General features: G+C 51.1%; 74 protein-coding genes and 2 tRNA genes (1 of these 76 cut by a window edge). 53 read left to right on the top strand and 23 right to left on the bottom strand.

The window, feature by feature from the left end; translation table 11 throughout:
- The 3 genes from recD to B2R29_RS10165 all read left to right on the top strand — a co-directional run.
- A protein-coding gene (gene recD / locus B2R29_RS10175) for an exodeoxyribonuclease V subunit alpha (protein WP_301180962.1) crosses the window boundary here: on the top strand, positions 1-933 show its 3' portion. The gene continues 894 nt to the left of window position 1, outside the view; only the last 933 of its 1,827 coding nucleotides appear in the window; the start codon falls outside the window, past its left edge; it ends in the stop codon at positions 931-933.
- Complete coding sequence (locus B2R29_RS10170; RefSeq protein ID WP_301180961.1) at positions 930-3,548, top strand: DUF748 domain-containing protein; 2,619 nt, start codon at positions 930-932, stop codon at positions 3,546-3,548. The genes recD and B2R29_RS10170 overlap by 4 nt, the downstream gene beginning before the upstream one ends.
- Before the next feature lie 93 nt (positions 3,549-3,641).
- A tRNA-Val gene (locus B2R29_RS10165) sits at positions 3,642-3,718 on the top strand.
- Positions 3,719-4,053: 335 nt separating this feature from the next.
- Here the strand turns inward: B2R29_RS10165 and B2R29_RS10160 are convergent.
- The 22 genes from B2R29_RS10160 to B2R29_RS10060 all read right to left on the bottom strand — a co-directional run bounded on the left by B2R29_RS10160 (position 4,054) and on the right by B2R29_RS10060 (position 16,160).
- Positions 4,054-4,278, bottom strand: a complete 225-nt coding sequence (locus B2R29_RS10160) for a hypothetical protein (protein WP_301180960.1) — start codon at positions 4,276-4,278, stop codon at positions 4,054-4,056.
- A 76-nt stretch (positions 4,279-4,354) separates the two neighbouring features.
- The gene (locus B2R29_RS10155) at positions 4,355-4,546 is read right to left on the bottom strand and encodes a hypothetical protein (RefSeq protein WP_301180959.1); all 192 of its coding nucleotides are present in this window, start codon (positions 4,544-4,546) and stop codon (positions 4,355-4,357) included.
- Between the two features lie 74 nt (positions 4,547-4,620).
- Positions 4,621-5,361, bottom strand: a complete 741-nt coding sequence (locus B2R29_RS10150; protein ID WP_301180958.1) for a DNA-methyltransferase — start codon at positions 5,359-5,361, stop codon at positions 4,621-4,623.
- 41 nt (positions 5,362-5,402) lie between these two features.
- Complete coding sequence (locus B2R29_RS10145; protein WP_301180957.1) at positions 5,403-6,530, bottom strand: phage integrase Arm DNA-binding domain-containing protein; 1,128 nt, start codon at positions 6,528-6,530, stop codon at positions 5,403-5,405.
- Positions 6,531-6,533: 3 nt separating this feature from the next.
- Positions 6,534-6,740: a hypothetical protein gene (locus B2R29_RS10140; RefSeq protein ID WP_301180956.1), complete on the bottom strand. Its 207-nt coding sequence runs from the start codon at positions 6,738-6,740 to the stop codon at positions 6,534-6,536.
- Positions 6,741-6,845: 105 nt separating this feature from the next.
- Complete coding sequence (locus tag B2R29_RS10135) at positions 6,846-7,073, bottom strand: hypothetical protein (protein WP_301180955.1); 228 nt, start codon at positions 7,071-7,073, stop codon at positions 6,846-6,848.
- Between the two features lie 233 nt (positions 7,074-7,306).
- Positions 7,307-7,627 carry a hypothetical protein gene (locus B2R29_RS10130; protein ID WP_301180954.1) on the bottom strand — a complete coding sequence of 107 codons (321 nt, stop codon included), beginning with the start codon at positions 7,625-7,627 and terminating at the stop codon, positions 7,307-7,309.
- A 52-nt stretch (positions 7,628-7,679) separates the two neighbouring features.
- Positions 7,680-8,012, bottom strand: coding sequence for a hypothetical protein (locus B2R29_RS10125; RefSeq protein ID WP_301180953.1), 333 nt, complete (start codon positions 8,010-8,012; stop codon positions 7,680-7,682).
- An 18-nt stretch (positions 8,013-8,030) separates the two neighbouring features.
- Positions 8,031-9,149 (bottom strand): hypothetical protein, encoded by a 1,119-nt coding sequence (locus tag B2R29_RS10120; protein ID WP_301180952.1) that lies wholly within the window; start codon positions 9,147-9,149, stop codon positions 8,031-8,033.
- Complete coding sequence (locus tag B2R29_RS10115; protein WP_301180951.1) at positions 9,139-9,996, bottom strand: hypothetical protein; 858 nt, start codon at positions 9,994-9,996, stop codon at positions 9,139-9,141. The genes B2R29_RS10120 and B2R29_RS10115 overlap by 11 nt, the downstream gene beginning before the upstream one ends.
- The gene (locus B2R29_RS10110; protein ID WP_301180950.1) at positions 9,989-10,489 is read right to left on the bottom strand and encodes a hypothetical protein; all 501 of its coding nucleotides are present in this window, start codon (positions 10,487-10,489) and stop codon (positions 9,989-9,991) included. Before B2R29_RS10110 ends, B2R29_RS10115 begins: the two co-directional genes overlap by 8 nt.
- Positions 10,470-10,709, bottom strand: a complete 240-nt coding sequence (locus B2R29_RS10105; RefSeq protein WP_301180949.1) for a hypothetical protein — start codon at positions 10,707-10,709, stop codon at positions 10,470-10,472. The genes B2R29_RS10110 and B2R29_RS10105 overlap by 20 nt, the downstream gene beginning before the upstream one ends.
- Positions 10,706-10,936 carry a DUF7220 family protein gene (locus tag B2R29_RS17010; protein WP_422664292.1) on the bottom strand — a complete coding sequence of 77 codons (231 nt, stop codon included), beginning with the start codon at positions 10,934-10,936 and terminating at the stop codon, positions 10,706-10,708. The genes B2R29_RS10105 and B2R29_RS17010 overlap by 4 nt, the downstream gene beginning before the upstream one ends.
- Before the next feature lie 7 nt (positions 10,937-10,943).
- Entirely contained in the window at positions 10,944-11,498 is a 555-nt protein-coding gene (locus B2R29_RS10100; protein ID WP_301180948.1) for a hypothetical protein, read from the bottom strand.
- Positions 11,495-11,779: a hypothetical protein gene (locus B2R29_RS10095; RefSeq protein WP_301180947.1), complete on the bottom strand. Its 285-nt coding sequence runs from the start codon at positions 11,777-11,779 to the stop codon at positions 11,495-11,497. The genes B2R29_RS10100 and B2R29_RS10095 overlap by 4 nt, the downstream gene beginning before the upstream one ends.
- Positions 11,776-12,165: a hypothetical protein gene (locus tag B2R29_RS10090; RefSeq protein WP_301180946.1), complete on the bottom strand. Its 390-nt coding sequence runs from the start codon at positions 12,163-12,165 to the stop codon at positions 11,776-11,778. The genes B2R29_RS10095 and B2R29_RS10090 overlap by 4 nt, the downstream gene beginning before the upstream one ends.
- The gene (locus B2R29_RS10085) at positions 12,162-12,659 is read right to left on the bottom strand and encodes a hypothetical protein (RefSeq protein WP_301180945.1); all 498 of its coding nucleotides are present in this window, start codon (positions 12,657-12,659) and stop codon (positions 12,162-12,164) included. The genes B2R29_RS10090 and B2R29_RS10085 overlap by 4 nt, the downstream gene beginning before the upstream one ends.
- Positions 12,660-12,741: 82 nt before the next feature.
- On the bottom strand, positions 12,742-12,936 hold the full coding sequence (gene csrA / locus B2R29_RS10080; RefSeq protein ID WP_301180944.1) for a carbon storage regulator CsrA: 195 nt from the start codon (positions 12,934-12,936) through the stop codon (positions 12,742-12,744).
- Between the two features lie 10 nt (positions 12,937-12,946).
- Positions 12,947-14,590: a YqaJ viral recombinase family protein gene (locus B2R29_RS10075; protein WP_301180943.1), complete on the bottom strand. Its 1,644-nt coding sequence runs from the start codon at positions 14,588-14,590 to the stop codon at positions 12,947-12,949.
- Positions 14,587-15,498, bottom strand: a complete 912-nt coding sequence (gene bet / locus B2R29_RS10070) for a phage recombination protein Bet (RefSeq protein ID WP_301180942.1) — start codon at positions 15,496-15,498, stop codon at positions 14,587-14,589. Before bet ends, B2R29_RS10075 begins: the two co-directional genes overlap by 4 nt.
- Positions 15,495-15,725 (bottom strand): hypothetical protein, encoded by a 231-nt coding sequence (locus tag B2R29_RS10065; protein WP_301180941.1) that lies wholly within the window; start codon positions 15,723-15,725, stop codon positions 15,495-15,497. Before B2R29_RS10065 ends, bet begins: the two co-directional genes overlap by 4 nt.
- Positions 15,726-15,752: 27 nt before the next feature.
- A complete protein-coding gene (locus B2R29_RS10060; RefSeq protein WP_301180940.1) occupies positions 15,753-16,160 on the bottom strand; it encodes a hypothetical protein in 408 nt (135 codons plus the stop codon).
- Positions 16,161-16,445: 285 nt separating this feature from the next.
- Here B2R29_RS10060 and B2R29_RS10055 point away from each other — a divergent pair, with 285 nt between their 5' ends.
- Entirely contained in the window at positions 16,446-16,838 is a 393-nt protein-coding gene (locus B2R29_RS10055) for a hypothetical protein (RefSeq protein WP_301180939.1), read from the top strand.
- On the opposite strand, the gene B2R29_RS10050 is transcribed toward B2R29_RS10055, so the two are convergent.
- The gene (locus B2R29_RS10050; RefSeq protein ID WP_301180938.1) at positions 16,835-17,470 is read right to left on the bottom strand and encodes a helix-turn-helix domain-containing protein; all 636 of its coding nucleotides are present in this window, start codon (positions 17,468-17,470) and stop codon (positions 16,835-16,837) included. The two genes, B2R29_RS10055 and B2R29_RS10050, sit on opposite strands and share 4 nt — an antisense overlap.
- Positions 17,471-17,571: 101 nt before the next feature.
- Here B2R29_RS10050 and B2R29_RS16970 point away from each other — a divergent pair, with 101 nt between their 5' ends.
- The 49 genes from B2R29_RS16970 to B2R29_RS09810 form a co-directional block, all read left to right on the top strand.
- Positions 17,572-17,802 (top strand): Cro/CI family transcriptional regulator, encoded by a 231-nt coding sequence (locus tag B2R29_RS16970; RefSeq protein WP_414716610.1) that lies wholly within the window; start codon positions 17,572-17,574, stop codon positions 17,800-17,802.
- Positions 17,774-18,082: a hypothetical protein gene (locus tag B2R29_RS10045; RefSeq protein ID WP_301180937.1), complete on the top strand. Its 309-nt coding sequence runs from the start codon at positions 17,774-17,776 to the stop codon at positions 18,080-18,082. The genes B2R29_RS16970 and B2R29_RS10045 overlap by 29 nt, the downstream gene beginning before the upstream one ends.
- 60 nt (positions 18,083-18,142) lie before the next feature.
- Positions 18,143-18,364, top strand: a complete 222-nt coding sequence (locus B2R29_RS10040; RefSeq protein ID WP_301180936.1) for a hypothetical protein — start codon at positions 18,143-18,145, stop codon at positions 18,362-18,364.
- 465 nt (positions 18,365-18,829) lie between these two features.
- Positions 18,830-18,906, top strand: a tRNA-Arg gene (locus tag B2R29_RS10035).
- 68 nt (positions 18,907-18,974) lie between these two features.
- Complete coding sequence (locus tag B2R29_RS10030; RefSeq protein WP_301180935.1) at positions 18,975-19,976, top strand: DnaT-like ssDNA-binding domain-containing protein; 1,002 nt, start codon at positions 18,975-18,977, stop codon at positions 19,974-19,976.
- Positions 19,861-20,451, top strand: a complete 591-nt coding sequence (locus B2R29_RS10025) for a replication protein P (protein WP_301180968.1) — start codon at positions 19,861-19,863, stop codon at positions 20,449-20,451. Before B2R29_RS10030 ends, B2R29_RS10025 begins: the two co-directional genes overlap by 116 nt.
- Positions 20,452-20,453: 2 nt before the next feature.
- Positions 20,454-21,014 carry a hypothetical protein gene (locus B2R29_RS10020; protein WP_301180934.1) on the top strand — a complete coding sequence of 187 codons (561 nt, stop codon included), beginning with the start codon at positions 20,454-20,456 and terminating at the stop codon, positions 21,012-21,014.
- Positions 21,011-22,057 carry a DNA cytosine methyltransferase gene (locus B2R29_RS10015; RefSeq protein WP_301180933.1) on the top strand — a complete coding sequence of 349 codons (1,047 nt, stop codon included), beginning with the start codon at positions 21,011-21,013 and terminating at the stop codon, positions 22,055-22,057. The genes B2R29_RS10020 and B2R29_RS10015 overlap by 4 nt, the downstream gene beginning before the upstream one ends.
- The gene (locus tag B2R29_RS10010) at positions 22,054-22,290 is read left to right on the top strand and encodes a hypothetical protein (RefSeq protein ID WP_301180932.1); all 237 of its coding nucleotides are present in this window, start codon (positions 22,054-22,056) and stop codon (positions 22,288-22,290) included. The genes B2R29_RS10015 and B2R29_RS10010 overlap by 4 nt, the downstream gene beginning before the upstream one ends.
- The gene (locus B2R29_RS10005; RefSeq protein WP_301180931.1) at positions 22,287-22,532 is read left to right on the top strand and encodes a hypothetical protein; all 246 of its coding nucleotides are present in this window, start codon (positions 22,287-22,289) and stop codon (positions 22,530-22,532) included. The genes B2R29_RS10010 and B2R29_RS10005 overlap by 4 nt, the downstream gene beginning before the upstream one ends.
- Complete coding sequence (locus B2R29_RS10000; protein WP_301180930.1) at positions 22,532-23,083, top strand: recombination protein NinB; 552 nt, start codon at positions 22,532-22,534, stop codon at positions 23,081-23,083. Before B2R29_RS10005 ends, B2R29_RS10000 begins: the two co-directional genes overlap by 1 nt.
- Entirely contained in the window at positions 23,080-23,778 is a 699-nt protein-coding gene (locus B2R29_RS09995; protein WP_301180929.1) for a recombination protein NinG, read from the top strand. Before B2R29_RS10000 ends, B2R29_RS09995 begins: the two co-directional genes overlap by 4 nt.
- Positions 23,771-24,502, top strand: coding sequence for a hypothetical protein (locus tag B2R29_RS09990; RefSeq protein ID WP_301180928.1), 732 nt, complete (start codon positions 23,771-23,773; stop codon positions 24,500-24,502). The genes B2R29_RS09995 and B2R29_RS09990 overlap by 8 nt, the downstream gene beginning before the upstream one ends.
- Positions 24,499-24,750, top strand: a complete 252-nt coding sequence (locus B2R29_RS09985) for a hypothetical protein (protein WP_301180927.1) — start codon at positions 24,499-24,501, stop codon at positions 24,748-24,750. Before B2R29_RS09990 ends, B2R29_RS09985 begins: the two co-directional genes overlap by 4 nt.
- Positions 24,751-25,011, top strand: a complete 261-nt coding sequence (locus B2R29_RS09980; protein ID WP_301180926.1) for a hypothetical protein — start codon at positions 24,751-24,753, stop codon at positions 25,009-25,011. It abuts the gene before it with no gap.
- Positions 25,008-25,265: a hypothetical protein gene (locus tag B2R29_RS09975; protein WP_301180925.1), complete on the top strand. Its 258-nt coding sequence runs from the start codon at positions 25,008-25,010 to the stop codon at positions 25,263-25,265. The genes B2R29_RS09980 and B2R29_RS09975 overlap by 4 nt, the downstream gene beginning before the upstream one ends.
- Positions 25,266-25,554: 289 nt before the next feature.
- The gene (locus B2R29_RS09970) at positions 25,555-25,833 is read left to right on the top strand and encodes a hypothetical protein (protein WP_301180924.1); all 279 of its coding nucleotides are present in this window, start codon (positions 25,555-25,557) and stop codon (positions 25,831-25,833) included.
- Between the two features lie 111 nt (positions 25,834-25,944).
- Entirely contained in the window at positions 25,945-26,484 is a 540-nt protein-coding gene (ssb, locus tag B2R29_RS09965; RefSeq protein ID WP_301180923.1) for a single-stranded DNA-binding protein, read from the top strand.
- 153 nt (positions 26,485-26,637) lie between these two features.
- Positions 26,638-26,883, top strand: a complete 246-nt coding sequence (locus B2R29_RS09960) for a hypothetical protein (RefSeq protein WP_301180922.1) — start codon at positions 26,638-26,640, stop codon at positions 26,881-26,883.
- Entirely contained in the window at positions 26,876-27,172 is a 297-nt protein-coding gene (locus B2R29_RS09955; protein ID WP_301180921.1) for a hypothetical protein, read from the top strand. Before B2R29_RS09960 ends, B2R29_RS09955 begins: the two co-directional genes overlap by 8 nt.
- 35 nt (positions 27,173-27,207) lie before the next feature.
- Positions 27,208-28,548 carry a hypothetical protein gene (locus B2R29_RS09950; protein ID WP_301180920.1) on the top strand — a complete coding sequence of 447 codons (1,341 nt, stop codon included), beginning with the start codon at positions 27,208-27,210 and terminating at the stop codon, positions 28,546-28,548.
- The gene (locus B2R29_RS09945; RefSeq protein ID WP_301180919.1) at positions 28,545-28,919 is read left to right on the top strand and encodes a hypothetical protein; all 375 of its coding nucleotides are present in this window, start codon (positions 28,545-28,547) and stop codon (positions 28,917-28,919) included. Before B2R29_RS09950 ends, B2R29_RS09945 begins: the two co-directional genes overlap by 4 nt.
- Positions 28,916-29,254: a hypothetical protein gene (locus B2R29_RS09940; RefSeq protein WP_301180918.1), complete on the top strand. Its 339-nt coding sequence runs from the start codon at positions 28,916-28,918 to the stop codon at positions 29,252-29,254. Before B2R29_RS09945 ends, B2R29_RS09940 begins: the two co-directional genes overlap by 4 nt.
- The gene (locus B2R29_RS09935; protein WP_301180917.1) at positions 29,251-29,724 is read left to right on the top strand and encodes a hypothetical protein; all 474 of its coding nucleotides are present in this window, start codon (positions 29,251-29,253) and stop codon (positions 29,722-29,724) included. Before B2R29_RS09940 ends, B2R29_RS09935 begins: the two co-directional genes overlap by 4 nt.
- A gap of 37 nt (positions 29,725-29,761) precedes the next feature.
- A complete protein-coding gene (locus tag B2R29_RS09930) occupies positions 29,762-30,103 on the top strand; it encodes a hypothetical protein (RefSeq protein ID WP_301180916.1) in 342 nt (113 codons plus the stop codon).
- Positions 30,103-30,366, top strand: coding sequence for a hypothetical protein (locus tag B2R29_RS09925; RefSeq protein WP_301180915.1), 264 nt, complete (start codon positions 30,103-30,105; stop codon positions 30,364-30,366). Before B2R29_RS09930 ends, B2R29_RS09925 begins: the two co-directional genes overlap by 1 nt.
- 190 nt (positions 30,367-30,556) lie before the next feature.
- Positions 30,557-31,141, top strand: a complete 585-nt coding sequence (locus tag B2R29_RS09920) for a terminase small subunit (RefSeq protein ID WP_301180914.1) — start codon at positions 30,557-30,559, stop codon at positions 31,139-31,141.
- Entirely contained in the window at positions 31,098-32,573 is a 1,476-nt protein-coding gene (locus B2R29_RS09915; RefSeq protein WP_301180913.1) for a terminase large subunit domain-containing protein, read from the top strand. The genes B2R29_RS09920 and B2R29_RS09915 overlap by 44 nt, the downstream gene beginning before the upstream one ends.
- A gap of 3 nt (positions 32,574-32,576) precedes the next feature.
- A complete protein-coding gene (locus tag B2R29_RS09910; protein WP_301180912.1) occupies positions 32,577-34,592 on the top strand; it encodes a hypothetical protein in 2,016 nt (671 codons plus the stop codon).
- Positions 34,593-34,717: 125 nt separating this feature from the next.
- Positions 34,718-35,722 carry a hypothetical protein gene (locus B2R29_RS09905; RefSeq protein WP_301180911.1) on the top strand — a complete coding sequence of 335 codons (1,005 nt, stop codon included), beginning with the start codon at positions 34,718-34,720 and terminating at the stop codon, positions 35,720-35,722.
- A gap of 30 nt (positions 35,723-35,752) precedes the next feature.
- On the top strand, positions 35,753-36,988 hold the full coding sequence (locus B2R29_RS09900; protein WP_301180910.1) for a DUF4043 family protein: 1,236 nt from the start codon (positions 35,753-35,755) through the stop codon (positions 36,986-36,988).
- A gap of 58 nt (positions 36,989-37,046) precedes the next feature.
- Complete coding sequence (locus B2R29_RS09895; protein WP_301180909.1) at positions 37,047-37,457, top strand: hypothetical protein; 411 nt, start codon at positions 37,047-37,049, stop codon at positions 37,455-37,457.
- Between the two features lie 66 nt (positions 37,458-37,523).
- A complete protein-coding gene (locus B2R29_RS09890; RefSeq protein ID WP_301180908.1) occupies positions 37,524-38,042 on the top strand; it encodes a hypothetical protein in 519 nt (172 codons plus the stop codon).
- 8 nt (positions 38,043-38,050) lie between these two features.
- Complete coding sequence (locus B2R29_RS09885; RefSeq protein ID WP_301180906.1) at positions 38,051-38,647, top strand: hypothetical protein; 597 nt, start codon at positions 38,051-38,053, stop codon at positions 38,645-38,647.
- A 2-nt stretch (positions 38,648-38,649) separates the two neighbouring features.
- A complete protein-coding gene (locus B2R29_RS09880; RefSeq protein ID WP_301180905.1) occupies positions 38,650-39,315 on the top strand; it encodes a DUF6682 family protein in 666 nt (221 codons plus the stop codon).
- Complete coding sequence (locus tag B2R29_RS09875; RefSeq protein ID WP_301180904.1) at positions 39,312-39,884, top strand: hypothetical protein; 573 nt, start codon at positions 39,312-39,314, stop codon at positions 39,882-39,884. Before B2R29_RS09880 ends, B2R29_RS09875 begins: the two co-directional genes overlap by 4 nt.
- Positions 39,881-40,321 (top strand): hypothetical protein, encoded by a 441-nt coding sequence (locus B2R29_RS09870; protein ID WP_301180903.1) that lies wholly within the window; start codon positions 39,881-39,883, stop codon positions 40,319-40,321. The genes B2R29_RS09875 and B2R29_RS09870 overlap by 4 nt, the downstream gene beginning before the upstream one ends.
- Positions 40,318-41,151 carry a hypothetical protein gene (locus B2R29_RS09865; protein WP_301180902.1) on the top strand — a complete coding sequence of 278 codons (834 nt, stop codon included), beginning with the start codon at positions 40,318-40,320 and terminating at the stop codon, positions 41,149-41,151. Before B2R29_RS09870 ends, B2R29_RS09865 begins: the two co-directional genes overlap by 4 nt.
- The gene (locus B2R29_RS09860) at positions 41,148-41,714 is read left to right on the top strand and encodes a hypothetical protein (RefSeq protein ID WP_301180901.1); all 567 of its coding nucleotides are present in this window, start codon (positions 41,148-41,150) and stop codon (positions 41,712-41,714) included. Before B2R29_RS09865 ends, B2R29_RS09860 begins: the two co-directional genes overlap by 4 nt.
- Position 41,715: 1 nt before the next feature.
- A complete protein-coding gene (locus tag B2R29_RS09855; protein ID WP_301180900.1) occupies positions 41,716-42,660 on the top strand; it encodes a hypothetical protein in 945 nt (314 codons plus the stop codon).
- Positions 42,644-43,279 carry a hypothetical protein gene (locus B2R29_RS09850; protein ID WP_301180899.1) on the top strand — a complete coding sequence of 212 codons (636 nt, stop codon included), beginning with the start codon at positions 42,644-42,646 and terminating at the stop codon, positions 43,277-43,279. Before B2R29_RS09855 ends, B2R29_RS09850 begins: the two co-directional genes overlap by 17 nt.
- Positions 43,276-44,871, top strand: a complete 1,596-nt coding sequence (locus B2R29_RS09845; protein ID WP_301180898.1) for a hypothetical protein — start codon at positions 43,276-43,278, stop codon at positions 44,869-44,871. The genes B2R29_RS09850 and B2R29_RS09845 overlap by 4 nt, the downstream gene beginning before the upstream one ends.
- Positions 44,868-45,755, top strand: a complete 888-nt coding sequence (locus B2R29_RS09840) for a hypothetical protein (RefSeq protein WP_301180897.1) — start codon at positions 44,868-44,870, stop codon at positions 45,753-45,755. The genes B2R29_RS09845 and B2R29_RS09840 overlap by 4 nt, the downstream gene beginning before the upstream one ends.
- Positions 45,756-45,857: 102 nt before the next feature.
- The gene (locus B2R29_RS09835) at positions 45,858-46,310 is read left to right on the top strand and encodes a hypothetical protein (protein WP_301180896.1); all 453 of its coding nucleotides are present in this window, start codon (positions 45,858-45,860) and stop codon (positions 46,308-46,310) included.
- A 2-nt stretch (positions 46,311-46,312) separates the two neighbouring features.
- Complete coding sequence (locus B2R29_RS09830) at positions 46,313-46,894, top strand: hypothetical protein (RefSeq protein ID WP_301180895.1); 582 nt, start codon at positions 46,313-46,315, stop codon at positions 46,892-46,894.
- A gap of 2 nt (positions 46,895-46,896) precedes the next feature.
- Positions 46,897-47,376 carry a hypothetical protein gene (locus B2R29_RS09825; protein WP_301180894.1) on the top strand — a complete coding sequence of 160 codons (480 nt, stop codon included), beginning with the start codon at positions 46,897-46,899 and terminating at the stop codon, positions 47,374-47,376.
- Positions 47,376-47,615: a hypothetical protein gene (locus B2R29_RS09820; RefSeq protein WP_301180893.1), complete on the top strand. Its 240-nt coding sequence runs from the start codon at positions 47,376-47,378 to the stop codon at positions 47,613-47,615. The genes B2R29_RS09825 and B2R29_RS09820 overlap by 1 nt, the downstream gene beginning before the upstream one ends.
- Positions 47,616-47,624: 9 nt before the next feature.
- Positions 47,625-49,124 carry a hypothetical protein gene (locus B2R29_RS09815; protein ID WP_301180892.1) on the top strand — a complete coding sequence of 500 codons (1,500 nt, stop codon included), beginning with the start codon at positions 47,625-47,627 and terminating at the stop codon, positions 49,122-49,124.
- A gap of 9 nt (positions 49,125-49,133) precedes the next feature.
- Positions 49,134-53,537 (top strand): hypothetical protein (locus B2R29_RS09810; RefSeq protein ID WP_301180891.1); only part of this gene is annotated, 4,404 nt, incomplete at its 3' end.

The raw sequence follows: 53,537 nt of genomic DNA, 5'->3' as shown, positions 1-53,537 counted from the left end.
GATCAGTTGGCCTCTGTTGAGGCGGGGAGTGTACTGGCGGATTTGTGTGATGCCGGAACAGAACACGGTATTACCGAAGCTTTTGCAGCGCGACTGGGTGCTCTGACCGGTTATGATATGAGCGCTGTCATCGAGCCAGAATGTTCGATCATGCAGAATGCCATGGTACAACTGCGTAAGTCGCACAGGTTTGGTGAACACAGTGGGATTGGAGCCCTCGCCCGGGCGGTGAATGACGGAGACATGCAACAGGCAGATGCGGTACTGGATGATACGGCCTTCCCTGATGCACAGCGCCTGCCTCTGGATGCGGATGACTGGCAGTCGCACGTCATCGACGGGTATCAGCAATACTGCAGTCTGGTAAAGGAAGGTGGATCGCCCGAATGGATTCTCGAAGCCTTTGATCAGTTTCAGGTATTGGTCGCATTGCGCAGTGGCCCTGTCGGCGTTGAAGAAACTAATCGCAGAATTGAACGTCTGCTTAACAGGGCTGGCCTTTTAGCGGACACGAGCCAGCTATGGTATCCAGGCCGGGCAATCATGATTACCCGCAATGATTACGATGTGGGCCTGTACAATGGTGACATCGGTATTATGCTACGGCACGAAGGGCTGGAACGGGTTGTGTTCCGCGACGCAGAGGGCGGTTTGCGCTTCCTGTCGCCCGGACGTTTGCCCAACCATGAGACAGCGTTTGCTATGACGGTACACAAGAGTCAGGGATCTGAGTTTTCGGCCGTCATGCTGTTGCTACCCGAAAAGTGGCAGCAAGTCATCACCCGGGAACTGGTGTATACCGCCATTACCCGAGCAAAAAAACAATTCTGGTGTCGCGTGGGTAACGCCTGCTGGCAGCAGGCATTAAATAGCAGAACAGAAAGAGCAAGCGGCCTCAGAGACGCGCTCTGGAGCAATCACGACGCACTATGAATGACAGCAAAAAGTCGCCGGCTAAAGCGCAGAAAAAATATCCTCGCCATGTTCGTCATCGAGCTAAAACGCCTCTGTGGGTGAAGCTGCCACTGATACTGGTGACTGTGCTCGTCACGGTTTATGTTCTGGTTTTTGTTGCGACACCATTTTTCGCACTGCGCTACATCGAACAATGGTATGCAGAGCAGGGGGAAGGTCAGTCACTTTTAATAGGTGGTTGGACATTATCTCCTTTTACTGGCGAAGTTGAACTGCGCGACGTCAAAGCTTCTTATCCTGTGAAGGATTCTGAGGCAGAAGTTGGCGCTGATTTTATCGGCATTAACGTTAATCTTTCTGCTCTTCTGGAACAGACAATTCATATCCAGTCAGTGGGTGTGAGCGGCTTAAAGTTTCGCGGCAAACAATCCGAAGACGGGCTGTCTCTGGCGGGCATCATGTTGCCGGGCTCAGACCAGGCTGAAACAGAAGCCCAGCCCACTGCAGAGAGTGAAAAGGAGAGCGAAAAAGATAATAAAGAGGACGATCAAGCCGGCACGTCAGGGCCGCTACCTGAAGGCTGGTCACTGCGCGTTGATGACATCTCACTGACCGATGACCTGATTCAATGGCAGCAATCGGGGCTGGCGGTCACGGTTGAACTGAGTGAGTTATCGACGGGCCTGTTCAACTCGGCAAGCGATGAGGCAACACCTCTGACACTCAATGTTACTCTGCGCGAGTTGAGCGTCGCCATTGGCGAGGATTCTCTGGTACTGCGTTCGCCAGTCACTCTGCGTTTGCAGGCAGAGGCGCAGCGAGTGTTAACTCAACCCAGGATTTCAGGTGATATTTCTTTATCATCTCTGGCGCTGGATGCTCCGGGTATTGATGCTGTTGAGTTCAGTGCACTCGATATTAAAGGGGCTACTTTTAACATCGGCGACAATGGTATGACTGCTGGGTTGAGGTCTCTTTTACTCAAAAACGTGCAGGCTCAATTACCTGATGATGAGAGAGCGCAGCTCGACGAATTAATGTTGGGCCAGCTGAACTGGCGAGCCAGTGAAGATGACGTATCTGTAAAAGAACTTTCACTCGAAGGTTTCAGTGGCAACCTCGCTGGCTTCCCTGAATTGTCGCTTGCGTCATTTTCTACGTCTGAAGTGCGCGTTAAAGAACTGTCCACGCAGCCTTCCGCCGATATTGGTCGTGCAGGGCTAGAAACCTTGCGAGCACGTCACCCTGAAGCAGGAGTTCTTCAGTTGGGTGACCTGTCTGTGATTGGCGTACAGGCAAGTGCAGATACACAGAATGTATCCTCACTTGAGCTGAATTCATTGAGCGTGACGCCTCCGGGTGAAGAAGTGCCTCTGGCTTCTTTAGCGCATTATCAGATTACTGATATTAACGCGACGCCTTCCAGCTTTTCGTCGGGTATTCATCAATTTTACGGGTTGGTGTCCAACGTAACGCGACTTGCAGATGGCAGCATTAAAGGTGTGCCAGCGTCAGAAGCTGAGGCAGAGAGTACTCCTGATTCTGCCCCTGATACTGGCGCTGGCACCGCCCCAGATGCAGGTGAATCCGGTGAAGCTGCTGATGAACCGGTACCTTTCAGGGTTCAGATTGCTGGTATTCAGCTCCTTACCGAAGGCGATGACATCCCGGCGACCACCTTTAACTGGACCGATCAAGCAGTCACTCCGACCGTTAACACCAGTGGCAAGGTGCTCGAACTGACTACCGGCCAGATCGATACTGATCAATTAGAAAGCGGTGTTGACCTGACGCTGCTGCTGGCACTTGATACTTACAACCGTATCCGCGCGAGCGGAAAGATGGGCGTAAAAGGAGACTATCCAGAAGGTCAGCTGGAGGTCGATGTCGAACAGCTCAACCTGGTCGATTTCAACCCGTATCTGGTTCAGGCCATGGGATATCGTCTTAAGAAAGGGATGTTGGGTGTCGACTCGACCATCAGTATCAACAACGGCCAGTTGGGTGGCAACGTCCTGATCAAACTCCAGAACAGCAGATTCGAGCCCGCCGATGAAGCAACCATTGATCGGTTGAGCAAGCAGATCTCAATGCCGGTTGAAACCGCGCTTTCTGTATTGAAGGACGATAACAACAATATCCGTCTTGACGTTCCGCTGTCTGGCGATATCACTCAGCCGGATGTTGGCATTAATGATGTTATCAACCAGATCAGTCGTAAGGCCTTGCGCACCGCGACTCTGTATTACCTTAAGCAGTCTCTGGTGCCGTATGGGCAGCTGATTAGCATCGCATCGTTTGCCGGAGATAAGCTGTTCGCGATTCGTCTGAATGACCTTGTGTATGAGCCTCAACAGCTTGAACTGACTGAAGAGCACATCAAGTATCTCGATACCATCGCTGGCATGATGTCGAAGAAACCCGAGCTGGAATTGCAGGCCTGCCCGATTGCAGGCAAGCAGGAAGTAGAAGCATGGGGCGATGCCTGGTACAGCGAAGTCGTGAAGCGCGGTGCTGCTGTGAAGGCTTACCTGGCAGAGAAAAAAGATAAGAACGATAAGTCGTTATCCGGGCGCGTGACGGTGTGTGCACCACAAAAAGGTGATATTCCTGAAGTAATACTTGGGGTGTGAGGAGGGTTTCTACGCTATCTTGCTGATTCGTATGCAATTTCTTCAGAAACACTTGCGTAACGCAAAGCGCCTGAGTAATATACGCACCACTTCAGGACTATAGCTCAGTTGGTTAGAGCGCTACCTTGACATGGTAGAGGTCCCCAGTTCGAATCTGGGTAGTCCTACCAAAATTACCTTACAAATCAGGCGCTTACGAGCGTCTTTTTTGTGTCTGTCGTTTGGATTGGCAATACTTTGGCAAATCATTGGCAATATACAGTAGTTGCCAAAGCATCAATAACACACGGTTTCACGGGACCTGCGGCCCGTGATTCCGGCGTTATTTGGTCGCTAACGATTATGACCATTTATTTTTCCGCAATGCGGGCAGACGACAGTCCATGCCGCCATTTTCTCACCACAGTGTATGCATTTCTCTTTCTTTGCCTTCTTCATAATTCCTCCCGCGCCAAATAACAAGGCGCTTTAAATTGACCTTCGGCACGTAAGCGCCGGGTTATTGCTACTCTTCGAACAGTAAGCAGTAGCCAAAGCCGTCAACGCCATCAATCGTAATCAGTTCAGTTACATCTGAATTGTCCGGTTCGAATACGATTTTCACAGAGCCACCCCTTACTTTTCCTACGACATATTCAAAACCATCACATTCGGCCTCTTCCATTGATTTAAAACCATCTTTTACAACATCAACGAATTCAGGATTTGGTACTTGCTTAATTTCACTCATAATCTTTGCCCTCCCGAGCAATAACAATGCGTTATAAATGACTCACTGACGTTCACAGTTAAACGCCGGGTTATTGCTACTCGAGGCCAACTCTGGCGAAGTTGCGTAGCTCGACCCAGTCGCACTCGTCAAACTTGAATATATCAACGCCATCAGCTGGATAGCCGGTTTGGTTGATATAACGCTCCTTCGCCTCTTCTTCTGTTGTTGCTGCTCCAGAATATATTTTAGTGCCGCCTTCGCCTTCGATTCTAATAAGTTCTGCCATTTCGTTGCCCTCCCGAGCAATAACAAACATTTAAATGGTGGACGTCGCCAAGGCTCCGCCCATTAAAACTAGGGTTATGCCGTCAATCTCGCTTTGGCGGTTTCATAAATCACCGGGTCGCTCTCCATACCAATGCAGTAACGCCCGATCTCTGCGGCAGCTACAAGCGTTGAAGCTGCCCCTGTTGTGTTATCAAGCACTGTCTGCCCCTCGCTGGTGTACGTTCTTATCAGGTGCTGAAGCAGGTCTACCGGCTTCTGGTTAGGGTGCAGCCTGTCTTGGTTAGATACCGGCGCATACTTCAAAACACTGCGCGGGTGCCTATCTGTGTTGCCACCCCCCGTCTTCTGCTGATCTGCACCGCCGTAGCATTCGCCACTGTGACGGGTGTAATACGCATTAACAGGCTTGTGCCCTTCGGTTTTCTGTGGGTGGTATTCCGGCAGCTTCCGGTAGAACACGCAGATATTTTCATGGGCCTGCAGGGGCATCCGGTTAGCATTAAGGTGTCCGGTGGCACGGGTCTTTTCCCAGATCCAGCCATAGCGATACATGGGTAAATTACTGCAGGCCAGCACCTTGTCGAACGGTGGCTTTGCAAAGAGCACTATCGCCGCGTTTGGCTTAGCTACGCGCTTGTACTCTTTCCATAGCCGGTCCATATCAATCACCGTGTCCCACTTCTGGCGAGTAGTCCCGAAGGGTAAGTCGGCCAGCACCATGTCTATGCTTCCGTCCGGTATTTCCGGCATCAAATCCAAGCAATCACCAAAGTGCAGTGTCGGCATAACAACATGCTGTTTTGGACTTTCCATTCGCTCGTTCCTCGCTTTTTCCAAGCCACAAAGCAATAGGGTTACTTAAACACCGACGCCAGGCTGAGTTCAGCTTTAACGTCGATCCACTTTTCTTCATGCTCGCTCTGATAGTATTCGGTCATCTTCTCATCAGAGTGAGCCATCAGGTGCTGAACGTAATCACGCTCATATCCCGCTTGCTCATACAGCCATGACCCCAGCGCGCGGACTTCGTGGATACCGCCGCGTTCCTCTTTGGGTATGCTGCTAAACTCCGGCAGGCTGTCGCGGATAAGCCGGAACTGCTTGGTGAACTCATTAGGCGCAATCTGCGTCCAGTGATCGGTGTCTTTGTTCTCTTTCACTCGCTGCGGTCGACGGTGCACGATATAGGGACTGGCCAGGCCGTCGCGGGAGCGAGAGACGATACTCTCAATCTCTGGCGTTACTTTGATTCTGAGGCGTGCGTGTTCGTGGCTCTCGACTTTCTGACGGACAACGTACAGGTAACCGTCTTTGATAGCGTCGTAACGCATTCTGATCAGCTCAGAACGACCCTGCAGCGTAATCAGGGCCAGCTCCATTGCGATTTTCATCCACTCTGGGGCTGCGGCGTGAATGGCAAGGTACTGCTCGACCGTCATGCGCTTGCGGGCTTTCTTCTTTTTCTTCCGGTTAGGGTAGGTGCCTTCAGCTGGATTGTCGTTGCCGTTGCGTAGACCCTTGTTCTCAGCGTAGCGGAATAGCTCGATCAGAGTACCGCGGTGCTTAACGTATGGATCTGACTCAAAGTTATCGTCCAGCCACTGCGCACAGTCTTTCGTGGTCATTTCTGTGATAACGCGGTCGCCCAGGTCGGCCACTATCCGGTTCAGGCGGTAGCCCATAATCTTGAGGGTGGATACCTTCAGGCCCATTTCTGGCAATCGGTCGTCGCGGAACCGCTCAACCAGTGCGGCCATGCTGATACCAACAGTGCCCATGATTTTATCGACAACGCAGGCATCATCTTGCAGGAGCTTGGCGTTCAGAATCCGGGCGGCCGCATTGGCCTCCGTCTTGTTCTTGCCAAGCGGGTGCATCACCCCGGTAATAGGGTGCTTGTAGCGATAGTAAGTGTGCCCGCCGGACTTGTTCGGGTACACATTCGCTTCCAGACCTGTATGCTTGCGCGCTCTTGGTGCCATGAATTAAGACGCCATCAGGATGCTGTCGACCAGTTCATTGCCGGTAGTTTTATCGAACTGCTCTGCATCGACAAACCATTTCCGGCCTACTTTTCGGGCTCCAGCCAAGTGCCCATTCTGGCACCAGTGTTGCGCGGTTCGCATAGGTACGTCGTCGCCGAACTTGTCTTCCACGAATTTTTTCAGCGGCGTTAACTTATTCTTTGCCATATCAATCTCCCAGCGCCTGACGCGCCTGCTTATTGCTTCCTGCAGTTCGTTTAATTCAATAACACACGGATCAGTGCGACTCGTGCCTCGCGCCTGATTCCGGCGTTATGTTGCTTTAGTTATCTCAACGCGCACAATCCACGCGCTACCTACCGTCTGTTCTTCAACCCATTTCCAAATATCTGCAATCGTTTCACCGTCTTTGCAAATATGCGTAACGGTGTCTGTCGCTGGGCCATCAATCGGTATTCCCCGAGTAAGTACACAACATAACAACTCGGTTAAATTCGCACCTTCGGTGCCGGACTCTTCATTACGCTTCGCTTCATTCATCACCGTTTACCTCTTGGTTATGTATACCTGTGCTTTTCTTGCTCAAAATACTCTTTTATTCCAACAGGTTTTGCCGATAGCGGAAGCGAATCTCTATATTCAACATAATCAAAATAGAGCCGCCTCAACTGATCTTGGTTTAGCTTGTCCAAGGTTGCCTCCCATGTACACATAACAATTTGCTCAAGTTCGTGCTTCGCACGGGACGCGGGTTATAAATGTTTCTGCCTGCTTCATTGTTGTTCCCTAGCGGCCTCTTGAGCTTTCTTCCAAACCGTGAAGAACTCGTTAAAAACAGACTCCGGTTCGTCTTCATAGCACCAGCCCACCAACTCCTCGCCATTGAGGGATATTTCTATCAGTCCGTAGTCAGGTGTAGCCTTCCAGCTCAATGTATTGCCGTAATTATCTTTTTCTGAGCCTTGGTTGTTCTCTTCAGTGATGCGGTCATGGCAGCTGTCGCAAACCATTGTGTTAAAGTCGTTTGGGTGCGCTAGCATTTCTCCATATTCAACTGTCTCGCCACAGTCAGGGCAGGGGGTTGGCATATCCATGGTGTCTCCTTGCCACATAACAGCGGCCATTCGGTTGAAAAGAAGGTGTTCGTCAGCTTTTCAGCAGCCTCAATTCATCATCAGTGAGCCCGGCATCTTTTGCCTTTTTGAGTGCAGCCCTTCGAGCGTCGATACGAGCTTGAGCAGCCACGTCTTCGCTACTTATTGGCTCTATTTTTCCAGGCACCAGCCAGCAATTATTTACTTTAACCGCGACTGCTTCTCGCACCGGACAGTCACTACCTTGCACATAGCCTTTCTTGCCAAGTCTCATAGCAGTGGCCTCAGATTCGCATACCGCCTTAGGGATCTGTCGCCCTCTGCCTTCTGTGCAGTCGGTATTGGTCCAAGCGACCCAAACCGTTTTTGTTTCCTGTATTTCCATCGTTACCTCTATGCCGGTTTAAGCGGCGTTGCCAGTGGACTCTTCTGCTTCATCAACAAACTCATACCAGATTTTCTTTTCCGGTCCGCAGTGCTTGGTCGTCATATAGGCATCCTGAAAACTGTACTGGCCAGCTTCTGATTGACAGCCATATCCAGCGCCTTTGGGGCGCCAGTAATAACCCCACTGGGCAGAATAAATACGGCACATTGGGTTACCCATTGACTCCAATAGGGAAGGGTTATCTTTAATCGCCTTCAGGCTCAACAAGCCTTTTTCCAGTAAGTGTGGCTGCCATGGGATCATTCTTTCAGCTACTGATCGGGGAATGATGGCGTCTGACAAAGCGGCTTGCGCTCCCGCTTCGGTAAGCAGGTAGTAGCGGCTAGTGCTTACGCTCTCAAGAATCCGCCCTCGTTTCATCAGCCCAAGACTTACAAGGCGCTCGCAGTCTTCGTTACCGTCCGTCGTGCAGTAGTAATCACGCCAGCCAGGCTCTCGGTCATTGTTGCCGTTGGCGTGACCAATGATATGGCGCTGTTCGCTTGTCAGTAGCTCCAGAATAGGAGCGGGTGGTACAAGTACCTTGTCCCGCTCTTTAAAGCGATGAAATTTGAAAGAGAAAATTTCAGCAAAGCTGGATAGGTAGCAAGCCTCATGCAGCTCAGAAAATAGTGAGGCTTTGGCCTGAGACAGCGTCTCGCCGTAGACAATATCGCCTGTTGGATCTGAGGGGTAGTCGCAATCCGGGTCTACCCAGGACCAAGCCTTTTGCATGATTTGGAATGGTCGCACCAGCTTGCGCTTTGATTTACCTAGCTCATCCAGCCAGAGAGCAACGCCGTCTAGAATAGGGCGGGTGTTGCTTTTATCTGCCCAACCGGCGAAGCCAATAAACCCGTCACGGTTGAATGAAAACGCCTCGCGGCTTTCCCATTGTTCGGTACTGCATGTGCAGTAACGCGGGTCGGTACCAACCTTGTTCATGCGATAGGTGCCGTTATAGTTTCCACTGGCACGCATGCAGGCATCAATATGCTTATGCAAGCTCTTGAGCTGACGAGTGGTCACGGTGATGGTGTTGATTCCGGCAGCGGCGATCAGCTCGCGTGCGTGGTCGGTGCTTTCAATCTGCATTGGTAACTTCCTGCATACCTTGATTCTTTAACCAGTCGCGAAGCTCGATCATTTCCGGAGTGCGGAATAAGCTGGTCACATAGACAAAGGGCTTTCTCAGGTTATGGCCATTCATCCGAATGTGGTCTTTGGCACCTTCTTCGGTAAATGCCGCTGTTACGAACTTGTCTACAAGCTTGATCGCATTTCGCTGGTAGTTTTTATCAACATCACGACAAGCCTGATAAAGGGCTTCCAGTCGATGCCACTTGTCACTATCAGGATCAATCAAGGTGTATTCGTCACGGACGTCAGCCCAATCAATGCGGTCGTGACCATAGCCTTCCTCGGTTACCACATAGTCTTTTTCGAAGACACAGAACAGCGGATCGGCGGTAATGCGATTATCCTGGGTGCGCAGTCGCTCCCCCATATCTCGGATAAAATCTGGAATAGCCTCGGCTTGCCACTGGGCCTTGAGTGCATCAATAGACTGATCGCGCGGCTCTGATAAAGGCAAAAGCCATTCTTCGAACCGTCCACCCTCTGTCAGTTCGGACCATGGCGCCACGTCGCCATTTAAGTGAAGTCCGGCAACGCCTGTGCTGTGCTCCATTAAAGTGGCGAAGGACTCAGTCAAGCGCTCACACTTAGCCGCGATCAGCTCGATTTCATTTGTCAGTTGCTCATTGGCCGCTCGCTGCGCTTCAATCTCGGCCGTGCCGACCATGGCAAGCTGTGATTCAAGCTCTGTTAATTTGCTTCTCAGGGTCGAAATGATCGCTTCCTGACTCTGAGTAATTCTGAACAGCGCTTTAGCCTGAGTAAGCAGGCCAGCGTAGTGGTTGTCTGGAGTAAATTCAGTCATTACTGCGCCCCTCAGCCTTGGTTAACTCAGTTGCCAGCATCTCCATTGCGCTGCAAACGTCATAGGGATAGTCGTCGTAATCACCCAGCTCCGGAAGTAGTGACAAAACTGCAGTAATGAAGAAGTCTTTATCTTCAGGCTCGTCTCTTTTCTCGCGTAACCGCCAAGAATGAAAGCGCTCAGAGTAGTTCTGATCGTCGTGGGTGATGTGCTTCCACTGACCGTACTGACATGAAACAGTTGTACAGCCGGGCGAGGTCAGCACGTGGATATCACCCGGACATCCCGTAATGATGTCCGACGGCTCGTCTTTTTTTATGATGCGAGTAACAACGCCGCGCTGAGAAGGGTTGTCTACTCTCTGGATTACGGAACCGAGAGAAATAACATTGCCGTGGGCATCCCTTGGCGCCCTTAGGGCTTCAATTTCAGCCTTAAGGCGCTTGTTCTCTTCGCAGACCTCGCTGAACATCTTATCCTTGGCGTTCATCATCCACCCCCAGATCTAAACGGGAAACGCTTTCAAGCTGCGTGGCAAGTCGGTGCGCCAGGCAATAAATACCAAGGCTCACCGCGAACCACATCCCAAGAACCACAATCAAAATCAGCATCGAAAGTGCAGCGAAAGCCAGGCCGTTAGTGCCCATGAAAAAAGCCACAGCCAGTATCAGTAGGGAGCCCATGGCTCCTATGAAGTTTGGAGTGAGAGTCATTTGGTTCTCCATGCGGTGAGAATTCTTGCGTTAAACAGACGGCGCACTATGTATGAGCGGACAACGCTTAAAACCGTGAAGAGAAAGATCACAGAGAAATGCTGACTATGATCGTACTCAATATCCGAAAGTGCGGCGATTGGTGGCCAGGCCAAGTACGAGACTACGAACCCAATAAGGACGCTCAGAATAGATTCAATAGCCGACTCAAACTTACTTTGCTTCATATGCGCCTCAGTAAGCCTTCCCGTTTTTCTTGGCGCGGTTAGAGCGCTTGTGGTCTGAACGATTGGCGTTAAATTCCAGCTTCTCCTCAATAGCACCAGTCAGGTCGTAGCCTTCGATATCGGCAATTTTCAGCAGTGTACTTACAGCCATGGAGTACATTACTGCGATTGAGCAATGGTTATCCCGGTTCAGAATGATCTCTTTCGCAAGGTCGCAAACAGTTATTGTTGCAACAAGGTGTCGAGCTCCGGCGTTGTCCATCTTGGCAAGGTGGAGGCTGGCAGGAATAGCGGCCTCGTAATGCCACTTGTAACGACCTGCTAAGTCAACCAGGCGGATTACAGTATCTGCAATCTCAACTTCTGCCATAACGCGGTGAGGCAGCTTGTCGTCCATCAGGCTCTTTCGGTCGCCTTCTGTTGCCTCAGCAATCTCAGTGTTGACCAGTTGCAGGGTCTGGAAAATGCAGCGGTCAGGGTTATCCCACCAACCAACACGCTTGTTTTGTTCGTAGACCCGTACCGCCAATTCATTAATGTACTGTTCGGTTGAAACTTTCATTTGCTCACCACCTTGCACCCTGTGTGCTTTCCGTCTGCGCTCATGCGCGGTGTTAATACGCCTGTGTGCGATTCCAGATACTGACAGCCGGTGCCGTAGTCGGTACGCAGAACCATATTGCTGCGCTTATGTCCGTCTGTGTCATCCTTGTCGGAGGTGAACCAGCCGATAGCAGCAATCGACAAATATCCGACAAACAGCATCCACGCGATGTGGTTCACCACTTTTTTACCGGCGTTGGCAACGGCCATTTCGATGATTCGCTGAGGGCTCTGGCTCATGCCGCACCTCGCTTGATACGTTTCTCTGAAAACGAGTTTTTCAGTGCGAGTGAGTAAACTTCGAGCTCGCTGATCGCTATCTTTTTGAATTCCAGATAGCGCGTGTAGCTGGAGGCAACTTCACGAACGTAGTTTTCGTACCGATATTCGCCTTCACACTCCATACAATTAAGATGGCATTTTCCTTCGCACACCTCGCATTCTTTATCGTTGCCGCATTCGCAGCACTTGACATAACCAGCGCCGTCGCAATTTCGGCAGATTTCTGTATATCGGTCATCGCAGTCGTTGCACACTGTGTATTTACCGGTTATGTTTTTCTTCCAGTCTTCCCAGCTAAACGGCGTTGGTAGTGCTGGTGGTGGAAGGTGTGCCAGTTGTTTCATGCCGCACCCGCCTGATCTTTGATAAGCTCAACGTTTTCCCAGCGAGCCCATTGAAGGTCGTCAGACCAATCAACGCTGTACGCGACAAGACCCTCTTCAAAATCGGCGGAAGCAACATCATATACCTGGTCGCCTTTCTTGATTTTCATGCCGCCGGTGAATTCCTGCGTAAAGAAGCTGTCGATACGCTCTTTGAGTGCCATCGCTTCTTTTACCTCTGGATGATGGTCGACATGCTCAATATCCGGGTCGATGACTTTATTGTCCGGATCGCACAAAACCAGCGTGGCCATGGCGGCGCGCATCAGGCTGCACTGGTCGCTAATCCCGATCAGGATATCCAACGCCTTACGGCAATCTGCGCTGTCCATGATGTCGAATTCATGGTCGCCATCGTCGCCAGATGGGAACCAGCCTTTGCTGAGATCATCAAGAATGCGAGCAATGTCAATTGCGCCGTTTAAGTCCTGCTCGTTTGGTTTTGCTAATTTCATGTCAGCCGTCCTTATCTTTTAAATTCTCCCGGACTTTCCTGCTTCCTGCAGGACTCGGCGCCGGGAGCCGGAGGCGGGTGCCTTAATTATTTCCGTCGGCGTCTTTGCCTGACTTCTCGCGCTGGATGCGCTGATAAATCTCTTCACGGTGGACGGCCACGTCTTTCGGAGCGTTAACACCCAGGCGCACCTGATTGCCTTTCACGCCCAGTACGGTGACTGTTACGTCGTCGCCGACCATGATTGTCTGGCCGATATTTCTGGTTAAAATCAACATCGCTATTTCCTTATGCCGCTTGCGCGTCCAGGTTGGTGTATTTCTCAACGAGAGCCATCAGCTCTTGAGCGTCTGCTGGAGTTAAACCTTTATCGCGGCAGTAGCGGCAGAGGTCGCCAGCGAGAGTCTGAGTGGTCGTTTCTGCTTTCACTTGAGTGCCAGACTTCACCGGAATATCTGCCAGCGGATTTACCGGAGTTTCGTGATACTCATCTTCGTGGGCCTGCGTCACCTGATCGGCAGCGGCAGCGGCAGCTGCTTTGCGCTTGGCTTCCGCTTCATCATGCTGACGCTTACGCTCTGCCTGCTCTTCGATCTGCTTCTCGTATTCGTGAATGCGGAGCGAGACGGCCGCAATAAAGTCACCAGCTTCTTTCTGCAGAAGAGAGGGCAGGTCACCAAAGATGGTTTTCGGAATGTCGTTGATCACGGAATCAAAGTGTTCGATGTTCACGCGAATACGATCAGCCATCTGGTTGGCTGCGATTTTTGCGCGGGCCACTTCGTCATTGGCAGATGACTGAAGGGAAGTGATGGTCTTCTTACCTCTGATGGCGCCCTGAATATCGTGAGATACACTAATACCTACCGGAGTATTGCAAAGCATTGCTTCCAGCTCCTGCTCCAGCAACGCGATATGCATATCAATGTCTTTTTCTGCGTTATCAACGATGTCGCGCTTGATCTGTTCTTTCTTCGCTTTCAGCAACTTCTCAGAAGCCAGTCGGTTCTGACGCACCAGTTCGGCCAGGCTGTCTTTTTTCTTCATTGCTGCATCGACTGCTTCAACCTGAGCCAGTACAGAATCACCGGCAGTCTTGAGCGCCGCTTCGGCCTTTTTAAGGGCCTTAATCTGTAGATCCAGAGTCGCGAAGTCGTTGTCAGTCGATGGCTCTTTGATTAGAGACTTCTGCAGGAATACGGTCAGACCTTTTTCAAAGACTTCCAGGTTATCGACAATCGCAACCTCGCCCTTGGCTACCATGCTGATAGCAGGTAGGTCGGTTACTTCTTCGGCGACCACTTCGGGTTTTGGCTCAGCAACGACATAGGACTCACGGTCTGCGTTGAACTGCAGCCAGCCCTGAATCAAACGGTCTTTATCAATGTCATTGAGAGTTACCCAGCAGTGAGCTGTACCCTCTGGCGTGCCATCGCCCACTGTATAGAGAGCTTCTTCGATAGCACCATCGCTGGTTACCAGCTGGTGAACCACTTGCCAGTAGTCGCAATCCGGTACACGATTTTCATTTTTAACGACTTCGAATTTTTCTTTGTTGAACTGCTTACCTTCCCATGAGAAGCGGCCACAATCCGTCAGTCCATCAAAACTGGAAAGCATTGTCTCCGCGTCATTGACGCCAGTGACAGGAAAAAGCATGGCGTCGTCTTCATCCATGCTGTGGCGCTCTGCGATAAGCTGTTCAGCATACGGTCGAGTGCTTTCTTCAACATCATGACCGCGCTGAAGGACATTCTCTTCAAACCACTCAGAGAATTCCTGTTCCGTGCCTGTCGCCTTCATGTAAAGCAGCTCATCACGTTTAACGTGAAGGCTTTCTGCCATCATCATGCTGGCCTCTGAGGCGCTGTCGTATTCCTTGCGGTAGGCTTTCCATTTAGATGAGCCTTGGACTAAATTAATACGCTTCATGCGGGTGCTCCTGTGCTTTTGAGGGTGCTGAGTTGCTCGCCGGTCAACTGATACCGGCTTGATAAAGTGGCAATAACGTCGTCAGCCGTTCGAGAACCAGAGTCGATCTGATCAACCCAGCTAGAAATTTTTGCGTCGAATTTTTCTTGCGGATAAACAGGGAGCTGCTTGCTCTCCGACACCTTCCTGCTAGCGTCCTCTTTAGGTGGGGTGATATCGCGCAGATCATCAAAGCCTTTGCCTTGCATTTCTTCGGCTGTCGGCTCTTGACCAATGTCAGGCCATGCTCTGCGCAAGGCTTGCGCTTCTGCACATTTTGCAAGCTGGCCGTAAGGTCTTTTTTCCCACATTGCATTAGGAAGTTCGCTGTACCGACTTTGCGTTGCATAGTTTTCCAGCCAGAACTCCTTGGCAGAAAATTTAACAATGCGATCACCGATTAATTTGGCGACGGTGTACTTGCACCATGCTGGGTAGGTGATTGTTTTTTCGGTCACCTTGCCGCTGTATTCATGGCGAAAGGTTTTTGTAACCTCTGGCCCAAACTCAGGCTCTTCTGCTCCGGCGTAATCACCAGCTCGACTAGCTTGAATTCGATATAAACCAATGCCCGGCATCGCCACGTCGCGATTTGCATAAATATCTTTGCCGCTTCCATCCTTCCGGCCTGTCTTTACGCTCATTGGTACCAGGTGGACGGGCTTGAGCATTACATCAAGGCCACGAGCCTGACAGTAATCGACAGCCATCAGGATGCTTTCGCTGCTTGCGCCGGGATATACCGAATTACAAAGAGCCAGCCATGTCGCCTCGTCTATCCCGCGCATAGCCATAGCGGGATGCTCTCGAAACCATCCCTCTATGGCCGAATTCATGGCATTGCTTTTTAGTTGGGCTACCTGATTCATGCTGCTACTCCTTCAGTTCCGTTGTGCTCTGCGTAGTCGTCGATGAACGGACGCAATTTACGCTTACGATTTACTAAATGGGCGCTCAATGATTCGCCCTGCGCCAGAACGAACTCTTCTGCGCCGTCTGGCTTCGGCTGCAGTAACTGGTTGTGAACTGCGCAACGAATTACTGTCTTTCCGTTCGCCAGCGTTTGCTTGTCCAGTAGCGGTGCCAAATATTTCATAGAATGAATCCTCAAATTTTTCATCGATCACAGGTGATAGTCCGCATCGTCGTGGAATTGGTCGGCCAGGTAATCGGCCATTTCTTCGTCTTGTTCGCGCTTGTCGCTTTCGACGATTTCCGCTTCCAGGGTATTGACGTACTCAGTGGCAGCACGACGGACCAGCTTCTTGATGCCAGCGATCAAGAACTCGTACTGATCTTTTGTGGCGGTCTGGAGTGCGAACAAAGACTTCTCCAGTTCGTCGGCATCGTCAGCGTTGTCATGCAGGTACTGCATAACGTCGGCTTGCGAGTGCACGCTTATGTGCGTGCGGTACTCTTCGCCGTTCAGCAGGGTTTCAACCACTTCCTGTTTCATCGCCTCAATGCGGTCTTCTTCGCTGATGTGCGGTATGACGTTGCGTATATGTGGCGGGATGATCATGCGTTGCATGGGACTCTCCTGTTAAGTTTCGTTGACCTAAATAGTAAAGCAACATTGACCTTATTGTGTCAAGTACAGTTGACTAAAAATTTGATAATTTATGATTGGCAACAAAAAGGTATTGACTGATGGGCTTAACTATCTACGGAATATTGGCTTTCGCGACATCGCATGTGGCTGTGAACTACCTGCAAAGACTGTCCGGAACCAAGCGGCAATCGTTTTACTATGAAGGGATGGCAGTGATGCTTATTGTCCTGTATGGATTTGGTTTTTTGTCTGGGGCATTGAGCAATGAGTAGCTTGCGTATTGCTGCTTGCTTTTGTTTGGTAGCGATTGGCAGCCATGTTCACTCCGGAGAGACTTCTTACTGGTGTTGGGCAGAGGCAAAAGCAAAAACGGCTACTGCCAAAGGGATTAGAGAAATAGTTCGCCCAGACGCTGTAGATTTTCAAATGCTGCTGAAGTGGTCCGGAAAGGAATATCGCCTTCTCAATTTAAACGATGACGTATTATTGGGCAGCTGCAATCAATATGGTTCTTATTGCGAGGAGGAGGAGAACTTTAGTGGTATATTTATTCGAGATCCGGAGTTAAACAACTTTAACTATACATATCTTGGGGCTTACCCTGGCGAGGGAGTAGAGATGTTTTTGGTTACCGGTTCCTGTGCAGCAATTGATTAACCGAAAGGTATTGTCGCTACTACTTTGCCAACCGCATCGGAAGGGGCAACCTCCACCGGCTCCCAGCCAGGATTTTCACTATAAAAGGAGAGTACGAATCCTCTCGGAGTTCTGGATAGAATTCCAACAACCACAGTACCGGAAACTGAAAACGCCCACTCTCCACCTAGGATGTCGCTAACGCTAGGGTCAATTACCACCAATTCTCCTGGCATAATCCTGGGCATCATACCTATTGAGTCTTCCTGAAAGGCAATACAGTTATCCGATGCTCCTAGCATCTTGGCTATCACAGATAGCTCTGTCGATGCTGAAACAGTCTCAACGTCATCGCCTTGAAGGTAAGCCAGTACGTTTTTTTTGCTGAATATTGGTATTGCACTTGGCGTGCCTGCATTGTAATTAGCCGGTGCTTCCGACACAAATTTTTCAGAGCGACCATCAATAAGCCAGTCTGCAGAGCACCGCAATACTCTAGCAATGTTCTGAAGGTTGATGCCTTTCGGCTCATTTTCATTCTTCTCCCATAGCGAGACAGCGGCCCTAGACACTCCGACAGCTTTCCCCAGAGCTGGCTGGGTCAGGCCGAGCTCCTTGCGCCTTTTCTTGATTCTATCCCCCATTAGCATCATGCGCTTTCTACCGTAGTCATTGTTTTCGGAAGTTGATTTTACGACGATGGATGTATATTTAAGTTGACTCCATCGAAAACCTATTGTTACTCTTTGTGTCAATGAAACTATACGTTTTTACTATGAATAAAACTGAAGCAATACAGTATTTTGGAAACGCAAGCAGGCTGGCCAGTGCCTTGGATATCACCAGGCAAGCTGTTAGCAACTGGCCTGAAGAAATCCCTAGGGGTCGCCAGTATGAACTCCAGGCCCTGACTGGCGGCGTCCTGAAAGTAACTCCGAAAAAGGCACAGACAAAAGATGACGTACAGAGACCGAAAGCAAGTTAAAGCAGGCGATGGCATTAAGTGCCGTCTTTCTGAGCATGATGAAGAGCGACTTCGCGAATACATCGAAGCCACTGGTGGGCAACCGTCTGTCACGATTCGTGAGCTTGTTATCGAAGGGCTGGACCGACGAAGCGTTGCGTACTCCGAGGCAGCACAGAACGCAGCTATGCAAGAGCGACTGGCTCAGCTGGAAGTCGCTGATGCGATTCGTGCCATGCGCCGTGAAATTGAATCTCGCCATTTGAATGATGACCGTCCGGATAATGCAGTGAATCACTGATTCTGTCCTGATTTTAAAATAATAGAAGGTCTGAATCAGGGCCGGAAACGGGAGGTTGTCATGGCCGGGGAAGTGAAAACGGAATATTCGACTGACATGGAAGTGCTGACTGCGGCACTCGGGATGTCTGAGTCAGAAATACTGAGCATTGTTCGCAGAAAAGTTCAGCAAGGCAAGCAGGGCGCTGACTTGCTCGCGGCATTGCAAGCTGAAGTTAAGAAATTGAAGGATCAAGAGGCGACGAAAAAGTCGAGCCACTTGAGCCTTGTGCATTCCACGTAGGGTGGACTCCATTGCCGGGCTTCGGCCCGGACTTTTTTAGGTGTGCATTCGTATGCTGACTGACTGGCGCGGCAACGCCAGACTTTGCCGGGACTCCATAAGTAGCTTGGAGACAGTCAGCATATCAATACACATCTGACTAATACCTGTTGGTGAGACGACCCCAGCTGTCGGTGGGGCTAATAACCGGCTCTTGAAGTTAAAGAGCGTAGCAGCAGCGTAGGCGACGGCGCTTATGGTCTTTGCGTCTCCTCCGCCTGGAAACGCACGGTAAGACGGAATCAGGCATGGGGCCTGGCAACTCTGACTTATTCGAGCGCGGAACGGTGTAGTCGTGACTACGTACCGGAAGCAAACCGGTCGAAAAAATCAGGCTCTGATAGCTGGCTCCAGTGGCCGGTAATTTACGGGAAGGCGACCCGGTAAAAAACGTATCGGCCAGATGCTGGATCTCTGGCCAGCTATGCCCCGGTAGCTCAACTGGATAGAGCATTGGACTTCTATTCCAAGGGTTGCAGGTTCGAGTCCTGCCCGGGGTGCCATTTTCTATCTACTAATTTTCGTAAAATTAGTAGATGAGTTTTTCAAGGCCCTTAATAGGTATTTCTTTGTGGCTCGCATTAGAACAGTAAAGCCGGAGTTATTTCGGCATGAAGATTTATTCGAAGCTGAAATTGAGTCTGGCCTGCCTCTCCGCCTGGCTTTCATCGGCTTGTTTACGTGTTGCGACCGAGAGGGGCGATTCGAGTGGCGTCCACGTCAGTTGAAATTGGATGTAATGCCTTACGACACCACCGACTTTTCACACGTGCTTGACGCGCTTGAGCGTATCGGTCTTGTCGAAAAATACCTTGCGGATGGTCGCGAGATTGGATGCATACCGACATTCTTAAAACACCAATGTCCCAATGCTCGTGAAGCAAAATCGAAACTTCCTCCCAAAGAAAATAATGCACATGCAAGCACATGCATTAATGATGCAGGGCAAAACACTGAAGAAGTCAGCGTTTCAGAGTCGCAGGAAGTTTCCACAAGTACTGATTCAGAAACTCAAACACATGCACGCACATGCACGCACATGCACGCACATGGGGAAAGGGAACTGGAAAGGGAAAGGGAAGGGAATACACAACAACTACAACAACACGCGAATCGATTTTCTGAAAACGTCCAGCCCTACCAGCAGCAGCCCGAAATGTCGGAAGACTGGAATCCCGACGAAACGACTGTTCGCAGAATTGCGATGACGAGCGTTCCTGAGGATTTTATTCGCAACTGCATTCCTGAATTCCGAGCGTACTGGCTCACTGCCGGTCGACTTCCCCACGGTGGAAACTTTCAAACCGCATTCTTGAAATCTGTCCAGAAAGCCTGGGCAAAACACCAGAACGATAACAACCAGCGAGGCAATGGCCATGCAGGATCTCAATTATCAAGTCGCGAAGCTGAGCTCAGAAAAGCGAACGAATCCACGGACTGGGCGGACGGAATCGGCTCTGGATTCCCCGGCGCCCACACAAGCGGACATTCAGCTGATCAACTGGCTCTGGACTCAGGTCATAGCGATATTTCCGAAGTGGCGCGAGTTATACCCAGCTCCGGAAGACATTAAGGCGGGCAAGCGAGTATGGCTGGAGACGTTGGTACAGCAAGGAGTAACGAGCGACGTGCTGATTAAATTCGGACTTATGGCCTGTCGTGCTTCTGGTTACGTTCGACCTGTTTCGCCTGGTCAGTTCTGTGTCTGGGCGTGGGAGTGGGCCATGCGCGATGCGCGGATTCCTCCGCTTGAGGATGCTGCCCGAATTGTTAACCGCAAACTTGCTTCACCGTCACTGAAACTCGAAGGGGCTATGTATCACCTGTGGTCAATTCTCGACGGCCATGCGCTGCGGTCTGCGAACTACAAGGCGGTTCGTGATGCGGTTGAGACTGCACACGCTGAAGTGATTCGACACTGGCTGTCTGGTGCGCCTTGGAACGAGCCTGTGAACGTTGAGCCCGAACAGACATTGCCGCATTTGCCGACCGAGCCGACCAGGGCAAGTCGGAATATGCAATCGATCCTTGCTCAGCTGGAGGCGTAACCGTGAGAAAAGATTTTCAATCAGGCGATATCGTCCGCCTCAAGTGTACCGGCGAACTGGGTTATGTGGTTACTGTGCTGGCACCTGAGCAGGATAAAAAACCCGCACTACTGGCGGTGAAATTTCAGGGCCAGAAGGGTATTGAAACTGAGTATGCAGATCGCGTTACGAAACTCCGCGACCATGAAGACCTTGCGTATCCAATGCCGCTCACGAGCTGGAAGGCACTGAACAAAGCGGAGCGTGAAGCGGTAATTATTGAAGTGCTGATCGACTTCGGTGACTTCTGCGACGGTATGCGTGAGTACATCTACCAGCCAGAAAATCAGGCCCTATTTAGTGCGTTCATTGCCGAAGCGATCGAGCGCAGAAAGACCCACAAGCGATACGCAAGTAAAGCCATATTCGAGCACCTACGCTGGGACGAGCACCGGATTCACGACGCTGGCCAGCTATTCAAAATCAACAACAACTACACGCCTGATTTGGCTCGCCTGGCTATGCGGATTTTTCCTGAGCTGGAAGAGTTTTTTAACACGCGACACAGGAAGAAAGCGGCATGACCGCGTACTACAACGAAATTGATCCGTTCGCCGCTGCTTGGTTGCGCGAGCTGATCCGGATGAACGTAATCGCCCCGGGCGAAGTTGATGAACGGAGCATTGTTGATGTTAGAGCAGATGACCTTAGACCTTTCACACAGTGTCACTTCTTCGCAGGCATTGGCGTCTGGAGTTACGCATTACGACAAGCCGGGTGGCCTGACGACCGACCAGTCTGGACAGGCAGTTGTCCCTGTCAGGGATTCAGTGCAGCCGGTAGACAAAAAGGCTTTGAAGACGAACGCCACCTGTGGCCAGCCTGGTATGAGCTCATTAAAGAAAATCGACCACCAGTCATCTACGGAGAACAGGTCTCCAGCAATCTCATTGTCGGAGCTTCGAGCAAAGAGCGAGACGCTACAGGCTGGAATACTGAGCAGATTAAAAGCGACAGCAGAACAACGTGGTTCGACCTTGTACAAGCTGACCTGGAAGACGCAGGTTACGCCAGCGCAGCGTTTGATATACCGGCTGCGGGCGTCGGTTCTCCGAACATCCGCCAGCGCCTGTTCTTTACAGGATTTGATGCAGGGCTGGGTGACAGCCTCAGCTCGGGATTGGAAGGACTCGCCGGGCATGAAGACGGTACGTCCGGATGGGCGGAGCAGGCTGGATCAGTTGCCGAGGCAGGCGGCGCTGGCCGGATGGGCAACGGCAACGGCAACGGCAACGGATGCGGTGAAGAGTGGAAAGGTAACTCCGCGTCCGGGGTGTGTGACTCTGCCGGAAATGGTGCAGCTATTGGAATTAAATCTGCCGGTCCGGTTAACGGCTTCTGGTCAGGTTCTGACTGGCTCCTCTGCCGGGATGGACGGTTCCGGCCAGTTGAATCCGGCACATTCGCGCTGGTTGATGGGACTTCCGGAGGCGTGGGACATAGCGGCGATATCTGCTTTCCGACGTCTGAAGCAAGAAAAGGGCGCTTAAAGGGCTACGGCAATGCAATTAATGCAGAAGTAGCGATCGAGTATATCAAGGCGAGTATGGGAGCTGTGGGATTATGAGCAGAAATTACGAACGCAAAACTGACACGTCAATTTATCCGAGTCGTCATGGCCTAAAGGCGATTGTTCATGGTTCGGCGACGGTTGTTCCTCATGCCGTTGAGCGCGGATGGATGCTGCCCGGTGGGCGCTTAACTGAGTTCGCCTGGATAGCGATGGATGCCGCCGTGGAAATGGACGCGCTCATTCGTGCCGGTCAAGGCCACAAGGCGAAAGCGACGGAATTGGTATGAGTCAGACACAGGCACCGATCATGCCGAAATTCTACAGCTATTCGCGCTGGGGCTCTGAGAAGAGCTGGATCATGGTGCGTATGGCGGTCATTCCTGCGCACAAGCAACAGGAAGTGGCTGACGAATACGACCGGTTGTATATGGCTAAGAACTACTCCGGCCGTCGTCAGGCGAATGGATATCTGAATGGCGTTGCTCGTGAATATCGTGAGTATCTGAGAGCACAAGGGAGAATTGCGTAATGGCAAAAGAGATAACGATTCATCCTGATAGTACTGCACAGCAGAGGTTCACTGCTCTGAAGCAATTCATGCTGGAAGCTCTGACTGGCGGTCCTATTTCCGTATTGATTCGCCGGCCGTCACGAAGTCGGGAGCAGGAAAAGCTCTATCACAAATTGATCGCGGTTATTTCTGATCAAGTTGTTTTTGAAACTTGGCGTCCTGATTCCGATCCTGGGCGCGTCGTTTATCTGTTCGATCGAAGGCGTCGCCGGAAATACAAACCTGAAATCTGGAAGGCTCTACTTGTTGATCAGTTTGAGCAGGAGCGTGCCGCTATGGGGCAGCCTCTGCGCAAGCCAGGTCATGTTGTTCCGGCGCTGGATGGGTCCGGACGTTTGGTTTCTGTCCGTCCGAGTACAACCGGATTTTCAGTGTCTGAAGGCTCTGACTTTATCGAGTTTATTTATGCTTATGGTGTTGAGCTTGGCGTTCAGTGGCCAGCAACCGCTGAGGAAATAGCAGCGGCTGAGCGCGAGTGGATAGCGAGCAATCGCGGGGAGGCAGCGTGACTCGTCGCTGTAAATGCGGATGCGGAGAAGCTCTGCCGCCAGCAAGTAAGTCAGAGAGCATTCCGCACAAGAAGAAATTCCATTCGTTCGAGTGCATGAACCGCTATGCAGAAGAGCACCTGCAGGCGGAACGTGAGCGCCTGCGTCAGGGATTGGACTGCTACGTCAAGCGAGTGCAGAAGCAGGAGCGCAGGAAAAAAGAGCGTGAGGCGCGCAAGAAGAAGGTTGAGCACCGCGACAATGACGTAAGCCACCAGTTAAAACTCACCCAGGACGTGTTTAACCGCTGGATCAAGCTGGAGCGATACAAAGAGCTGCTGGACGCTGGTGATATTCCCCAGTGCATTAGTTGTAGCAAAGTGGCGCAACATCATGCCCTGGGCGAGTTCTGCTGTGGTCACCTGAAAACTGTCGGAGCGCATGAAGAATTACGATTCAACACTCTGAATGTTGAATTCCAGTGCAATCGGTACTGCAACGAGGGATTGTCCGGCAACCTGTCCGGGAATAAAAACACTCAGGGCTATTTAGAGGGCCTTAAAAGTCGCCGGGGCGAAGCTGAGTTTGCTCGCCGCATGAAATACCTGGAACGGAATCACCCAAATTTCACACGGGACGCGAAACAACTCAAAGTCGTGCGTCGCTGGTGTGCTGCACGGACTCGACAACTCGAAAAGGAGCTGTGCATTGACTAATCTGACGCGAAATCTGCCAAAGCCTCTGACCACTCGCAACCTGTGGCATTGGATTTATTTCTACGGCTCTGATTCATCGCTGGCAGGAGCAGTGGAGACTGCCAAGCTGGGTATTAAGCAGAATCAATCATCCGCGGTATCCGGCGATTGGAAAAAGACCAAGGTCACGAATCCCGACTTCGGTGGATTCAGTAGTAACCTGAATCAGATATGGTGCGATCAGCAAAAGATGCAGATACGTTCTGACCTAAACCGAAAACTGAAACACCACGAACGCGCCTTCGGCAACATCATGTATATGCCCGACTTTCAGGCGACTGAGCTGGAGTTCAAGCAAGCGCAGAATCATCTGTATCGAGTGTGCCAGAAGAAAATGAAAGACCAGTTTCCGAACATGCCAGTAGAACGGCAGGCCGCGCTTCTGGATCTGATTTACTGCGCGCTCTGCCATTACCGGGAAGCCGTCAGTCCAGCGATTGAAGGCGGAACAGTCAGAAGCCTCTCGCTGAATACCAGTCAGGTTCAGGAGCTGGGGCGATTAATGGCAACCGGTCGCGGAAATCGAATCGAGACGCGGAACTGGTCACGCCAGTGGGCTCCGCTGTGGAATCTCATTATGGATGAAATCAAAACGATAGATAACCTGTGCCTGGCTCCGATTGAGGCGTGGCTGGAGCGGTACTGGGAAAACGTCAGAAACGAACGTAATCGGGAGGCTGTATGAATAACGCAATGAAAACTCTGGCTGAAATGCTGGATGTTGAGCACTCGACCATGCCGCGCGAAGCTCTGGCGGAGAAAGTCTGCGAAGAGGCTATAGACGAACTGGTAAGAATCAATCGAATGCTGGCGCAGTGTGCGCGTGACATTGATTCATCAAGGTCTGCATTTAATCAGCTTGAGGAAAACACACTGGCATTGAAAGCGTCTGTGAACGGTATTTTCGATAAATTCGTATTGAGGGTGGATTAGATGGTAAGTCCAGAACAGAGAAACCCAAACCTCTTTCCTGTCGATGAGGAATCGACCCGTGAGGTCAATCGGATTCTGGATGTAATTCTAGAGGCTGAAGATAAAAAGCCAAATGCGGTTCTGTATGTTGGCCGGAAGCAATACTACGCCCTGAAGACTGTGAACTATGCCGGTCGGATGAGTCCATTGATAGACGATAAGTTTCATGGTTGGCCAGTGGTTCGAGTGGATAAAGAAGATTGGTTGAGGTTCGCGGAATGAGTGACGACAAGCTATTTATTCTCGCTGGCGAGCTGAAACAGGCACAAGAGCTGGCCAAGGAGCTGGATCTCAGACGCAGTGAATGGACGTTTCTCAATACCCCGCTAAAGCTGAGAGGGGTAGAGCGTGGACGGAAGTTCATCACAACAGGCGACTGGTGGCACCTGAAGCATTACACCTGGATTAAGCAACAAATAAAGGCAAAGGGAATGGTTCAGGTTTTCGCGGAAGACTTGGAGAAGCAGGATGATTAGTCTAACAAATGAAGAACGTGAGCTGGCTGAACACGTATTGGCTGATCGAAAGCCGTTTGATTTGGGTGAGACGACTACGGTCTTCTTTTGCAATGCTGATCGTGACAGCCGGGTGTTTGATTGCGGTCCGGCCAAGGTTGACACCTGTCCATCTGACTACGGAATAGAGTTTATTTCTGTTCGTAGCGGATGTTCATTGGTGTGGCAGCCGTACAGGCGGGTGTAGCTCAGCGAGCACCGGCTTGTCCGGTGACTGGGTTTGCTATTAACTAGTCGAAAGGAGTAATCAATGTATAGCTGTAATTCTGGCTGCGGTGGCACGGTAAGAGTGTGTGGCTGCAAGTGGTGTCCTGACTGCTATCCCCGCTTCAGTATGGGCTATGCCTGCAAAGAAAAAGCGTTTGTTGTAGTGGCTGGTAAATATGACGAATTTGAAGGCGAGCAGATTGAAAACTTCAAATATAGCTCTGAACCAATGCTGCTTGAAGATGCAGAGAAGGATTTGGAGCGAGTTAAAGGCTACCCGTTTGCCAGGATTGAATATCAGTCGCCAGTCAATGGCGAATAACAAAGAGGACGCGGGCTCCGTCCCGCGCTCTGAGGTGTTATGTACGGTATAATTCGTACATGGCAATAACCGTCCTGGCAGAGCTGGGACAAATACGAAAGGTGAGTAGAAATGGCACGTTCAGTAAATAAAGTAACTTTGATCGGCACTCTCGGTCGCGACCCGGAAGTGCGCTACATGCCGAATGGCAATGCAGTAGCGAATATCAGTCTGGCTACGGACGAGAGCTATAACGATAAGCAGACCGGGCAGAAGGTAGAGCAGACTGAGTGGCACAGACTAACTGTATACGGACGTCTGGCTGAGATCTGCCAGCAGTACCTGAAGAAAGGCTCGCGTGCATACTTCGAAGGCAAGCTGCGTACTCGAGAGTGGGAGAAGGACGGCATTAAGCGCTACACCACTGAGATCATCTGTAATGAAATGATGATGCTGGATAGTCGTCAGTCGAGTGATCAGGGTGGTTATCAACAGCAAGGCGCACAAATGGCGCAGCCTCAGCAAGCGTCAGCACCTCAACAGCAGGGAGGGTATCAAAACCCTCAGTATCAGCAACCACAGCAAGGTTCGGCGCCTCAGCAAGCTCCAGCGCAGCAGATGCCAGCGCCGTCGAATCAGTTCGATGACTTTGATGACGACATTCCGTTCTAACACCAACCGCCCCTGAATCAACATCCAGCGTTGATAATTGTTGACACTCCTGCGCAGCTAGGGTACAAAATCAGTAAATTGGTCGTCAGTGACCTTAAAGCAGCCCGGCAGTTAAATCTGACCCGGGCTTTTTTGCGTCTGGGATTTTTAATCATGCTTGAAAACGTCGACATGAACATACTGATCGCGGTGGTCGGACTGTTCGCAACTTTTGCTGTGCAGCTGATCGGGCTTGGTAAAATCTACGGCATGATCTCGTCTAAGTTGTCAGTGCACGATGAGCAGCATATCCGACATCAGACGCGGCTTGATGAGCATGCGTCAATCATCAGTCAACATGATCGAGACATTGCCGTGCTGACTGATCGACAGGTTCGGGGGGACGGTACAAATGGCTGACATTACAAAATCAATCACGCGGATGGACGTTTCTGGCGTGGAGAATATTCCGGTCATTGATTCCGTGTCGTTGCACACTGTTCACATTAAAGGCTCGACTGGCGACGTTACCGTCACCGTCGTCCCGAAAGGTTTCGACATTGCAGACGCTCGCAATCCTGGCGCAGACGGCGAAAACGTCATTGCTGAAAACGGCATGATTCAGATCGATGCTGGCTCTCTCGCATTTATTGTTCTGACGCCAACGAATACCGGCGCAGAATACTCAGTGAGTGTGAGCAGTCAGTGATTAAGGCTCAAGGCGGCATTCGCAAAAGCGGCGTCATGTCACCCTGGCGTAATCCGCTTGACCCGGGAGATCGGTTCTATCGTCGAGTACTGACGCGCGCGATTATGAACTTCAACGGTACGCAGTATGCTACGTTGAGTGAGAGGATCTCCTTATCTGGCCCGTATAAGATTGAGTTTATTGGTACTTGGCCACAGTCTTCGGCAGGTGGTTACTGGTTGGCAAATAACGACGAGGATAGTGGAAATAACCGGTTAGTAGTCAATTCGGGTAGAGACATTTTTGGTGCTGGGTTTACAGGGCAGCAGGTCTCATTCAACTACCAAGACCCTAAGCTGCATCGGTTCACTCTCGTCAGGGATACGAGTAACACAGTGACATTCTCTGTTGATGGTGTAGTAGAGGCTACAACTACAAGTGCGCTGGATTTTGAATTTAACAGTGTGGGGGATCAATTCGGCGGCCCTACAGGGGTAGGTATCTACTCAGGAGTTTTACTGAGTTTTCTTGTAGAGGATTCTGGCGAGCTAGTTACTGACCTCAGATTCGACGAACCCGATACTAGCTATCAGCGGAATTATTCTCAGCCGGTGGGTGTTGAAATAGCCTCTGGTCAGCCGTCAGTTATTAGCTCCAGTTGGACTAGCCTTGGTGGCGGAGCTTATGAGGTATCTGCCGTTGACTATCATAGTTTACTCTGGTCTGGAGGAGAGGCAGGCAAGACCTATCTAGTCTCATGTTACCAGTATGATATTGCAGGTGGAGGGCTGACACCGTCGGGTGCTGGACTACCAGATGACTGGGCGTTTGGCACACAAGATAGGATTCGTCGGTGGCTGGTCACGTTGGGTTCGGATGGTTATATAGGTTTTAAAACTAGTAATAACGGAGCCTATAAAATAAAAGACATCTCAATCAAAGAATGGTCAGGCGCAATTCTCGAAAGCACTTTACCCGGTGATTGGGAAGAAATTTCTAAGAAGTCTGGAGATGATTTCTGGTTGGGTTCAAATTTAATAAACGGTTGGGATGTCAATGTCGCAGGTGTTGGCTGGAGTTTTATCGACAACATCCTTTCATATAGCGGAACATCCGGGCCTAGTTACGCTGACTCCACACCACCTGGCGATATTATTTCAGGAAATAAATACCTACTAACTCTGCATGTGGACAATTTCGTAAGAGGCACGTTAGTCGTGTATTTTAGGGGCGCTATTGTATACAACAGTGTAATTAGCGACGGCCAACTTGAAATAACAGGAACTTCAGGAACTAGCACTGCTGTAGGTCTACGACTTAATGCAGGTGATGCAGAATTTGAAATTTTATCTGCAAAACTTCATCGCAAACTCCAATACGCAGAGGGCGCGCTATGAGTCTGAGTAATGCTGCCGATCTGCCCGACCATCAAATGGTTTCTGTGGTTATACCGGGCATTCACTCCGACTATGCGAACCACTCGCCGCTATCTGTGCTCGATGTCACTCAGGGCGGGCAGGCGTTTGAGATTCACATCTATCGCGGAAAGCTGTTTCACGATGATGATGGTGAGTCGTTTACTCCGCTGGGCTACCTTACGCTGCAAGAGTATTTCACGCTGCGATCAATGCTTGCGTACACCGATGAAAACGGTGTTGAGCATGAGCGTACTTTACCGATGGAGTGGAGCGAAATTGACGCGATGATTGAGGCCATGCGCGCAGAGTCTGCGCAGGAACAACCGGGAAACGATCAGGAGGTAGTATGACTGAGCGAAATTCGTACATTTACAACGTGCTGCTCTCCGTTGATCAGCTGGGCAATACTATATTCGGCGGCAATCCTGACTCGACTATTTCGGCTCGCACTGGTTATTTCGCTGCGCGCGGATCTGAGCGTTTCTGGGTTATTCAGGAGCGCGTAATAAACTATGCGTTCAAGCCGGTCGATGGTTCCAACCACTGCCGTGAGGCTTGGCAGGCAGACAAAAACGAAACCATGTACGAGGCTGGACCTGTTGCCAAGATTGCGATGGCGTTGACTGTGCTGCCTCTGTGTTTGGTGATCGGCACGGCTCTGCGAATTTACAAGGCGTTCGCATGAAGCAAATTATTGACTGGTCTGACATTGAATACTTCAGCCCGGGCGAGTTTCCCGCGGGTGTTTTGGAAAAGATAGAGCCTGGCTTTATCTATGCGCTGGAGTTCTTCCGTGTTCAGTTGGGCTGCATTGTTAATCCGTCGCCGCTGGTCGGTGGCTGGATTCGCGAGGGTGGCAGCGAGACGAGCCGTCACTATATCGGCAATGGCCGCAAATCAGACGCTGGTGACGTGTTCTGCGACTGCGATCCATTCCATGCGCTGATCGTTGCAATTCGTTGCGGATTTACAGGTATCGGATTGTATTTCGATACGAAGTACGACGGCAAACCTCACTGGATGCTGCATCTGGATAAGCGGCCAACGTCAAACGGGAATCCTGTTATCTGGGTTCGCGACAAGAGCGGCAAATACACAACTATCTCACCGCGTCCGAATATGGATGTGGTCAATTTCCTGAAAGGGGCGATGTAAGTCGCTCTGATTTCTAACTGACCGAAAGGTATTAACGATGAAATTTATTACTGCAGTGTTTTTAACGCTGGGGCTGCTCTTTGCTCCGGCTCTGGTATTTGCGGCCGAGGCTGCTGTTATTGATACGGATGCGGCGGCCATGGTGGTCGGCCTCTGGTCTGTTCTTAATCCGGTAGAAAAGGCGCTGGCGGTATTGTTCCTGTTGAGTCCTGTTGCGTCGTTGATCGTGTCGCTAACGCCTACTCCGAGTGATAACCGCATTATCGGTAAGCTGTATAAGGTGATCGATTACTTGGCGCTTAACTTCCTGTTTGCGAAGCAGAAGCCGAACGACCCGTTCAAAATTGACAGTCGCGGCATCAGTAAGGCGCTGAAGTAGTGCGCGGCTTTTCCACGTTACTGAAGTTGATCAGTGCCGCGCTCGGTTTTTTCCGGGCGTCTGAAGCGCAGAAAAAAGAGCAGGAGTACCGTGACGATGTTGAAGAAATCAATGCTGATCCTGTTGGTCAGTGGAATATGCGCTTTCTCCGTGGCCGGGTGCGCGACGATGAAGGAGGCGACGGATCTGATCTGTCAGGACGAGCGGACAACGGAACTGGCAGCGTGCATTCCGCCGATTCCGGCGCTTCCGGGCGCGACTGAGGATCAGCAGGGCAATGCTCAGGTATTGCTCGTAGAAAGAGATATGCGTGACCTCCTGATATATTTCAGGAGCGTAGAGCATTGTCGCGAAGTAGCTCAGGGTGTCGGGCCCTGACAGCTGGCGAGCGACGTTTATTCAAAGAAACTGAAGCCCCGTTCGTCGGGGCTTTGTTTTATAGGTGTGGTGAGTATGGCAGCCAATAAAGACAGTCATTTGCTGACAACTCAGCAGGCGGAGTTTGTGCGCCAGTACCTCATTGACATGAATGGTACTCAAGCAGCAATTCGGGCGGGGTACAGCGAGAAGACGGCTCGTTCTCAGGCTGAGCGTCTAAAGAAAATACCAAAGATAGCGACGGCTATTGCTCAGGCAGTCGATGAGCGGGCAGAGCGTATTAAGGTGGATGCCGACTACGTTCTTCAACGCCTACTTGAAATCGACCAGATGGACGTTATCGACATCCTGAAAGAGGACGGCAGCTTTAAGCACATCAGTGATTGGCCGAAAGTTTGGCGTCAGTATATTCAGGGAATGGATCTTTCTGAGTTATGGGAAGGACGCGGCGATGAGCGGGAAATGGTTGGCTTCCTCAAAAAGATCAAGTGGCCAGACAAGGTTAAGAACCTGGAGCTGATCGGCAAGCATGTGGATGTTCAGGCGTTTAAAGATAAGGTTGAACATGAAGGAACGATCGAGCATCAGGCTGCAAAAATGACAGAAGACCAGATTGATGAGCGAATTCGACGCCTCGCATCTGAAGCACCTGAGTCTTGATCGCAAGCGTGAGCTACTCGCGCTGCTCGAAGAGAAAGAACGTCGACGCAGGTACAACCGTGTCGGCGAGCTGTTTCAAGATGAGGGGCCGTTAAGGAGGTCGCTCTATCCGAAACATACGGAATTCTTTACTGCGGGTGCTTATCACTCTGAGCGCCTGTTTATGGCCGGTAACCGCGTTGGTAAGACGGAAGCCGGTGGGTATGAGCTGTACTGCCATTTAACCGGACTTTACCCGGAATGGTGGGATGGCAAGCGGTTTAATCGTCAGATCAATGCCCTGGCTGCAGGTGACACGAACCAGACCACTCGAGACATCATTCAGAAGAAGCTGTTCGGTGGTAAGTACGACACGCCGGCATGGGGAACTGGGATTATTCCTAAGCACTTGCTGGGCAAGCCGACCATTAAACCGGGCGTGTCTGACGCTTACGACACGGTGCCGGTTAAGCACGTTGATGGTGAGTGGTCGGTATTAAAGCTGCGCTCCTACGATCAGGGGCGAAAAATCTTCCAGGGTACGGAAGAGGACATCATCTGGATGGATGAAGAATGTCCGTATGACGTTTACGAAGAGGCGTTGATACGGACGATGACCACGAACGGTATTTTCATCCTGACGTTTACGCCGCTATCTGGATTAACAGAGCTGGTGCTGGCGTTTCTGGATTCCTGCAAGGATCAGGTGCTTACCGATACCGAAAACCCTCGGTATCTGGTTAAGGCTGGCTGGGCTCACGCTCCGCACTTGTCAGAGGATCAGAAAGACAAGCTGATTAAGTCGCTGAAGCTGAAACCCTACCAGCTTAAAGCGCGCATGAATGGCGAGCCGTCGCTGGGTTCCGGTGCGATTTATCCGTATGACCCGGACGACATTAAGTGCAAGCCATTTATGATCCCGAAGCACTGGCCGAAAGCCTACGGCATGGACGTTGGCTGGAATAAAACGGCGGTTGTCTGGGGTGCTTGGGACAGAGATAACGACATCGTTTATCTGTACACCGAGCACTACATGGGGCAGGTAACTCCGGCGGAGCATTCTGCTGCGGTTAAAGCTCGTGGTGACTGGGTGGTGGGCACTATTGACCCGGCATCGAAAGGACGCGGGCAGAAGGACGGCGAGAATCTTTTCGATATCTACGTCGCCCAAGGGCTGAAATTGATTAAGGCAGATAATGCTGTCGAAGCTGGTCTGCTGGCGGTGAATGAACGCCTGGCCACTGGTCGATTAAAGATATTCAGCAACCTGACTGGCGTCTGGCACGAAATAGGTCTCTATCGTCGCGACGATAACGGCAAGGTCGTTAAGGAGAACGATCACCTGATGGACGCAATGCGTTACTTAATCATCATGCTGGTTCGCGTGATGAGCACAAAGCCTATCGACGGGCGAACGGTTCAATCAACAAACTCTGATCACTGGATGGCGTAATAAATGGCTGACGATCTGAAGCACAGTATGCGACTGCATAAGATTCTGCAGGAACGCGACTATCAGCCAGAGTGGCGAGGTCTCGCTTCGCGTTGCCACCAATACTACGACGGCAACCAGCTCGATCAGGAAGTGATTAACTCGCTGAAGGCTAAGAAACTTCCGATTCTGATCACCAACCTGATGCAGCCTGCCATTAACGGCGTGCTGGGCATGGAAGCGCGCAGCCGAACTGACTGGTTTGTGCGTGCGGACGATGATGAATTCAGGGAAGTAGCTGAAGGTCTGAATGTTCGTCTGAATGAGGGTTTAAGAACCGGCAAGGCAAATCAGGCATGTGCGGAAGCGTACAAGGCCCAGGTTATCTCCGGCATTGGCTGGGTGGAAGTTAAAAAGAACAGTAACTCGCTGGGATCAAAATACAAAATCAGCACGGTGCACAGAAATGAAATTTCATTCGACTGGCGCACCGCTCCGGATCTGAATAACTGTAGCTGGCTCCTGCGTGAGCGCTGGGTTGATAAGGACGAGGCTGAGGCTTTTTTCCCAAACCAACAAGAAATCATCAAGCACAGTATTGGCCAGTGGTCGTCATTCGATATGGATGATTTTTACGACAAAGGCGACACGTTGTCTCAAGCGTACCGTGAATATCAGTACAGCACTCGTGACGAGAAGGAATGGATTTTACCGCACCGTGACATGGTGAAGGTGTACGAGCTGTATTACCGCGTATGGACGCCCGGCATCGTATTGCGCTCGGAAGATGGCCGGGCAGTGGTGTATCAGGAAGACAACCCGATTCACAACGCGATGGTGGTTTCGGGTCGGGTGAAAATCACAAAGTGCTCTGTGCCGTCGCTGCGGTTGAGTTGGTATATCGGTCCGCACTTCGTCAAGGATATGGCCAGCCCGCATCCTCACAATATGTATCCGTATGTACCGTTCTTTGGTGCGCGTGAGGATGAAACCGGAATTCCTTACGGCCTTGGTCGCTCAATGCTCAGCCCGCAAGACGAAATTAACTTCCGTCGCATTCGCCTGACTGGTGATCTTAATTACAAGCGGATCACCATGGACGATGACGCAACGGCGATGAGTGATAACGATCTGCGCCAGCAGGTTCACCAGGCTGACGGTATTGTTAAGTTGAACGGTGCCGGTAAGCGTGAGGGCGGAGCGCTATTCAAAGTCGAATCAGATCAGGGTATTGGTGCTCAGCAATTCCAGATCATGCAAGACGCCAAAATGCTGATTCAGGATGTCGCGGGTATTTACAACGCGTTCCTGGGTAAAGAGGGCGGCGCTCAGTCTGGCGTGGCGATTAACTCTCTGGTTGAGCAGGGCGCAACGACACTGGCTGACATTAACGACAACTACAACAACGCTCGCCAGATGGTTGGTGAACTGGTCATGGCTCACGAAGTCGAGGAAATGACAGAGAGCCGAAACATCCAGATTATGGTGCCGGGTAAGCTGGGCGAGAAGCCGAAGCAGGTCGTACTGAATAATGACCAAGACGGCGAAATGACCAACGCTATCGCTCAGGCTAAAACACAGGTAGTACTGGGTGAGATTCAACAGTCGCCGGGTTACCGCGCTCAAGTCTCGCAAATGCTCATGGACTTTATTTCCAAGCTGCCGGGCGACGCTCAGATGGCTGGCCTGGGTATTTTTGTTGATCAGCTGGACGTGCCGGAAGAGAAGCGTATTGAACTGATGAAGCTGGTGCAGAAATTTACAGGTGAAATTGATCCTGAAGATATGACGCCAGAGCAGCAAGCGCAGATGCAGGAGCAGCAGCAGAAGCAGAAGGAAATGGATGAGCTTCAGATGCGTGAAGTCATGCTGAAACTGGAAGAGCTGGCCGCGAAAGTCGACAAGGCCAAGGCAGACGCTCAGTACACACGAGAGCGCGCAGAATCAGAAGACGTTGATCAGCAAAAAACGAAGATGGAAATAGAGCAGGCGGCGGCAGTTCCTCCGCCTTTGCCTGACGAGTGGCAGCAAGCCATTTAAAAAACAGAATTCAATAAAGAGACCCGCCACTGAGCGGGTTTTTTTATGCCCGATTTTCGGAAGCGGCGACCGGTAGAACCGCAAAACCCTTCGCAGTCATGCGGCAAATGACAAATAGGTGAGAAATGAGTGACGAAGTAATGAGCGTTGATGACGCATTGGCAAGTGGTGATCCGGAGCAGATTGAAAAGGCTCTGGCTGCACATGCCGAGGATGGCAATTCAGACGAAGAGAACGGAGCGGGCGCTGAGTCGAGCACGGAAACCGAGGTTGCAGAAGCAGCCGAAGAATCTGACGACAAAGGCGAAAGCGATGGTGAATCGTTCCACCAGGATGAAAATGGCGACAAGTACATTCTCAGCAAAAACGGGGAGCACCATTACCCGTATGAGCTGTTGTCTGGCACACGCCAGCGAGAGCGCGAAGCTGTTCGCGAGAACGAAGAGTTGCGCAAGCAGCTCGATGAAGCAAACGCAAAGCTCTCTGAAAGCGAAAGTCAGATCAGTAACGCCAAAGCGAACCTTGAGCGTCAGGGTGTGGATATGGACTCAGCCTTTGCTGATCCAGATGCCATTACCGAAAAGGAATTGACTGAGATTGAAGAGGACTACGGAAGAAATTCTGTAGAGCTGAAGTTGGCTCGCGGTCTTTTTAAATCACAGCAGGCACAGACACAGCAGACTGAGACTGTAAATCAGGCTCAAGCTGAAGTGGATGACGCAGAAGCTGCAGCCGCTCGCTCAGCGTTTCAGAACAACTCAGACCTCACTAATTGGCAAGCCAAAGACCCAGACCGTTGGGAAATGGCTTTAACCATCGACCAAAAACTGCAGGCAGATCCCAAGTGGCAAAACGCCGCGCCCGCAGACCGTTTTGCAGAAGTCGCAAAACGCACAAAAGCAGCCTTTGGCGACGCTGTTGCGGAGCAGAAATCCGTGAAGCAGCGCGCCAAGGAAATCGTTGATAGCGCCGAAGCTCCTACCCCTAACTCACTTACTGATATTGGTCAGGCTCCCGGTTCAGAAAAGTCTCTTAAAGAGCGTCTGGAATCGATGTCTGACGCTGAGCGCGAGGCCGAAATGGCCAAGATGTCTGATGCTCAGATTCAGGAAGTGATGAGTTGGTATTGAGGTTCGGTCACATAATTAAGGTGATTGATTATGCCAGTTGTAAAAAGTAACAAGGTTGAAAACGGCGCGTTGTTCGCCGACATGACCCGTCAGCCGAACTTCACCAATCTCATGGTGGATACGGCGGATATGTCTATCAAGAAGAAGGGTGACTCCGTTCGCGGTCAATCAGGCAAGGGCGCACCTATCGTGCGTGTAACCAACCTCGCAAAAGAAGCCGGTGACGAAGTTGAAATGGATGTTTTTCACATCCTCAATAAAACTCCGACCATGGGCGATAAGCCTCTGGACGGACGCGGTGAAACGCTGACCTCTTCCAGCATGGACCTGAAAATCCTGCAGGGTCGTCACATGGTTAATCCCGGTGGCAAGATGGCTCAGCAGCGCACCAAGCACGAGCTGAAGGCAATTGCTCGGAATGAGCTGGCGGGGAAAGGTGGTTACTACAGTCGTCTTTGTGATGAGACCACTCTGTACCACCTGGCTGGTGCTCGCGGTACTCGTGAAGCGACGCACTTGATCGTGCCGGGTCAGGCGCATCCTGAGTTTGGCGAGATTTTGGTAAACGGCCTGCAGGCACCTACCTATGATCGTCACTTCTACGGTGGTGATGCTACCTCTCTGAACGATATCGACTCGTCCGACGTATTCACTCTGGATACGGTGGAAAACATGCGACTCCTGATCGATGAGCAGGACAGCATGGTGATGCAGCCGATTCGCTTCAAGGGTGACATGCTCGCCGATGAAGACCCGATGTACGTTCTGTACCTGACTCCGCGTCAGTTTAAGGACTTCAAGGCGACCACCAGTGCGAAGCAGTGGCAGGAAATGTACGCGGCGGCGAAGAACCGTACTGCGTCAATCAGCAAGAACCCAATCTTTGCCGGTGACTGCTACTTCTGGGAAGGCATTCTCATCAAGAAGATGAACAGCAACTGGGTCGAATTTGCTGCAGGTACTCCTGTGAACGTATGCCAGAACGTGAACGAAGCGACCGAAACCACGGTAGCTCCAGGCGTCAACGTACACCGCGGTGTTCTTCTGGGTGCGCAGGCACTTGGCTGGGCATTCGGTAACGTCGGCTCCCAGGGTGGTGACGACATGGGTTATGTCGGTATCACGGAAGAAGAGAAGGATCATGGCAACGCCTATGAAATCTCTTGCCGCTGGATGGATGGCAAGAAGAAGATCCGCTTCGCTGACAAGAACGGTCGTAAAAATGACCACGGTGTAATGGTTGTCGATACGGCTGTAAGTCAGTAATCGGTAGCGTTCCTTTAATCTCATACTGGGCGGCACTGGTCGCCCTTGAGGTGTTTATATGGCAACTAAAAATTCTGCCACTTTGAAAAACCGCGTTTATAACGCGGCACAGGGCAACGTCTCCCGTGAAACTGGCGTTGCAAACTTTAATGCTGATGCAGCCGATACGGTGATTCGTGTTCTGGAGCTTCCAGAGGGCGTAACCATTGACGGCCTGAAGGCGTATCACGGCGCAATGGGAGCAGGTACCGGTCTTGAATTCGGCATCGAATTTCCGGGCGGCGAAGGCACGGATGACCAGGACTTCTTCGGCACTGTTGCTGACTCGTCTACCGCAGGCAAGCTGGCTTACGACGCTGCGCCGTATGAGCTTCCAGCTCGTGCCTACCTGACGGTTACTGTTACTGACGCCACTGGCACCGGTGATGTGACTGTTGTCCCGGAGTATCGCTATACCGGTCTGCTTTAAGACCGTCGCGAACCTTAAACCTTAACTTCGCCCGGCTCTGTGCCGGGCTTTTTTATGGAGGCCATTATGGCTGAACGTACTTTTGACGAATTCGCAAAGCCGGTTGCGATTGCTTATATCGGCAATAAAGAATTCAAGAAGGACACTATCGCCAGAACTGGTGTGGTGTGGTCGGGTTTTGGCGACATCCAGTATGTCGATGGTCGAGCGGCTGGCCAGCTGCTGCGATTTAAAGATGTATTTGTTAAAGGCGAACAGCTTGATGAAGTCAAGAAGAAGCTGAAAAAGTCTGCGTTTGAAGAAGCTGAAAAGGCAGAACGTGAAGCCCTGGAAGCGGCTGAGCGTGCGGCCGCTGCAAAGGCAGATGCGCAAAAACTTCTGGATGAAGAAGGCAGCGACGATGCGAATGATGATCTTAAAAACATTATCACGAACGCAATTTTGTCGCTAAATTCCGATAACGAAGAGCACTTTACCGAAAACGGCAAGCCTAAAATTGCCGCTGTTCGTGCTGCAATCGGTGAAGATTGCCCGGAGTTCGGTGCTAAAGAGCTGAACGCTGTATTTGAAAGCCTGAACGGCTGAGGGTTGCCATGATCCACCATAGCTTCAGCGACTTCTCGTCAATCGTGGTGTCGGTGCTCCCAGAGTTGCCCGGCTGCATTGATGAAATTATCTCTTCTCATGCCTGTACTGTTTTCGCGGACTTTTGCGAAAAGACACAGGCGTTTATTGAAGAGGTGGAATTTTCTGTCTCGCCCGGTCTCGATCGCTACGACTTTGTTTCCCCGCACGAGGGGCACATTGTTGTGGGGATTAAAAATCTGACCGTGGATGGCAGTACGCTGAAGCCTGGTGATTATGTTCAGCATGCACCTTCTGTCATTGAGCTCGCTGAGTCTGTGACTGCAGAGTCGAAAGCAAAGGCGCTTATTATTCTGAAGCCGCGGCCGGGCTGTACCAGTGTTCCTGATTCGATTCTGGATCGCTGGCCGGACTGTATTGCGGCCGGAGTAAAAGCGCGCTTGATGGCAATGCCCGGCAATGACTGGACGAATCCTCAGTTGAGCGGCTATTACGCTGGTGAATATAAAACCATGTGGATGGCGGCGGCGGCTGACGTCCGCAATGAGTTTGATGTGAGCCGTAAGGGTCGCGCCGGATTCGCTCGCAGCGTCTGGGAGGTCTGATCGTGGCTATTCTCGTAAGTGCGTTAATCAATGCGGTGAAGAATACGCTGCAGGAAACGGGTGCCGGCATACGCTGGACCAACACCGAACTGGTGGATTATCTCAATCAGTCGTATGACTGGTTACTCGGGCTCATGCCGGAAGCGTTCGCGGATAACTCTGAGTTTTCTTGCGTTGCTGGTACGCGGCAGGAGCTGCCTGTCGGTGCGGTTCGCCTGGTGGATGTAAAGCGCAATCTTGAGGGCGCAATGAGGCCGGTGAACTTTAAGTCTCAAGAGCAAATGGACAGGGTGATACCTGACTGGCATTCGCGCCCAGCAAGTAACCAGCAGCAGTATTTTATTTACGACGAGCGCGACCCTCTGCGCTTTTACGTTTATCCGCCAGCCAAGGCAGGATCACTGCTTGAGCTGGTAGTTGCACTGACTCCGCGCAGTCGGCATACGCTGCGAAGTTATGACGAGAATACTGAAAAAGTATTCGTGCGGGAGCAGTACAACGAAGCGTTGCGCCATTACATTATTTTTCTGGCCTTTGATAAGGATTCAGAGGACAGCTTTAACGCTCAGTTGGCTCAGGCCAATCTCCAGCGAGCGTACAACGCCATTGGCGTAAAGATGCAGAACGACGTTCGCGTTTCTCCTAAAAACCCGGTGAATAAACAATGATTCGACTCAGACCGATTCTGAAAGGCGAAGGCCGCTCTATGCGCGTGACGTTTACGAACGCGGATACGGAGCAGGTAATTGATACGACTGGCTGGACGTTAAAGGTTCGGCTTGGTCGCTCGCCTCACGCGCTGGGCGATATTTATGAGGTGACAGGGACGCCAGATGCAGCACAGGCCGCGCTCGGGCAAATCTCCTGCACGATTGCGGATACAGTCACGTCGGCGCTTACGGTCAGTTCTGTGGCGTTGGATATCCTTGTTGATACCGGATCAGGTGAGTTTATCCCACTCATGTTGGCGGTTGCTCCTGTACTGGATGCGGAACTACACCGACAGAATTATTACCGGCAAGGCAGCGGGCCTATCGTTGGTGAAACGCCGGTGTATGTGCAAGGCGGATCTCAAGAACCTGACAATATTACGATCAACGTCAGCAATGATATGGACCCGACCTTTGACCTGGGTGTGATGGTGAAGTTTAACCAGCTGGATCCTGCAACGCTTGAGTATCTGGAAGCGCTACAGGCCGACGTTACTCAGAAACATACTGAGGTAATGGGCGCATGAAATTTCCTTTTGATCTGAATACGTATATTCAGCAGTGCAAGGACTTGGTGGATCAGGCTGCGCAGTGGGTTGAGCGCTCCCGCCACTGGGCCCGTGTGGCTCTGACCGGCGTAGGCTTACGAAAAATTGAAGCCGGCACTACTGAAGTTACCGTCGGAACTGACGATGACGCATTCACTTACTTTATGGTGAATGATGATCTGAATACGGTGACTTTCTTTTTGGTATCTGACCCGGTGCCGGGTACGACCTTTCAGATTCAGAACTTCGGCTTTGGTGTAGTTCAGGTTCAGGCACTGGATGATGGCATTATTCAGACGCCGGGAACGACCCAGTTAAGAGGCAATGGATCAGTGGTGTCGCTGACCGCGATACGGGCAAAGTCTGAAGCCGCTGAGGCGCTTTGGACGCTAACAGGGGATACAGTGCCGCTATGATTAAAGGTGCCTACCAGCTTCGCGTCATTGATGCAGGAAAGTGTATTTCTGATACCGGCGAAGTAAGAAATCTCATTCTGAATGAGGCACTGAATCATGGTGACCCGTTCTCTTCTGGATTTGTTTGCGTAGGTGATGGTGATAGCGAGCCCTACAGCACCCAGGCGGCGCTCGATAACCAGCTTGGTCAGGTATCCGGTACATTCTCAAATGACGCCACGATATTTATGGACGGGCAGGATCGATATGCCAGGCGGTCGGTCACTGCAAGCTTTACAGGAATCATTGGTGATATTCGTGAGGTTGGCTTTAGGAAGCTGGCTGAGGGTGGCTTGTTATCAAGGACGCTTATTCGAGACGGGAATGGTTATCAGACATGGGTGCCAATACAGGCGCACCAGACATTAGAGGTAACATTCTTCGTATATTTCCTTGTCCCTGATGTTCTGGATACTGGCGAAATAACAACACAGTTCGGCCAGTCGGTAAATTACACAGTAAGGCCGTCGGATGATCTTTCTTCACCGAAAGGCATTCTTGCTGGGCGCTATGACAGCCCGGTTGGTACTAGTGCAGGCAATTCTTTTGAAATGCTGAAAAGCGCTGGCGAGGACCGAAGCACCACGGTGACAATCAACTACAGCTCAGAGAGTCAGGAATGCGAACTGATCGTTAACTGGTCTGCTCAGGCAGAAAACAGAACGGTAACTGGCTTTAGGGTTTTTGAATATTCAAACTCTCATTTTGTTGTTGAACTGAGTGAGTCTTTCACGCTGCCGGCTGATCACGATATTACCCTGACATTTAATTTTGCTTGGTCTATATCGTGATATCGCACTTCTCGATACTCGGTGATTTATATGATCACGACGACTTCGATACGCAAGCAACAGATTGGTATTCCTATTCATGGCTATCAGGTCGTGACAACCGACTTAATCTTGATCTTTCTTCTGAGGCATTAAGTTTTAAAACTCGTTGGGGCGATATTGCGGGTAACTCATGGAGGGATGACGCAATATCGGGCCTCTCGCTTAATGATATGTCGGTGACACTATTTGCGACGCTTCTTAGGATAGATCAGTGGGGTAATGTTGGGTCAGACGCAGGCAGCACGCCAGAAACATTACCTGATAACTGGTTGTTCTCCATCTCGGCAGAAGTTGTAGCGGTTCGTAGTGAGCTTGTGTTTACCGAACTCGTGTTTAACTCCAATGCTGAGCAAGTAGATGATACGGAAGTGTACATAGCTCAGGCTGCCATTACTGCGGTCACCAGTGAGCAGCAATATTTTCCTAATTACTTTGATAGTTATGCAGAGCCGGATGCCGAAGGCGCTCCAGTCGTTCAGAGCGTAGTAATTACAAACGTAACAAGTACATTGCAGGTGTAGAATGAAGCTAAAGCCAACGCTGATGAGAGGCAGTTACAGAGTACAAGTTCTTGAAGATGAGGGCATTGTATTTGACTCGGGCGAGTTCGATAACCTGATTACCGATGCAGCCCTTGAAGATCCAGGCCCATTTCAGCAGCAGGTTAATGGGTTTTCTGGCGTTCACTATATTCACCTCTGCCTTGGTGCGGGTGTAGTCACTACTCCTGCTTATACAGACACTGATCTCGGGAATCAGATAGCAACCAAGGCCAGTGGTGATTTCAAGTTTTTTACAAGAGAGAGTGCGGCGGGCGTCTATCCTGCAATCTACAAATGCGAACGCGAAGTTGAATTCACGAACATCTCTGGCGATCTGTCAGAGCTTGGCATAAGGAAAGGCGGATCTACCGGGACGCTGATGAGTCGATCCCTGATTAAGGATGGTAGTGGAAATCCGATAACAATAACTGTCACGGATAATCAAACAGTTCGGGTTACCTACACGCTCTATTCGATCATTCCTGACGAGGTGCTGGGCTCCGGAACGGTATCTACCCCGCACGGCGACCTGAGCTACACCATTTATGCTGCAGATTCAAATAATACTACCGCCGAAGGTATACACGCATTTGGGTTCGCTCAACCGATGTATGGAAGCTCATCATACAACGGTGGTAGCTATTACCTGATTGGCGGGGGTTATTCGCGCTCCGGTAGTAGCTCTCTTGGCACTCCGTACTCATTTGACGGAGCTTCTAGACAGGTAACGGTGAGAGCTTCATTCGACTATATCGAGAACGATCAGACTCCGGAAAGAGTACAAGTCTCTTACTCGTCTTCCAGTAATTCTAGCTCCAGAAAAGTGCCACGAATTGAAATTGATCCAGGCTTTACCTTGCCGGCGAACTATAACTTAGAATTGGATTTGACATTCACCTGGGGCCGTTATGATTCCGGTGCTTAATGGCTCGGCGCGTGGAGAGCTGATTCGTCCTTTGCGGTTCCTGCCTGCGTTTGACGATGACCACCTGTTCAAGTCTTTTGCATACGGCCCTTTTGATATTTCTTCGTCAACCGGAAATCCTGATTTATCAAAAGGTAACTATCAGCATGAATGGGTCGCTTATGTCGAAGCGTCAGGTGCTGCTTTTCTTCAGAAGAGAATATATAACGGGTTGTGGGATGGCCAGCCAAGGCCGTTGCTAACACTGGTTGATCCATTACAAAAGATCAGCCTGGACTTTTCGCAAGACGGCACGCCAATACTCTGCTATCTACGTCAGGATGCCTCTATGGGCGTGTGGTGGCGAGACCCTGCAACAGGATTGTCTGCGCTGTTGGAGCTGGATTCGGATATTCAGGATGTCTATCTGACAGTTGAGAACAAGGACGATCCGGAGAATACTGATATTTTTTTGTGGTATTTCAAATCCGGAGCCTTATACCTTCGCTTGCATTCTGAGAGTTTCGACACTGCGCGTGGGCCGTATGTATCCGGGCTTTCAGAGCCAATGATTATTCAGGCCGGTGTCAATCACAGGTACGGCTATCAAGTCGACTATCGAGATCAGGTGGAAGAATGAAAATCCAATTCAGTCAGATGAAGGGGATGATCCCGGTTCTTGACGACAACTTGTTACCTGAAGGATTTGCGTCACGAACCTTGAATTGTCGCCCTGAAGGCGATGGCGTCGTGCCGTTTAAGCTTCCCGTAGAGGCGGGCTTTAGTGTCAGCGCTGGAGTTAAGTCGTGGTCTCTCTATCACTACGACAAAACGGAAACCCTAAGCCGCACGGACAATGCCGACTTCCTGCGTGGTCCGATTGCTAACGATGCTTACAATCGCATGTATGCTGCTGGCGATTCGGAAAAGCCTCAAGTGTATTACAGCGTTGGTGGTAGTAGCCCTTTGTTTGCTGACCTGGCTATCAAGGTTCCAAATACTCCATCGGTCTCATCCTCATGGAATAATGCTGACCCAGGTGACCCGTCAATACCGGTGTACAACTCAGTTTACTATGTCACAGGCGTGACCATTCTGGGAGAAGAGTCGGCGCCATCGGACGTAACTCAAGTTATTCAGCGCTGGGATACTGCACTGGTGCCTGTGTCGCTAGGTTCAAACAACGATAGTCGTGTTGTAAAACGCAGACTATACCGCAGTGATGCCGGTGGTGACTTTCAGTTGGTGCTTGAGGCAGTGGCCGGGATCAATACGACAAACGATGGTACAGATACGGCTCAACTCGGATACGTTTGCGAATCTGAAAATTTCAATGCACCGCCTGATAACCTTGAAGGGCTTGTTAATGCTGGTAACGGTTATATGGCAAGCTGGTTTGAGAATACGGTTTGTTTTTGTGAGCCATACTACCCGCATGCCTGGCCAATAGACTATCAGTATGCAATCCCCGCTACTGTTAAAGGCATGGCCGCTACTCAGGGCGCACTCATTGTCACGACGGATAGCCAGCCGTATGTGTTTCAAGGTACTCATCCCGGCGGTATTTCAATCCTAAAGCTTGATTTGCGCGCGCCTAATCTCAGTCGTCGAGGCATTGTCGATATGGGAGAGACTGCTTTTTATCCAAGCACAGAAGGACTGGTTGCTATTGGCGCGGGCGGGGCCAACGTTCTTACCCGTGAAATATTCAGCAAGGAGCAATGGCTTGCGCTTGATCCTGCAAGCTTTGTTGCATTCCGGTACCGAAGCTTTTATCTGTGCTTCGCTTCCACCGGGGCTTTTGCCTTTGATCCAGCCCAAGGGTATTGGCCACTTGAGATTACTGGCGTGAGTGGCGATCAGGTACTCGATGGTCATTATGATGACGAGACCGACACGTTATACCTGCTGGTAAAAAGTGGTGACGATAGTTTGACCGTGTTTGAATTTGATTCCGGCGACAATATGCAAATGCTTTGGGAGTCACGCGAGTATGTTCGGTCTGGTCAGGCTGTTATTTCGTCTGGGCGACTGGATTCAGAAGGGCAGGCAACTATAACGCTGATTGGATCTCATCGAAGCAATGACGTTTACGCCTCAAGCCACACCACGATTACAGATGAAGGATTCAGATTCTCGCCTGGCTTTTACTCTCGCTTCAAAGTGAGACTTGAGAGCGAAGGTAGAATCAACTCTGCAGCTATTGCCAGCAGTAAGGTGGAGCTTGTATGAGCAGGCGTGACAAGGCGATTGACCCGCGTGATCCGCGCGCTCTTGATAAATGCGTTGCGGCCATCAACGAATTCTCTGGCTTCTCATTGAGAGGCAAAGGCAGAGACGAGCGGGAAAGGCCGTCTCGTCGCGATGTCGAAAAGATGATTATCGGGTTCGGCAAATATGGTGGGCGATCATCAGGAAGAGATTCGAGTACCGGTGCGGATTCGTCCCCTGCGCCCTCTGGTGTGTCCGTCTCTCTTGTTCGTGGTGGTGTCCTGATATCCTGGTCATTTCCCTTAAATGAAAGTCATAGGCATACGGAAGTCTGGCGAGCGACAACTGACAGTCTGACAGAAGCGACCCGTATTGGGATTTCTGGAGGAAGCCAGTTTATTGATATGGCTGTAGACCCGGCGACTGACTATTACTATTTTCTTCGTCACGTCGGCGACAGTAGCGGTCCATTTTCCAGCTCGGCAGCCATAAAGAGTGCTGCAGATCCATTTTTTCAATCTGGGGTATTGGTGGGGCCTGACGTGGGAATAGCCATTGATACGTCAGGGTGGCAAAACGGTGGTCGTGTTGAGGTGGAGTTTTCAGGAGTATTCCAGTCGTATACCGAATGGGATGCAACGAACTCTGTCCTGAAGGCGGAGACGGGTGATGCAGTTTACGTCCAGTTGCTTCGGGATGGTTCCGTTGTTGCTTCTGCGACTCCTACGCAGCATCAAACAAGCAACACCGGGCCGAATGGAGAGAAACGATACATTCATCAGTTGAATGCGTTACTTACGGACACGCCGCCAGAGGGCAGCAATATCTATACGTTGCGAACCGTTAGGATTTACCCGGCAAATTCAGACAGCTATTCGGTTCAATACAAGGTTTCAGGCGGTTAGCTTTACAGCGTGCGCAGCACGGGGTACATTTATCCAAACTGCTTAAATTATATCCAAAGCCCGGCCAGGTAACTGCGCCGGGCTTTTTTGTGGGTGATTGTTATGCCAAGCCGAGACAACGAATCAGATTTTGTTCTGAAGTGCGTCAAGGGCAACGCGGCTGCCCACTCAATGATCATGCAGGTTTTTAAGGTAAGTCAGGTGCTGGATGACTTGGTGGATAAAGACAACCCAGTCTCTGACCATGAGATTTTCAAAGCCTTTCACAGCTGCTTAGTCACTATCCCTATGAATGAATTTTATCAGCGGTACATGCACTACCTTGCGCCGCTTTTTTCTCAGTACCTTATGGATTGGTATGACGCGACTCAAATAGAGCGCATGAACAGTGATCACTTGAAGAATGTGGCTTTCGGTCTGCGCAGTAATGTTGGCTCACTGATAGAGCAGTGCGCATTTCTGGTGGGCGGTATCGATCATCAATTAAGCGTATCTGTTGCAGTCAAGGAGCATGTCTGGATGGAATCACTCGAAGAATACAAATCGGAGTTTTAATTATGTGTGGCGACGGTGGCGGCGGTAGTAATAAGCCAGAAATGACAGAGGCGGAAAAAGAGTCTGCAGCTGTTGCGGTCGAACAATACGACATCGCCCGCGATCTGGATTTTGTTAAAGAAGCCTATGAGAGTCAGGTAGATGCCCTGGGTAGCTCTGGCTATCGGAATTACGCCAGAGGCAAGGCCAATACGGCAGGTATGTCCTCACTCGAAGATGCGGCAAAAACAACGCGAGTACGGCAGCAACAGAAGGGTATTGATCCAAGCTCTGGTGCGTCGACCTCTGAATTTAACGAGCTGACTGAAACCGGCGCTGAAGTCGTTGGTAGAGGCATGGGAGAGGCAGAGTTCTCTATGGACTCCGCCTACCTTGGCGGTCGCGCAAACCGTGTCGCCATGGCAACGGGAGAGGCGACAAAAGCCCAGATTGGTCTTTCGGATATTGCTGATCGGGCAACGGAAGAAGCCAATCAGAAGGCATTTTCTGACTTTAACTCGAGCAAGGCGACAGCGAGCGGTCTCGGAACAGCGGCTGGTTTGGGCGCTTCATACTATCTCAACAAGCCAGAGGCGGAGGGTTAATTATGGGAGCACCAGTATTTGTCTCGTCAAACCGAACCGGGTTCAGAAATACAGTAGAGGATATTGGTCCAAAACGGTATGAGTCAGAGGACGGAAAAATCTCAACGAATAGTGCGGAAGACGCACTGGCTCAACTGATACGCGCCGATTGGGATACCTTCAAGGAAGACGATCTTGAATACATTATGGATTACGCGAAAGACATTACGAACGACACCTACGTTGATCGGGCGGTGGGTCAGGCAAAGCGTAATGCAAACCTGGGGGCTAACTCTGTCTATGCAGGCCAAAAAGCGAGAGCCAACGGAATGGGAGTGAGCTTATCCAGTGCCCAGACGAACGACAGGTACAAAGATTTTAAACGAGCCAAAGCTGTATCTCTGGCGGGGGCTGCGAGCGACGCTCGTGATTCTGCCATTGATCGCCGAAACAAGTTAATCGCCGGTTCTAACATATCTAGCCTGAGCGGAGGTGGTAGCTGATGAGTTACGGATTGATCAGTGTTGCGGATAAATTCAACAACAACGCCATGACCGGCCTTGCTGATGCCGCAAAGCGTGAGCAAGCGAGAGAGATTGCAGGTGATCAAATTGAGGCGGCGGACAAAGCCGGACGCGCTCAAGCAATAGGCACTGGTGCAGGGATTGGCATGATGGCTGGAGGCCCGGCTGGGGCTGCAGTTGGCGCTGGTGTTGCGTATTTGGCTTACGAAATATTTTAAGGGGTTGTTATGGCGGGTGGATTGAGTACAGAGAGCGCTGTAACAGGCTTCGCGAAAGGCTTTTCTCTTGGTAATGCTGCTTTGGATGCAAAGCAGAATCGCGAGCTTCGAGCGGATGCGGCGGAGCGTGATAAAAAACTTTTCGCGATGAAGGAAGAAGAGTACGACACGCAGAAGCAGACTGCTGATCGCAAGAAGCTGGAAGCTGAAATGCAGAAAGATCTACGCACTGCATACGTTACCGGCAAGCCTCTGGGTTCTGAGTTTTCTGAAAAATATCAGTCTCTTGGTGTTGGGAAGTTCTTTGACAGCCAGAGCCGTCAGGAGTCCATGAAGGCGGGTGCGATTTTTAAGCGTGCCGCCGACACTGGGAATTATGAAGACCCTGCATTGCTTGATGCCGGCAATGTCATTCTTCGTGATCAACTTGCCGCTCGTGAAGCAAAAGACGGTCTGAAGCGCCGCATTGCCGGGGCGCGTAGAACCAAGAACGGTCAGGTTGCTCTTGAACTGGAAGTGGTCGGTAAAGATGGCAAGGCATATCGAGCGCCGATGACAAAGGACGGATCTTCCGACGCGAATGATCAGGTGATATTGCTGGATCAGGATAAGTTCAACAACATGGCTACCGCCGCATTGTCTCAGGCCAACACGGCCTACCTCGCAGAAAAAGCCGGGGATGACCCGAAGGCACTAGCGGACAATCTGTATTACGCCTTGTTCGGTTCCCGCCTTGCACCGCAGTCAGGGCAGGACGGTTTCGAGTACAAGAAAGGTTACGACGAAAACGGGCAGGAGGTGCTTTATCAGTTTGATAAAAAGTCAGGGAAGTACAAAGCCGTTGGGGGGTCAAAGGCAGTCGACCCTAAAGATCAAAAGCAAAACCAGATTGATACCAAGCCACTGTTTGACGCTCTGATAGATATCGATACCTCCCCAGACTATGCGACAGAGGAAGATCGCCAGGCAGCACGCGCTCGCGTGAATCAGAGTGCGGTTGCTTTGATTGGCGGTACACTCGATGAGATTATTTACTATCAAAATATCAAAGCGCAGAACGGCGATTATAGCCCGTTAACTCGCGCTGAGTTTATAGAAATGAAGGCGGGAGGAGATCGGCGCCTGAAGGACGAAGAAAAGCGCAAAGAGGAAGAGGCGCTGGCGCAGCAGGAACAGCTTTCCAGCGCACGGCAAAACGCTGTGTCTTTAGCAGATTCTGCACTAGAAGGTTCGCCGCTGGGTGCCAAGGCACCGCCAATGCCTGAAGAGCCAGCGCCGGAAGTAGAAACCGAACCTTCGGAAGGTGCGCAGCAGATATCTGAAATGACAGAAAAGCCGCGGTCAGAGTTCCGTGATCGGGTTGCTCGTCTCAATGAGCGGAAGAAGCAAAAGCAAATCGCTTCTCTCAGAGAGGCAGCACAAAAAGCCAGCAGCGCCCAAGAAGTAAACGCCATCGCTCAGCAGATCGTATCTCTGTCTGACGCATCCGCCTCCTTAGATTCTTTTTAAGAGTGCCCCATGACGGATACCAAAAGTAAGTCTCCTTCCCTATACGACATCGCCTATCAAAATCCACCGCCCATGTCAGGCGGATTCTCCCACAGAAAAACCGCTGCCGATGTTGAAGCTCAGCGCATTGCTGAAGATGGCGAGCAGGGTTTCGGTGGTGACGCCGTCGATGCCTTCCAGATGGGGGCAGGCCAGTCTGCCGCTGGCATGGCGGAAACTGTTCATCAGATCACCGGCTCAGAAACCGCTGGGAAATTGCGTGACGCGACTCAGAACTGGGCAGAAGGTCAGATGGATCAAATGTCTGACTCTGGCCGCGAGGCGATGGGTAAGCAGTTTTTCTCAGAGGACGAAAACGGCGACGTACAATTTGGCGAAGCCTGGTCAGACCCTGAATCGATAGGTCTGCAGTTTTCCAATATGGCTGGTCAGTTGGCCGGTCAGGTTGTAACTGGTTTTGGTTTTACCGGTGCGGTAGCCAAAGTTGGCGCGAAGGTTGTTACGAAAAACCTGATCAAGCGCGGATTGGCTAAGGGCATGACCAAAGAAGCGGCACAGGAATATGCCAAGAGTATGATTCGCTCTGGCGCTGGCGTTACCGGTCAGGCGCTTGCAGGTGCTGGCATTACCGGCGGTCAGATGGGTATTCAGGTTCGTGATGAGATTTTGAATCTGTCTGATACAGACCTGGACGAGTCTAACGAATTTCGGAAGCTGTATTACCAGCTTCACCAGCAAAACCCAAATGCGACTGTCAGCGAGCTGAGAAAAACCGCAACAAAAACGCTGGCAGAGCGTGTTGCTACGTCGGTTCAGGCTGACCCTCTTACTATCACCTCAAACCTGACGCTGGATGCCATTGGTGGTCGCTACATCGACAATCTCATTCGCGGTGTCGGTACTGGTAAGCGCCTGACGAATGCCGGAATGCAGGCTATTGGGCAAGGTATCCCCGAAGCGGCTCAGGGCGGTATGGAGCAATTCAACATTAACCGCGCCATGGTGAATGAGGGCGTGGACACTGATCGCGACTTGATGGAAGGCGTTGCAACCAATGCACTGAATGAGGGTGTTCTTGGCGCCGGCATGGGTGGCGCTATGGGGGCGCTCACGAAAGGCACTCCGAGAGAGAAGCCTTCGATTCAGGAGCAGGCCGGTGAATTAACTGAAGGTGAGCAGGCTCAGGAGAATAATACTCAGGAGTCCTATGCTCAGGTTCAGGCTATGCCGCCATTGGAGCAGGCAGTCGAGCAGATCAAAGCGGAGCGCGGCCAGTATCGCGGTATCGATGACGATATCCGCATTGCTGAACAGCAAGGCTTTGAGGATGAGGCCGTCCGATTGCGTGCAGCTAAGCGTAATTTCCAGATGGCGGAAGAGTTCGCTAACGAAGGTGATACCGAATCCGCGAAACGCTTTAATGAGCGGGCGCTGAAGATTTACCGTGAAGTTACCCAGATGGGGCAGCGTGACGCAGAAGCTCCCGAGACGAAATCTCAGCTTCCGGCAGAGTATGTTGCTATCGGTGAGTATCTGGAGCGGACTCAGGAAAGCTACGATGAAATGGATAGAGTTCGGGTTAATAACCTTCAGCCTGAAGTTTCTGACTATGAGCCCGATCCGTCAACGCTGATTCCTGACTCTGTGGATGCACCGTACTACATGGGCACCACAGAAGAAGCCAAAGCGGCGCGCCAGCAAACTGAACGGGCAATGACTGAGCAGCAGGGGCAAGACCCTGGCAATGCGCCAGCGAGAATGCGCCCTGAAGACATCGAAGAAATTCCTGTCGATGAGATCACTATAGATCAGGAGCCGGTGCCGCCAGTTGTTGACGTTGAAGAGCTGCCGGGCCCGGATGCGCCTATAGATTTTGAGCGCCAAGAGCGTGATCAGTCAGGGTTGGCCATTCAGGATTATGAGCCGGGGGGCGGCATTGATTTTGCTGGCGATGATCGGGCTGACGAATTGTCTGACCGAGTGAAAGATCAGATCCGCAAGCACAAGTTACCGAAAGGGCTGGATGATGGTCGCCTCCTGCGCTCTTACTTCCGATCTGGCCTTGAGAATATGGCCGGTGATCTCGTTTCTGGTGGCGGGGTAACATACGTCCGAGACAGTAACGACAAGATTATCAAGCGCACGCCGTCACAAAACCCAAAATGGTTTCAGGACGCTCCGGATAATGTAAAGCGTCTGGGTGTGAAGGGGCTGAAGAAGACGATTGATCAGGCTCTGAAGGGGCGACCGCTTGGCAGAGGTCAGGCCCGTGCCGTTCGTTACGCTCTGGATCATATTACCGAAAATCGTAATGAATACGCTCGAACTCAAGCCAGACCAGAACGCGAAGACCTGGTCAAATTCCGCAAGGTCATGCGCGGTGAAATGACGCCGCAAGAGGCGGGATTTGCTGACTCTGATCCCGTGCCTCAGCGATACTCTGAAGCGATAAAGCGTATTGCATCCTCCGGCGAACAGCGTTTTACTGATGCTGACTATGAGGCCGTTCCGGGTGGTGACGGCGTAGGGCGTGCGCTCGCTGATGATATTCGCGAAGCGCTGGATTCCGGGCTGCCTGAGAATGTTGTTACTGAAGTTGCCAAGCAATTCGGTGACGATCCTGTAGAGTTCAGCCTGAGATTATTTGTTGCGACCGAGGCGCATAAGAATGGACAAGAAATTACACCCGCAAGTGTTGTACGCACTGCAAATCAACGAGCACTGGAAAAAGAATCCGCCGACCGAGGTGAAGAGCCAGAGTGGATCAAAGGCGAAAGAGAGCCAGAAGCCGAAGAAGAGCTCTTAACGTCCTATACGGAAGAAGACCTCCGCCAGAAGGAAGCTGACCGCCAGCAGGCCGAGAAGGTAAGTTCAGAAACTGAACTGAAAGCCCAGCAGAAAGCAAAGGCAGATGCAGAAGTGGATTCGTTTGCACTTGCTGGATCGAACGCCGAAACCGACCAAGCAGCAGCGGCTGGTCAAAGCGATTTACTCCAGGCGGCGAGAGATAGCCCGCCAGATAATCCTGAGAACAGCCAAAATAACGAATCAGACGAAACCCCGGCACCCGCCGGGGTTTCTCGTTCTGAGGGGCAGAAAAAGGAAAGTAAGCCAAAGTCACAACCCGTACCAAAGCCTACTTCTGACCTTCCTGAAATCCTAACCGCCACTCGCAAGTCATACCTCAAGAAAATGGCCAGAGCCGAGGGCCTGAAGCCCTCTTCACCTGGCTATGAATCCGCCACGCAGCGCATTGAGGATCAGTATGAAACTGATGTTGATCGAGCGCAGTCCGCACTGTCATTTGAGCAATTCAACGAACTTAACAGTGACTCTCCTGAAGGGTTAAACCGTCAGGCGTGGAATGCGCTGCGTGAAGAGTATGGCGAGCCAGAACAGCCTGAACAGACAGCGCCAGAAAATGACGATAAGCCCATTATCCGCAATAGCGCTGGGAACCCTTACAAGAATAAAGGCGCAGCCCGTAAAGCCCTGAAGAAGCATCCAGGCTACGAACTGGTAGAGGTAGAAGGTGGTTTTGAGCTTCATCCTGTGCCAGAGGGTGCGGCTGAGGCCGGAAACTCTGATATTGCTGATGCGCCACGGGCAAGCGCTACCGAGGTGAATGAAGACTTCGGGCCTGATCTTGAACCAGAACCAGAGCCAGAGCCAGAGCCAGAGCCAGAGCAGGGTGCAGCTACTGCCTACCAAGGTATCAACAACGTAATGAAGCGCTTGAGTGGTGGCGAGGCCGTCACGAAGGCAGAGCTATCTCGCACGTTTGAGGCCCTTGTTGCTGATCCTGATGCCAGCAAGGCTGAACTCCGCAAGCTGAAGAAAGCTGATCTGGAGCCAATGATCAACAGCCATATTTTTTCCGATACGAAAAAAGAAGATATGGTTCGCATGGCCTATCAAGGTCTGGTGCAGAAGTATCGCTTTATCGGTAGTAGCGATGGATTTATTACTTGGTCGCATGGTTCTGATGTTGTGCAGGCCACACGGGATCATATTGAGTCGCTGACAGATGCAACCATTGCGGAGTATGCAAAGCAGCGAAAAGCGGATATCGATGCAGCAATAGCTGAGCGCAAAGCGCGGATTGACGGACTGAAGGACCCGAAAACGCTTGATGAATTCAGGGATGCAATCAAGGTTCTGGGGTTTGAGTCTTTAAGTCTGGAGCAACGGACGCTGTACGACCGCCTGATTGCAGAGAAGGCGATGCGTGACACTCCGATTGAGGATGTCAGAAAAGGCTTTCAGTCGGACGAAGCAGTAGCAATGGGCGAGCCTGAAGAGGGTACTCACGGGAAAACCGGCGAGACCATCTTTAACGTCAAGGTTATTGACCGACTGGGCAAGGAAAAATTCAAAGAAGCTGCGGCCATGGCTCGCTCTATGAGTGGCGGG

This window comes from Thalassolituus sp. UBA3500 (assembly GCF_002377545.1).
Lineage (GTDB): Bacteria > Pseudomonadota > Gammaproteobacteria > Pseudomonadales > Oceanobacteraceae > Thalassolituus.
Note: the sequence above shows the minus strand (reverse complement) of the source record. Positions and strands in the feature narration are given on the sequence as shown.

Excerpts from the sequence above, each read along its gene's own strand:
- B2R29_RS10170 (WP_301180961.1), top strand. The coding sequence starts at position 930 with ATGAATGACAGCAAAAAGTCGCCGGCTAAAGCGCAGAAAAAATATCCT.
- B2R29_RS10160 (WP_301180960.1), bottom strand. The coding sequence starts at position 4,278 with ATGAGTGAAATTAAGCAAGTACCAAATCCTGAATTCGTTGATGTTGTA.
- B2R29_RS10155 (WP_301180959.1), bottom strand. The coding sequence starts at position 4,546 with ATGGCAGAACTTATTAGAATCGAAGGCGAAGGCGGCACTAAAATATAT.
- B2R29_RS10150 (WP_301180958.1), bottom strand. The coding sequence starts at position 5,361 with ATGGAAAGTCCAAAACAGCATGTTGTTATGCCGACACTGCACTTTGGT.
- B2R29_RS10145 (WP_301180957.1), bottom strand. The coding sequence starts at position 6,530 with ATGGCACCAAGAGCGCGCAAGCATACAGGTCTGGAAGCGAATGTGTAC.
- B2R29_RS10140 (WP_301180956.1), bottom strand. The coding sequence starts at position 6,740 with ATGGCAAAGAATAAGTTAACGCCGCTGAAAAAATTCGTGGAAGACAAG.
- B2R29_RS10135 (WP_301180955.1), bottom strand. The coding sequence starts at position 7,073 with ATGAATGAAGCGAAGCGTAATGAAGAGTCCGGCACCGAAGGTGCGAAT.
- B2R29_RS10130 (WP_301180954.1), bottom strand. The coding sequence starts at position 7,627 with ATGGATATGCCAACCCCCTGCCCTGACTGTGGCGAGACAGTTGAATAT.
- B2R29_RS10125 (WP_301180953.1), bottom strand. The coding sequence starts at position 8,012 with ATGGAAATACAGGAAACAAAAACGGTTTGGGTCGCTTGGACCAATACC.
- B2R29_RS10120 (WP_301180952.1), bottom strand. The coding sequence starts at position 9,149 with ATGCAGATTGAAAGCACCGACCACGCACGCGAGCTGATCGCCGCTGCC.
- B2R29_RS10115 (WP_301180951.1), bottom strand. The coding sequence starts at position 9,996 with ATGACTGAATTTACTCCAGACAACCACTACGCTGGCCTGCTTACTCAG.
- B2R29_RS10110 (WP_301180950.1), bottom strand. The coding sequence starts at position 10,489 with ATGATGAACGCCAAGGATAAGATGTTCAGCGAGGTCTGCGAAGAGAAC.
- B2R29_RS10105 (WP_301180949.1), bottom strand. The coding sequence starts at position 10,709 with ATGACTCTCACTCCAAACTTCATAGGAGCCATGGGCTCCCTACTGATA.
- B2R29_RS17010 (WP_422664292.1), bottom strand. The coding sequence starts at position 10,936 with ATGAAGCAAAGTAAGTTTGAGTCGGCTATTGAATCTATTCTGAGCGTC.
- B2R29_RS10100 (WP_301180948.1), bottom strand. The coding sequence starts at position 11,498 with ATGAAAGTTTCAACCGAACAGTACATTAATGAATTGGCGGTACGGGTC.
- B2R29_RS10095 (WP_301180947.1), bottom strand. The coding sequence starts at position 11,779 with ATGAGCCAGAGCCCTCAGCGAATCATCGAAATGGCCGTTGCCAACGCC.
- B2R29_RS10090 (WP_301180946.1), bottom strand. The coding sequence starts at position 12,165 with ATGAAACAACTGGCACACCTTCCACCACCAGCACTACCAACGCCGTTT.
- B2R29_RS10085 (WP_301180945.1), bottom strand. The coding sequence starts at position 12,659 with ATGAAATTAGCAAAACCAAACGAGCAGGACTTAAACGGCGCAATTGAC.
- csrA (WP_301180944.1), bottom strand. The coding sequence starts at position 12,936 with ATGTTGATTTTAACCAGAAATATCGGCCAGACAATCATGGTCGGCGAC.
- B2R29_RS10075 (WP_301180943.1), bottom strand. The coding sequence starts at position 14,590 with ATGAAGCGTATTAATTTAGTCCAAGGCTCATCTAAATGGAAAGCCTAC.
- bet (WP_301180942.1), bottom strand. The coding sequence starts at position 15,498 with ATGAATCAGGTAGCCCAACTAAAAAGCAATGCCATGAATTCGGCCATA.
- B2R29_RS10065 (WP_301180941.1), bottom strand. The coding sequence starts at position 15,725 with ATGAAATATTTGGCACCGCTACTGGACAAGCAAACGCTGGCGAACGGA.
- B2R29_RS10060 (WP_301180940.1), bottom strand. The coding sequence starts at position 16,160 with ATGCAACGCATGATCATCCCGCCACATATACGCAACGTCATACCGCAC.
- B2R29_RS10055 (WP_301180939.1), top strand. The coding sequence starts at position 16,446 with ATGAGTAGCTTGCGTATTGCTGCTTGCTTTTGTTTGGTAGCGATTGGC.
- B2R29_RS10050 (WP_301180938.1), bottom strand. The coding sequence starts at position 17,470 with ATGATGCTAATGGGGGATAGAATCAAGAAAAGGCGCAAGGAGCTCGGC.
- B2R29_RS16970 (WP_414716610.1), top strand. The coding sequence starts at position 17,572 with ATGAAACTATACGTTTTTACTATGAATAAAACTGAAGCAATACAGTAT.
- B2R29_RS10045 (WP_301180937.1), top strand. The coding sequence starts at position 17,774 with ATGACGTACAGAGACCGAAAGCAAGTTAAAGCAGGCGATGGCATTAAG.
- B2R29_RS10040 (WP_301180936.1), top strand. The coding sequence starts at position 18,143 with ATGGCCGGGGAAGTGAAAACGGAATATTCGACTGACATGGAAGTGCTG.
- B2R29_RS10015 (WP_301180933.1), top strand. The coding sequence starts at position 21,011 with ATGACCGCGTACTACAACGAAATTGATCCGTTCGCCGCTGCTTGGTTG.
- B2R29_RS10010 (WP_301180932.1), top strand. The coding sequence starts at position 22,054 with ATGAGCAGAAATTACGAACGCAAAACTGACACGTCAATTTATCCGAGT.
- B2R29_RS10005 (WP_301180931.1), top strand. The coding sequence starts at position 22,287 with ATGAGTCAGACACAGGCACCGATCATGCCGAAATTCTACAGCTATTCG.
- B2R29_RS10000 (WP_301180930.1), top strand. The coding sequence starts at position 22,532 with ATGGCAAAAGAGATAACGATTCATCCTGATAGTACTGCACAGCAGAGG.
- B2R29_RS09985 (WP_301180927.1), top strand. The coding sequence starts at position 24,499 with ATGAATAACGCAATGAAAACTCTGGCTGAAATGCTGGATGTTGAGCAC.
- B2R29_RS09980 (WP_301180926.1), top strand. The coding sequence starts at position 24,751 with ATGGTAAGTCCAGAACAGAGAAACCCAAACCTCTTTCCTGTCGATGAG.
- B2R29_RS09975 (WP_301180925.1), top strand. The coding sequence starts at position 25,008 with ATGAGTGACGACAAGCTATTTATTCTCGCTGGCGAGCTGAAACAGGCA.
- B2R29_RS09970 (WP_301180924.1), top strand. The coding sequence starts at position 25,555 with ATGTATAGCTGTAATTCTGGCTGCGGTGGCACGGTAAGAGTGTGTGGC.
- ssb (WP_301180923.1), top strand. The coding sequence starts at position 25,945 with ATGGCACGTTCAGTAAATAAAGTAACTTTGATCGGCACTCTCGGTCGC.
- B2R29_RS09960 (WP_301180922.1), top strand. The coding sequence starts at position 26,638 with ATGCTTGAAAACGTCGACATGAACATACTGATCGCGGTGGTCGGACTG.
- B2R29_RS09955 (WP_301180921.1), top strand. The coding sequence starts at position 26,876 with ATGGCTGACATTACAAAATCAATCACGCGGATGGACGTTTCTGGCGTG.
- B2R29_RS09950 (WP_301180920.1), top strand. The coding sequence starts at position 27,208 with ATGTCACCCTGGCGTAATCCGCTTGACCCGGGAGATCGGTTCTATCGT.
- B2R29_RS09945 (WP_301180919.1), top strand. The coding sequence starts at position 28,545 with ATGAGTCTGAGTAATGCTGCCGATCTGCCCGACCATCAAATGGTTTCT.
- B2R29_RS09940 (WP_301180918.1), top strand. The coding sequence starts at position 28,916 with ATGACTGAGCGAAATTCGTACATTTACAACGTGCTGCTCTCCGTTGAT.
- B2R29_RS09935 (WP_301180917.1), top strand. The coding sequence starts at position 29,251 with ATGAAGCAAATTATTGACTGGTCTGACATTGAATACTTCAGCCCGGGC.
- B2R29_RS09930 (WP_301180916.1), top strand. The coding sequence starts at position 29,762 with ATGAAATTTATTACTGCAGTGTTTTTAACGCTGGGGCTGCTCTTTGCT.
- B2R29_RS09920 (WP_301180914.1), top strand. The coding sequence starts at position 30,557 with ATGGCAGCCAATAAAGACAGTCATTTGCTGACAACTCAGCAGGCGGAG.
- B2R29_RS09915 (WP_301180913.1), top strand. The coding sequence starts at position 31,098 with ATGAGCGAATTCGACGCCTCGCATCTGAAGCACCTGAGTCTTGATCGC.
- B2R29_RS09910 (WP_301180912.1), top strand. The coding sequence starts at position 32,577 with ATGGCTGACGATCTGAAGCACAGTATGCGACTGCATAAGATTCTGCAG.
- B2R29_RS09905 (WP_301180911.1), top strand. The coding sequence starts at position 34,718 with ATGAGTGACGAAGTAATGAGCGTTGATGACGCATTGGCAAGTGGTGAT.
- B2R29_RS09900 (WP_301180910.1), top strand. The coding sequence starts at position 35,753 with ATGCCAGTTGTAAAAAGTAACAAGGTTGAAAACGGCGCGTTGTTCGCC.
- B2R29_RS09895 (WP_301180909.1), top strand. The coding sequence starts at position 37,047 with ATGGCAACTAAAAATTCTGCCACTTTGAAAAACCGCGTTTATAACGCG.
- B2R29_RS09890 (WP_301180908.1), top strand. The coding sequence starts at position 37,524 with ATGGCTGAACGTACTTTTGACGAATTCGCAAAGCCGGTTGCGATTGCT.
- B2R29_RS09885 (WP_301180906.1), top strand. The coding sequence starts at position 38,051 with ATGATCCACCATAGCTTCAGCGACTTCTCGTCAATCGTGGTGTCGGTG.
- B2R29_RS09875 (WP_301180904.1), top strand. The coding sequence starts at position 39,312 with ATGATTCGACTCAGACCGATTCTGAAAGGCGAAGGCCGCTCTATGCGC.
- B2R29_RS09870 (WP_301180903.1), top strand. The coding sequence starts at position 39,881 with ATGAAATTTCCTTTTGATCTGAATACGTATATTCAGCAGTGCAAGGAC.
- B2R29_RS09865 (WP_301180902.1), top strand. The coding sequence starts at position 40,318 with ATGATTAAAGGTGCCTACCAGCTTCGCGTCATTGATGCAGGAAAGTGT.
- B2R29_RS09855 (WP_301180900.1), top strand. The coding sequence starts at position 41,716 with ATGAAGCTAAAGCCAACGCTGATGAGAGGCAGTTACAGAGTACAAGTT.
- B2R29_RS09850 (WP_301180899.1), top strand. The coding sequence starts at position 42,644 with ATGATTCCGGTGCTTAATGGCTCGGCGCGTGGAGAGCTGATTCGTCCT.
- B2R29_RS09845 (WP_301180898.1), top strand. The coding sequence starts at position 43,276 with ATGAAAATCCAATTCAGTCAGATGAAGGGGATGATCCCGGTTCTTGAC.
- B2R29_RS09840 (WP_301180897.1), top strand. The coding sequence starts at position 44,868 with ATGAGCAGGCGTGACAAGGCGATTGACCCGCGTGATCCGCGCGCTCTT.
- B2R29_RS09835 (WP_301180896.1), top strand. The coding sequence starts at position 45,858 with ATGCCAAGCCGAGACAACGAATCAGATTTTGTTCTGAAGTGCGTCAAG.
- B2R29_RS09830 (WP_301180895.1), top strand. The coding sequence starts at position 46,313 with ATGTGTGGCGACGGTGGCGGCGGTAGTAATAAGCCAGAAATGACAGAG.
- B2R29_RS09825 (WP_301180894.1), top strand. The coding sequence starts at position 46,897 with ATGGGAGCACCAGTATTTGTCTCGTCAAACCGAACCGGGTTCAGAAAT.
- B2R29_RS09820 (WP_301180893.1), top strand. The coding sequence starts at position 47,376 with ATGAGTTACGGATTGATCAGTGTTGCGGATAAATTCAACAACAACGCC.
- B2R29_RS09815 (WP_301180892.1), top strand. The coding sequence starts at position 47,625 with ATGGCGGGTGGATTGAGTACAGAGAGCGCTGTAACAGGCTTCGCGAAA.